Consider the following 49,031-nt stretch of genomic DNA (forward strand, 5'->3'; position numbering starts at 1 on the left):
GGTTGTCCTCGATCGGCTCGACGACCTGCTTCTCGACCACATCCGGAGACGCACCCTGGTACGGCGCGAGCACGGACACCATGGGCAGTTCGATGGTGGGCAGCAGCTGCTGCTTGAGCTGGGGGATCGCTATCGCCCCGAAAGCGAGCGCGATGATCGACATCAGCCCGATGAGGGCCCGCTGCGCGAGGCTGAATCTGGACAGCCAGGACATGGGTGGTGGGTCTCTCTTCTGTGGTTCGAGCGGAAGGCAGGGGACTGGGGAACGCCCCACGTCACACCCTGGGCCATGAACGGGCGACGATCCGTAGCCCCTGGGTCCAGTTCCTTACCGGGAACCTACTCCAGGCGCAGTACGCGCAGGTAACCGTCAGTCCACCCTCGGACGTACCAGGCCGGTCTCGTACGCGATGACCACCAGCTGTGCCCGGTCCCGGGCGCCGAGCTTGGCCATGGCCCGGTTGACGTGCGTCTTCACCGTGAGCGGGCTCACTTCGAGGCGCTCGGCGATCTCGTCGTTGGAGTGGCCTCCGGCGACCTGGACGAGCACCTCGCGCTCGCGGCCCGTGAGCGCGTCGAGCCGGTCGGTGCCGATGGGGCGGCGTCCGTCGTCACCGTCGCCCTGCGCGAGGAACTTGGCGATCAGCCCCTTGGTCGCCACCGGGGACAGCAGCGCCTCGCCGCCGGCCGCGATCCGGATGGCGTTCAGCAGTTCCTCGGGCTCGGCGCCCTTGCCGAGGAACCCGGACGCGCCGGCCCTCAGCGACTGCACCACGTACTCGTCGACCTCGAAGGTCGTCAGCATCACGACCCGTACGTGCGCGAGGCCCGGGTCCGCGGTGATCAGCCGGGTGGCGGTGAGGCCGTCGGTCCCGGGCATCCGGATGTCCATCAGCACCACGTCGGCCCGCTCGGCCCGGGTCAGGGCCACGGCCTCCGCGCCGTCGGACGCCTCTCCCACGACCTCCATGTCCGGCTCCGAGTCGACCAGCACACGGAACGCGCTGCGCAGCAACGCCTGGTCGTCGGCGAGCACGACGCGGATGGTCATACGGGGTCCCCCAGGGCAGGCGCGAGGTTCTTGACCGGAAGGATCGCATGGATGCGGAAGCCGCCTCCGTATCGGGGACCCGCCGTGCAGCTCCCGCCGATCGCCGTGACCCGCTCGCGCATGCCGAGCAGTCCGTGCCCGCCGCCCTCCTGGGGGTCCGCGTCCTGTCCGGGCCCGTTGTCGAGGACGGTCACTTCCACGTTCGGCCCGACGCGGACCACGCTGACCTCGGCCTTCGCCCCCGCGCCCGCGTGCTTGCGCACATTGGTGAGGGCCTCCTGGATCACGCGGTACGCGGCGAGGTCGACGGCCGCGGGCAGCGCGGTGCCGTGGTCGGAGCGGGCCACCTCCACCGGGAGCCCCGCGTTGCGGAAGGTGTCGGCCAGCTCGTCGAGCCGGGCCAGCCCGGGGGCGGGCTCGGTCGGGGCCTCGGGATCGCCGGACTGGCGCAGCAGACCCACGGTGGCGCGCAGTTCGTTCAGCGCGGACCGGCTGGCCTCGCGTACGTGGGCGAGCGCCTCCTTGGCCTGGTCGGGGCGCTTGTCCATCACGTGGGAGGCGACTCCGGCCTGCACGTTGACGAGGGCGATGTGGTGGGCGACGACGTCGTGCAGATCGCGGGCGATCCGCAGCCGCTCCTCGGCGACACGGCGGCGCGCCTCCTCCTCGCGGGTGCGCTCGGCCCGTTCGGCGCGCTCCTTGATCGCGTGCACGAAGGCACGCCGGCTGCGGACGGCGTCGCCCGCCGCGGCGGCCATGCCGGTCCAGGCGAAGACGCCGAGGTTCTCCTGGGCGTACCAGGGCAGCGGCCCGGCGAGCATCGCGACCGCCGTCAGGACGGTCATGGTGACCAGGCCGACGCGCCAGGTCGTGGGGCGGTCGGTGGCCGAGGCCACGGTGTAGAGGGCGACGACGGCGCACATCGCCACCGGGGCCCGGGGGTCGCCGGTCACCAGCTCCACCAGGGAGACGGCGACGGTCGCCGTGAGGATCTTCATCGGGGCGCGGCGGCGGAAGACCAGGGCGGCGGCGCCGAGGGCCATGAGGGCGAGGCTCAGGGCGTCCGGGGTACGGGCGCCCCAGGTCGTGCCGTCGGCGCCGTGCGGGTCGACGAAGGAGCCGGCCACCATGCAGACGAGGACGCCTGCGGCGAGGGCGGCGTCCAGGGCGAGGGGGTGGGCACGCAGCCAGTCCCTCGTGCGCTCCAGGGTGCTCACGGGCCAACGGTACGGGGCCCTGCCGGGCTGGGAACCGGCCGGTACGGGGTGCGCTGCCGCCGAACCGAGGCCGGACGGGGGACCGGCCGGGCGATGCCGCCCTCGCCGGGCTGCGGAACGGGGACCTGCCGGGGTCGGCGGACAGTGCGGGGGCTCTCGCCCGTGCCCCGCCGGGCGAGGACGACCGGCCGGTGATGGCATCCTCGCCGGACCGCGGACCGGGCGGGGCCCGTGGGCGGAAGGCCCGTGCCGTGCGCTCTCGCCGAGTCACGGCCGCGCCGACACCGCCGACACCGGCCGCGCCATGCCGCCCCCGCCGGACTGCGGACCGGGGACCCGCCGAGTGGGCGGACAGCGCGGTGGGCTCTCGCCGGGCCTGGGGTCGGGCCCGGAACGGCCGGGCGATGTCGTGGCCGCACGGCTGCGGAACGGGGTCCGCCGGGCGGGCGGACGGGGCGTATCAGGCCGGGGCCGGGGGCCGGTGGTGTCGGGCTCTGCGGGTGTCGGGTCCGGCGGTGCCGGCCCGGTCCTGTGGGTGTCGGGTCCTGTGGGGCGGGCTCGCGGAGTGTTGTCTGGGGTGTCCGCTCGCCGGGCCCTCCCCGGGTCCTGAGACGCGCGGGAGCGGGGAGTGGCCGAGCTAGGTCGGAGAGGTGGTGCTCAGCCGGGGATCAGGCCGTCGCCGCTGAGCATCTCCCGGACCTCTTCGAGCGTGGCGTCCGGAGAGGGGAGGATAAGCTCCGACGGCTCCAGCGAGTCGTCGGGGAGCGGGGTCCCGGCGCGGCGCACCGCGTCCAGCAGGGCTGCCAAGGTGCGACGGAAGCCGGACTCGTCGCCGCGCTCCATCTCGGCGAGCAGCTCGTCGTCCAGCTTGTTCAGTTCGGTGAGGTGGCCGTCGTCCAGCCTCACCTGCCCCTCCCCCATGATCCGTACGATCATGTCGCCCTCCTCAGGCGTGGGCCCTGTCGGTCACTGCTTGTCGAAGCGCGGCGTGTCCTGGGGCTGCGACGACGGCTGGGACTGGCCCGTGCCGCCCTCGATCGCCTGCTGTGACGAGGAGCCGCCGGCCAGCTCCGCCTTCATGCGCTGCAGCTCCAGCTCTACATCCGTACCACCGGAGAGCCGGTCCAGCTCGCTCTGGATGTCGTCCTTGGCCAGCCCGGACTGGTCGTCGAGAGCTCCGGAGGCGAGCAGCTCGTCGATCGCGCCGGCCCTCGCCTGGAGCTGCGCGGTCTTGTCCTCGGCACGCTGGATGGCAAGCCCCACATCGCCCATCTCCTCGGAGATGCCGGAGAAGGCCTCCCCGATCCGGGTCTGTGCCTGGGCCGCCGTGTACGTCGCCTTGATCGTCTCCTTCTTGGTGCGGAAGGCGTCGACCTTGGCCTGGAGCCGCTGGGCCGCGAGGGTGAGCTTCTCCTCCTCGCCCTGCAGGGTCTGGTGCTGCGTCTCCAGGTCGGTCACCTGCTGCTGGAGCGCGGCACGGCGCGACAGCGCCTCACGGGCCAGGTCCTCACGACCGAGCGCGAGGGCCTTGCGCCCCTGGTCCTCCAGCTTGGAGGACTGGTTCTGGAGCTGGTTCAGCTGCAGTTCGAGGCGCTTGCGGCTGGTCGCCACGTCGGCGACACCGCGCCGGACCTTCTGGAGCAGCTCCAGTTGCTTCTGGTACGAGTAATCGAGGGTCTCGCGCGGGTCCTCGGCCCGGTCAAGGGCCTTGTTCGCCTTCGCGCGGAAGATCATCCCCATACGCTTCATGACACCGCTCATGGGCTTCGCGCGCCCCCTTCTGACGGACTCCAGCTCCAGGTACTGCAACAGGACCCACAGTACGGGCCCTGCATCCATTACCGCACTGTTCGGGGACGGATGCGCTCATCCCCAAGGACGACTGCGTTGTCCACCACTCCGGCGTAGGGAGTAGGTGACACCCGGGGTCCACCAGGAACGACGTCCCCTCTGTCCCCCTACAGACGCACGGTGTTGCCGGATCGTTCCCCACTCGACCGACGTCCATGCCCGCGGACCCCGTACCCTTGGGTTTTGTGTTCCGTAGCCGTGCGAAGGAAGAGAAGGCCCCCGCCGACAAGGCGCTGGTGACCGACTCCAAAGTGACCCGTGATCCGCAGGCCCCCAAGGGCCGCCCCACGCCCAAGCGCAGTGAGGCCCAGACCCAGCGTCGCAGCGTCGCCCAGACGCCGACGACGCGCAAGGAGGCGTCCAAGCGGCAGCGCGACGACCGCCGCGCCGCGATGGAGAAGCAGCGCCAGGCGCTGGCCAGCGGTGACGAGCGTTATCTGCCCGCCCGTGACAAGGGTCCGGTGCGCCGCTTCGCCCGTGACTTCGTGGACTCGCGATTCTGCGTCGCCGAGTTCTTCCTGCCGATGGCCGTGGTCATCCTCGTCCTGAGCATGGTGCGGGTCGGCTCGCTCCAGAACATCGCGCTGCTGCTGTGGCTGGTCGTCATCGTGATGATCGTGGTCGACTCGATCGGCATCGCGATCCGCCTGAAGAAGCAGCTCAACACGCGCTTCCCGGACCTGCCCAAGAAGGGCGCGGTTCCCTACGCGCTGATGCGTACCCTCCAGATGCGTCGACTCCGGCTGCCGAAGCCGCAGGTCAAGCGCGGAGAGCGGCCCTGAGCACGACGTCTTTCTCCGGGGGCGCGGCGGATGCCTGGCTGAACAAGCTGGGCGGGCTGCGTGATGTCGTACGACAGGAACTGGTGGCCCGGCAGCTCGACGAGCAGATAGCCGGGCGGTATCCGGTGGGCCGGCGGCTGCGGGTGCTCGATGTCGGGATGGGCCAGGGCACGCAGGCCCTGCGGCTCGCCCGGGCCGGTCATCAGGTGACCGGGCTCGAGCAGGACGCGACGATGCTGGCCGTGGCCCGGGAGGCACTGGCCGCCGAGCCCGAGGGCATCCGCGGCAGGGTGCGCCTCATCGAGGGCGACGGGCGCGAGACCGGTGTCCATTTCCTGCCGGGCAGTTTCGACGTGGTGCTGTGCCACGGCGTCCTGATGTACGTCGAGGATCCGGACGCGCTGCTGGCGGGCATGGCCCGGATGCTGGCTCCCGGCGGGCTGCTCTCCCTGCTGGTGCGCAACGCGGACGCGCTGGCCATGCGGCCCGGGCTCGGCGGGGACTGGGCGGCGACGCTGGCCTCGTTCGACACGACCGCGTACACGAACCGGCTCGGCCTCGACGTCCGCGCCGACCGGCTCGCCACGCTGACCGGCACGCTCGCCGGGATCGGGGCTCCGCTGCACGCCTGGTACGGCGTGCGGGTCTTCACGGACACGGCGGCCGACGGCACGCCGCTTCCGCCGGACGCGGAGACGCTGCTGGCCGCGGAGGAGCGGGCCGGACGGACGGATCCGTACCGCCAGGTGGCGGCGCTGCTGCACCTGTGCGGCGTGCGGGGCTGAGACAACGGCTTCGGGGCCGCGCCGGCCGGTGACGGTCCTGGAGCTCCTGCACACGCGGCCCGTCCGCGCCCTGCTCGGCACCGCCCGCCCCCGCCGTCTCCGCCCCCGGCATGGCGGCCGAGCCGACTGCTCGGAACGGGGCCGGCGGCACGCCTTCGGAACGAGGCCGGACGTCCGTCGGCGCCGGGCGTATCTTCCTGGCGGCCCGGAGGGCGAAGCATCGTCCCGGGCGACATCATGGGCGGCTCCGCCGCCGGCGGGGTCGAGCGCTCCGCGCTGCCGGCCCGGCCGCACGCACACGGTCGAAGGACGCCGCCATGTCACGCACACGGTCGAAGAACCCGCCATGTCGCCCGCGCGAGTGCCGCCGCGGGCGGTGGACGGGTTGCCGGGGTGCGCCCCCGGCAACCCCGACCGGCCTACTCCGGCTCGGCGTGCAGGCTCATCGGACCGTAGATCTGTGTGCTGTCCTCGAAGAGGAACACCTGGTCCGCGCCGCCCGCCAGAAGGTCCTTCCACACCTCGCCGATCCAGGACTCGGCGTCGCCCTGGGTGGTGAACTCCTCGGGCTGCACCGCGGGTTGGACCTCTGCCCCGTCGGACTTCTCGAACCGCCACGTCCATGCCGCCATGTACGCCTCCAAGGTGTGAGCACACTGCACAGCGGACGCCGGACAAGATCCGGCTCCCGTCCGAAGCCTAGCCGGACGCGCAAGACCTGCGGGGACACGCAAAAATCGACGGCGTGGAACTGACTCTGCTCGGCACCGGTGCCCCCGCGGGCCTGCCCCGCCCCGACTGTCCCTGCGCTGCCTGCGCGACCGCGCTCGGCGAGAGGGCGCGGGCGGCCACCGCGCTGCTCGTGGACGGCACACTGCTGCTCGACCTCACCCCCGGCGCCGCGTTCGCGGCCGCCCGCGCCGGACACTCGCTGGGCGGCGTACGCCAGGTACTGCTCTCGCATCCGCACGACGGGCCCGCCGTGGAGGTGCCGGCCGGGCTGCCGCAGCCCGGCCGGGTGCCCGACGGACGGGAGTTGGCGCTGCTGACGGGACACCGGGTGCGGGCGGTGCCGATGGACGCGCCCGGCACGGGGTACGCGGTGACCGGCCCGGACGGGCAGCGGCTGCTGTACCTGCCACCGGGGGCGGCGCCGGCCGGTATGGACGAGAACGGCGACACCTACCACATGGTGCTCCTCGACGTGGTGGGGCGGCCGGACGCCCTGGCGAAGCTGCGCGCGGTCGGCGCGGTCGGTCCGACCACGGACGTGATCGCGGTGCACCTCGACCACGACGTGCCCCCGGGTCCCGAACTGCGGCGGCGGCTCGCCGCGGCGGGCGCGCGGGCCGTACCCGACGGGACGACGCTCGACGTGGGTGTCTACGAGGACGTGCCCGATGTGCCGCGCAGGACGCTGGTGCTCGGCGGGGCGCGTTCGGGCAAGTCGGTGGAGGCGGAACGGCGGCTGGAGGCGTTCCCCGACGTCCTGTACGTCGCCACCGGAGGTTCACGCAGCGGGGACTGCGAGTGGGCGTCGCGGGTCAGCGCCCACCGTGAGCGGCGGCCCGGCTCCTGGCGCACCGTCGAGACCTGCGACCTGGTCCCCCTCCTCGCGGAGGACGGCCCGGCGCTGCTCGTCGACTGTCTCTCGCTGTGGCTGACGGACGCCATGGACTCGGTGAACGCCTGGGACGACGCCGAGTGGTCCGGCGGTGGCGAACGCGCCCTGCGCGCTCGTGTGGAGGAGCTCGTCACCGCGGTCCGGAACACCCGCCGCACGCTTGTCGCGGTCTCGAACGAGGTCGGCTCCGGCATCGTCCCCGCCACGGCGTCCGGACGCCGCTACCGCGACGAACTCGGTCGGCTGAACGCGGGGTTCGCCGGGGAGTGCGAGCACGTGCTGCTGGTGGTGGCGGGCCAGGCACTGAAGCTGCGGGGCTGACCGCGGCCGAACTCCGCGCCGGCGGAGGCGTGTTCTTCGCTTCCGCCGGACACTCGCCCCCGTTCGCTCCGGGCGGGTTCTCAGATCTGCTTGCGGGCGACGATGCGGTACGCGTTCGAGAAGCGGGTGCGGCGGAGCAGGGGGGCCATCGCACGGTCCAGCACTGCGGTCGAGGCGAGCAGCGGAACGGACGCCCGGGTCAGTGCCTGACGCACGGCGCGCTGGAGCGGGGTCGGGGGTGCCGGGCGCCAGGGGGCGTCGAGGCCGGGGAGGGCGCGGCCGAGGGCCAGGGCGAGGGCGCCGGAGAGGTCGCGGGGGATGTGCGGCTCCCGGCGGTCCGTCGCGACGACCTCGCAGCCGAGGGACTCGAGTTCGCCGAGCAGATTGGGCAGCGGCAGGAGGTGCAGGTGGCGCGGCTGGCCGTACGCCACCCACCACTTGCCGAGCAGCATGCCGAACGCGCACTCGGGGTCGGGGACTTCGACGAGGAGGTGCCCGCCGGGACGCAGCACCGCCAGTGCGGCGCGCAGTTCCTCGCGCGGGTCGGGCGTGTGCTCCAGGTGGTGGAACATGCTCACGACGTCGTAGCGGGCGCGCAGCCGCTCGGCGATCCGCGGGTCGGTGAGCCGCCCGATGTGCGCCTCCTCCACCCGTCCCGCCGCCCGTGCCTTCTCGACGCGCCGCGTCGGGTCGAGCCCGTCGAAGGACGTGTACGGGTGGACCTCCTTGGCGACCGCCGGGAAGTGCCCGTGTCCGGTGCCGATGTCGAGCCAGCTCTCCGGCTCCGGGAAGGCCAGCATGGCGCGGGCCGCCGCGAGGTGGCGTCCGGTTCCGCCGCCGGTGCCGAGCAGCCGTTCGGCGAGGCTCTCGCGACCGTCCTCGCGGACGTCCCGGTGGTAGAAGGCCAGCCCCTCCGCGGTGAGCCGGGGGTTCTGGAAGGCGTGGGAGCAGTCTGCGCACTCGTCGACGACGAACGTCCCCGGCTTGCGCTGCCGCAGGTCGGGCGTCCGCAGGCGGGTGCGCAGCCGCTTCGAGCCGCACCAGGGGCAGTCGGTGCGGCGCGGTTCGTGGAACCGGGCGGTGCCCTGGGCGAGTTCGGCCGCGTAGGCGGCACGGCGTTCGGCGATCGGCCGCGTGGTGGGGGGCATGGGCGCTCCTGTCGGGGACGAGCCGTACGACAATCCGACACAAACGGTACGTATCCGAAGGTGATACGGAGCGCATCGACGTGGCGCGGACGTGTTCGATCGGTGCCGGTACTGTTCGGCGAATGAGCTCGCTTAATCTCGACGACTTCACCGATCTGATCGAGCGTCCCGACGGAGGCGTACGCCGTGACGCCGAGGCGCACCGGGAGCGCCGGATCGTGCCGCCCGGGGCACTGGGCCGCCTTGACGACCTGGGTGAATGGCTGGCGGCGGCGCAGTCCGCGGTGCCGGTGCGGCCGATCGAGCATCCGCGTGTGGTGCTGTTCGCGGGCGACCACGGGATCGCCGCCCTCGGTGTGTCGGCGCGCCCCGCGGGCAGCGCCGGCCGGCTGGTGCGGGCGGTCCTGGAGGGCGCGAGCCCCGCGTCGGTGCTGGCCCGCCGGCTGGGCGTGCCGGTGCGCGTGATCGACATGGCGCTGGAGGCCGATCCCGAGGGGCTGCCCGACGAGGTCGTACGGCATCGGATCCGGCGCGGTTCGGGCCGGATCGACGTCGAGGACGCGATGACGCTGGAGGAGGCGGAGGCCGCGTTCCGCGCCGGGGTCGCCATCGCGGACGAGGAGGCGGACTCCGGTACGGATCTGGTGGTGCTCGGCGACATCAGCGTGGGCGGGACCACGGCGGCGGCCGTACTGGTCGCGGCGCTGTGCGGGACCGACGCGTCCGTCGTCACCGGGCGGGGCGGGCAGGCCATCGACGACCTCGCGTGGATGCGCAAGTGCGCCGCGGTGCGTGACTCCCTGCGGCGGGCGCGGCCCGTGCTCGGGGATCAGCTGCAGCTGCTCGCGACGGTGGGCGGGGCCGACCTGGCGGCGATGACCGGGTTCCTGCTGCAGAGCGCGGTGCGCAAGATGCCGGTGATTCTCGACGGAGTCGTGTCGGCCGCGTGCGCGCTGGTCGGACAGCGGGTCGCCTTCCGCGCGCCGGACTGGTGGCTGGCCGGGCAGAGCAGCGGAGAGCCGGCGCAGGCCAAGGCGCTGGACCGGATGGCCCTCGAACCGCTGCTCGACCACGGAGTGACGGTGGGTGAGGGGGCGGGCGCCCTGCTCGCTCTGCCGCTGGTCCAGGCCGCGGCGAGCCTTGCGGCGGACCTTCCGGAGGCCCCCTCACCGGAGGCGGAGACGGCCCCGGAAGCGGACCCCAAGCCGGACCCCGAGCCCGACTCCAACTCCGGCACGGACGCCGACGCCGGAACTGACACCGAGCCTGACACCGACTCCGGGACTGACACCGCGCCCGGCTCCCGGCCCGGGACTGACGCCGAGTCCAGCCCCCTGCCCGAAGCCGACGCCGAGTCCGGCCCCGGTACTCAGACCGCGCCCGAGCCCGGCACCGGCTCCCCGGCCCCCGGCCCGGGCGAGTAGCCGACCGGCTCCGAGGCCGCGCCCGAGCCCGGCACCGGCTCCCCGGCCGGACGAGCGGCCGACCGGCTCCGGCCGCCTCGGCCCCCGGCGCACCCGGGCGCGGCGCCAACTCGCCGGCTCCGGCCGGGACGCTCACCGACCGGAGCCCCCACCCCGAAGGCACACCCGGGGCCGATGCCCGCTCTCCGGCACCGTGCCAGGGACGGGTGGCCGACCGGCCCCGGTCCCGGGTCGCGAGATCCGGTGCCCCGGTCGAGCGGAGACCGGGCTGGCCGGTGTGAGCGGAACCCGCGGCCCGGCGGGGCACCACCCGTACCGGCCCTCCCCCGCGCGGGGCGTAATGCCCCATATCATCGCGCTTTATGGGAGATGCCCGAATTGCCGTTGACCAGGAACGGGCGTCGGTCCGCCGGAACGACGGGGACCGGCGGTCCACGGCTGTCTCGCGGCGGTCCGCCGCCTTCGCCGTCTGGTATCTGCGCGCGGTCACGTTCATCAACTTTCTGAGCGCCGTGTGGGTGTCGCTCGGACAGGACGTACGGCGGCACAACACCGAGAACTACTTCACCCCGTACCTGCTGACCGCCGGGTTCGCCTCCGGTGTGTTCACGATGTTCCTGGCCATCACCATGCGGCGGCGCAAGCGGGCCGCGTGGATCCTCAACTCCGTGCTGAGCGGCATGTTCCTGCTGCTGTTCGCCGTCGCGATGGCGTTCCCGGAGATCCGCCAGTACGCCCAGAACTGGGTGTCGCTCGTGCTGACCGCGGCCTTCGTGGCTTCCCTCGCCGTCGGCCGCCGGGAGTTCTACGCCAAGGGCGACCGGTCGAACCCGAAGCTCGCCGCGGCCGTCGCGGTCGGCGGGCTGCTGGTCACCTCCCTGCTCGCCGCACTGGTGGTCACGGTCACCAACGCAGCGCACGACGCCCACCGTTCGACCTTCCTGGACCGCTGGCGCTACGGCACCCTGCGGCTCGTCTCGGTCGCCGCCGACGACTCCCACTACCCCGGGATCACGACACCCAACTGGGTCGTCGTCGGCATCAACGTGCTCAGCACCCTGCTGGTGCTCGCCGTCCTCTACGCGGCCTTCCGCTCCCGGCGCGCCGTCGACCCGCTCACCGAGGACGACGAGAAGCGGCTGCGCGCACTGCTCGAACGCAACGGCGACCGGGACTCGCTGGGCTATTTCGCGCTGCGCCGGGAGAAGAGCGTGGTCTGGTCGCCCACCGGCAAGGCGGCGGTGGCGTACCGCGTGGTGGGCGGGGTGTCCCTCGCGAGCGGCGACCCCATCGGCGACCCGGAGGCATGGCCCGGCGCCATCGAGCCCTGGCTCGCCGAGGCCCGGGAGCACGGCTGGATCCCGGCGGTGATGGGCGCGAGCGAGGAGGCGGGCACCATCTACTCCCGGCACGGTCTCGACGCCCTCGAGCTGGGCGACGAAGCCCTCGTGGAGACGGCCGAGTTCACCCTCGAAGGACGGGCCATGCGCACCGTCCGGCAGGCCTACAACCGGGTCAAGCGGGCCGGGTACCGGGTGCGCATCCGACGGCACGAGGACATCCCGGCCGCCGAGCTGGCGTATCTGCTCCGGCGCGCGGACGACTGGCGCGACGGCGCGACCGAGCGCGGCTTCAGCATGGCGCTCGGCCGGCTCGGCGATCCCGAGGACGGGCGGTGCGTGATGCTCGAATGCACGGATGCCGAGGGCGAGTTGAGGGCGGTGCTGTCCTTCGTGCCATGGGGGCCGCACGGACTCTCGCTGGACCTGATGCGGCGCGACCGCGACGCGGAGAACGGTCTGATGGAGTTCATGGTGATCGAACTCCTGCGGCGCGCCCAGGAGATCGGGATCACCCAGGTCTCGCTCAACTTCGCGATGTTCCGCTCGGTCTTCGAACGTGGTGCGCGGCTCGGCGCGGGACCCGTGCTGCGGCTGTGGCGCTCGCTGCTCAGCTTCTTCTCGCGCTGGTGGCAGATCGAGTCGCTGTACCGGGCCAACGCCAAGTACCGGCCCATCTGGGAGCCGCGGTTCCTGCTCTTCGAGAAGAGCGCCGACCTGCTGCGCATCGGTGTCGCGTCCGCGCGCGCCGAGGGGTTCCTCGAGGCGCCGGGCCTGCCGAAGTGGCTGCACCGCAAGCACCTGGACTCGCACAGATGAGACCGCCGGGGACCGGCGTGCGACGGGCTGCGGGGGCGGCCGGATGAGCACGCTCGCCGGCCGGGCGCGCGCCGAGTGGGGTCCGCTGTACGTCACTGTGCGCCGGGCCCTGGCGGCGAGGCGGTGGCGGGCGGTTCCGATGACCCTCGGCGCGGTGGGCCTGACGGCGGTTCTCCAGTTCGTCCAGAACCAGTCCTGGGGCTATCAGCTGGTGCAGAACCTCGGCTCCGTCCGGGCCGAGGACCCGCTGTGGCTCGCCCTGCTCCGCACTCCGCTCTCCCTGTTCCTACCGGCTCTGGATCTGCCCGTGTGGGGCGCGCTCGCGCAGATCCTCGTCGTCTTCGGGATCGCCGAGATCTGTCTGGGCTGGTGGCGCACGCTCGTCATCGCGTACGTCGCCACGCTGGCCGGGACGCTCTACGCCCGCGTCGGCATCGCGCTCGGCCCGCACCATCCGCTGGGGCTGCCCGCGGCCGACGCGCAGGTCGTCGACACCGGCCCGTCGGCGGCCGTGGTGGGCCTCGCCGTGTTCCTCGGCTGGCGCTACCGGGCGTATGTGACGGCGGGGGTGGTGATCGGGGCCATGGTGGTCGAGGTGCTCCTCAAGGACAACCTGGCGGGCAAGGAGCACCTGGCGGCGATCGCGGCCGTCCTGGTGCTGTGCTGCTTGTCCGCGGCGCGTCACGACCCTCCGGGCAGGGACCGGGCGGGCTCGGGATCGGGTTTGCCCCCGATCCAGTCCTGAACCTTGCGGCTGGGACCGGCCCAGCGGCGGTCGTGCCGGTAGGAGCGCAGTCGGGACCGGGCGCGGGCGCGCGGCCTGCGCCGGTAGAAGCGCTTGGCCCACGGCGAACCGGGCTTGGCCAGCCGGATCGAACCGATCAGGGCGACGAAGGGAACGACCACCCCGAAGATGGCCGTGCGCGCCTTCCCCTTGCTCAGCGAGATCAGCGCGAAGAGGAAGTTCAGGGCGATGGTCACGATCACGCTCGCCCGGTCCTGCAGCTCCTGGTCGGTGGTGTCGTTGACGCCGAACGGTGAGAAGCCGCTGAGCATCAGCCCGACCAGGGCCGCCGTGACCACCACGACCTCGACGCTCTTGCGCCCGGCCTCGGTCCAGTAGACGTCGTCGAGGTGCAGGATCAGCGCGAACTCGTCGAGCACGAGGCCCGCTCCGATGCCGAACACCACCGCGCACGCGCACGGCCAGAACCCGTACCGGCTGCTGGCGACCGCGCCGAAACCGCCGATCACCGTGAGCACGACGCCGGGCACCACGTGGTGGATGTGCAGAGCACCGGCCTTGACATTGCCGAAGGGCCCTTTGCCGGCGCGGATGAGCCGCACGATGACACGGGTGACCACGAAGGTCAGGACGAACGAGGCCAGCGCCAGCAACAGGGGGAGTTTCCCGGGCTCGACGATGTTCCGCTGCAACCAATGACCCATATGCGAACTTTATCCACCGCCGCTGCATCCGCCCTCCGGGCGTCCGGGTAGCCTGCGCCGATGTCCAAGACCGCCTCCGGGGCCGCTCTCCCCGACAGCCTCCGCTTTGCCTTCGGCACCCTCACCGTGTTCCCCGTGCGGGTCACCCGCTGGGACCGCGACGCGGCGCGCGGCGGCATGCTGTGCGCTCCCCTGGCCGGGCTCGTGGTCGGGGCGGGAGCGGCCCTGGTGGGCTTGGCGCTGCTGGCCATGGGCGCCGGCCCGCTGCTCGCGGCCGTGGCCACCGCCGCCGTACCGGCCGCGCTCACCCGGGGCCTGCACCTCGACGGCCTCGCCGACACCGCGGACGGGCTGGGCAGCGGCAAGCCCGCCGAGGACGCTCTGCGGATCATGAAGCAGTCGGACATCGGCCCGTTCGGCGTGATCACCCTCCTGTTCGTCCTGCTCGCCCAGGTGGCCGCACTCGCCCAGGCGTACGACTCCTCATGGGCCCGGGGCGCCCTCGCGGCCGTCGTCTCGGCCACCGTGGCCCGCCTCGCCCTCACGCTCGCCGCCCGCACCGGTGTGCCCGCGGCCCGGCCCGAGGGCTTGGGCGCGGCCGTCGCGGGTACCGTGCCGCCCCGCGCCGCCCTGCTGGTGGCGGTGGCCGTGACCGGCGCGGCGGCGGGTGGCGGGGCGCTCGTCGGGTCGTACGACCTGGTGCGCGCCGCGGTGGCGGCGGGCGCCTCCTGCGTGGCGGCCGAACTGCTGCTGCGGCACTGCACCCGCCGCTTCGGCGGGATCACCGGCGACGTGTTCGGGGGCCTCGCGGAGACGGCGGCGACGACCGCGCTCGTGGTTCTCTCTCTGGGCTGATCACCGTTCTGTCACCGGCCTGGAACGATCACCGGCGAACGCCGCCGCCGGCCCGGTGCCGCCACTAATCTGAGCGGCCGAACAGACAAGGGATCGTGATCGGGGGACGTCTGTGCCGAACGTGCCGCCACTGCCGAGATCTCGGCGCTTCATGGCGTGGTTCATCGACTTCGCGCTGGTGCTCGCGGCGGCGTCCGCGCTCGCCGCGCTCACCTTCCACCGCGTCTCCGCGCTCGTGACGGACGTGCCGGATCTCGCGACGCGCGGTGGCTGGGACATCCTCACCTCGCGCGGCGACCTCGTCGGCGCCTCCGAGGGTTTCGGGCTCTCGCTCTGGCGCAAGGCGGTCCGGGACGTGGAGCAGGCCTTCGGGCTGCTGGTGGTCGCGACCTTCCTCTACCAGTGGTCGGCCCTCGCCCTCACCGGGCGGACCGTCGGCAAGGCCCTGTTCGGCCTGAAGGTCACGCCGTCCGCTCCGCGCCGTGCGGCGCTGCGGGCCGCGGTGACCACGACGGCCGACGTCGCCCTCTACGCGCTGGCCTGCATCCTGTTGGTGGAGGGCGAGTTCGCGCTCTCGGTGCTGGTGTGGACCGTCGCCGTCGTGATCTTCTTCCTGAACGCGCTGCCCGTGCTCGCCCCGAGCCGCCGCTCGCTGGCGGACCGGATGTCCGGAACCGCGGTGACGGGCCTCGGGCCCGGCATGCCGGGCACCCCGCCCCCGGTCCCCACTTTCTGAGCGTCGGACCCGGCTTCAGACGGCGGAACTCGGGCCGGAGGGCGTTTCACCGGGTGGGCACCAGGGTGTGCGGCAACGTGCCCCAGGGGTGGTCCCCCACGCCCGGGACCGCGCAGTACAGGGCGGCCCCGCGCTCCCGTGCCAACGCCGCCGCGTCGACGTCGGCCGGTACCCCGTGGACGAGATGGCAGAGGCTCGCCCCGGCACCGGTCCACGGCGGCGGGGGTCTCCTCCGGTAGCTGGTCCAGGTGCCCTCGAAGGTGACGAGCACGTCGGCGATCCGGGCGTACGAGGGGTGCGGTGCCGTGCCGTGGTTGAGGACGAGGCCGCCGCCGAGTCCCCGGGCCGCCGCCGCCAGCCGCCGGTAGTACCCGAACCCGCTCTCCACGGCGGCGACCTGGTCGAGGAACGTGCCGTCGGTGCCGTACCAGTCGCGATGCAGGGTCAGATCGCGTACGACGTCCGCGAGCGGTCTGCGCCCGTAGTCCGTGTCGACGTAGCCGAGTACCCGGACGTCCGCCGCGCGCAGCCGCCCGGCGACCGCGAGGAATGCCGGGTCGGGGCGGTCGCCGGGTCCGCTGGCGGGGTTCAGCACGACGCCGTGCAGCCGGGGCGCGGCGGCGATGAGCGCGTCCCATTCGGCCGGGCGGACGGAGGGGTGTTCGTAGTACGGGACGAGCAGGGTCTTCGACGTCGGCGAGCCCGGAGCGTCGCCGGGTCCGCTCATGGACGGACTCATGGGCGGACTCTCCTTCGCGTACCGGTGGCCGGCGGGTTCATCGGTGGGCCGTCGCCTTTCCCAGCAGGGCGCAGACGAGCGCGGTCTGGGCGCCGGCCGCCGTGCCGTACACGATCAGGCCCACCCAGTGCGCGCCGCCCGTGTGCGTCGCGAGCGCCGCGGTCTGGGCGAACGCGGCGGCGCAGACGACCGCGGCCGTGGCCGTGACGGCACCGAAGGACTGGAGCAGCAGCCCGGTCCACATGACCACGCCCAGCAGGAGCAGTCCGGCGAGCCGGACCCCGTCCGCGGTCGCGGGCGCGTGCGGCCACAGCGCGGAGGCGCCGAGGCCGAGCACGAGCAGCGCGGCGAGGTATCCGGTGAGACACCGGACGAGCGCCCCGGCGGTGGCATGCCGGAAGCGCCTCGCGGACGTGCTGGAACGCTGCCCGGCCAGGCTCCCGCTGCGGAACCGGAACAGCAGCCACTCCGCGGGCCCCATGCTGAGCGTCAGCGCGACCGCGGCCGGTGCGGCGACCCCCGTGCGGGCTCCCGTCAGGACGTCCCCGAGCGCCGCGTACAGCACGAGGACACCGCTGCCGAGCCCGAAGAGGGCGTACGGAAGGGTGCCGGCGTACCGGCGCGGGGCGGACCTGCGGGCACGCAGCCGCGCGGTGACGTCGTCGAGGCGGGCCGGGGCGGCCTCGGGAACCCTGACGGACGGCCGGCCCGTGGAGGCCGCCCGCGGTTCACCGGCCCGCCCGGACGGCTCCGCGCCGCCCGGCAGGTTCCCGTACGGCAGCAGCGCGAGAAGGCCGGCACCCCAGCTCCCCTCCCCCAACTCCGTTACAACGGGCGCCACTTCGAGCAGTCCGAGCAGGGCGACCGCCGCCAGCGAGCCCAGCAGCAGGGCCACCCGCGCCAGGTCGGGGACCGGGTGGAACACGGTGACGATCCCGCCCGCCGTCATGGGCGTCAGGGCGGCGAGCAGCGTGCGTTCCCGGCCCATCACCAGCAGGACGGTGGCCGCGCCCAGATAGCCGGACTGCCCGGCGGCGAAGGCGACGGCGCCCCCGCCGGCCGTACCGGCCGCCGCGAAGGCCACCAGGGAGCCGAGCAGGACGCCGACCGGGGTGCCGACGAGCAGCGCGCGGCGGGCGGCCGTGCGGTCACCGAGCCCCATCCAGGTGTACGCGCGGTGGGCGAGCCCCTGGTTCCAGGTCCAGCCGCACAGCGCCCCGGCGAGCATCGGAACGGTGCCGGCCGGAAGCCCGAACGCGCCCTTGGGCCCCGCGAGAAGCGGTGCCGCGAGGACATAGCCGAGGCCGGGGAGGGCGAAGACGATGCCCCGCAGGAGACAGCCGAGGAGACCGATCCGCCACGGGTCGTGGGCCGGGCCCTCCGGTTCGGGGTAGGCCCGGCCGACGCGCTCGAACAACTCCTCCGCGAGGGCGAAGGAGTTCTTGACGCCGTACCGTTCGCGTATCTGGTCGTCCGACAGACCGTCGGATTCGAGCAGCGCGGCCACCTCGTCGGGGTGGACGGCGGCGGAAACGAACTCTCCGAGATTCGCGGCGAGTTCGTCGATCGGGTCGGGCTGCGCCCAGCTCGTCGGGCGGCGCTGGCTCGGCACCCGGGCACGGGTGTCCCGGCGGGCCCCGGGCGGCGTGTGCAGGGAGCCGCTCACCAGCCGGTCCCGTCCGTGGCGACGGCCTGGTACCAGGGGTCGCGCAGTTCGACGGTCCAGTCGTCGACGGTCTCCACGGCGGGCTCGTACACCTCGGGCCGGCCCGCCAGTTCCTGGTAGACCGTCCTGAAGGCGTCGACGGAACGGCGCAGTGTGAACCGGTCGATGACCCGCTGGCGGGACAACTCGCCTAGGTCCAGGCGTCGTTCGTCGTCGCGCAACAGGGTGAGGGCGGCGGCGGCCATCTTCTCCGGCTCGCGCGGCGGGACGACGATGCCGGTGTCGCCGACCGCCTCGCGGACCCCGCCCACGTCCGTGGAGACCGTCGTACGGCCGCAGGACATCGCCTCGATGATCGAGAACGGGAAGCCCTCGGAGATCGAGGACAGCATGACGATGTGACCGGCCGCGTAGGCGCGCCACACCTCGGTGATGCGGCCCTCGAAGGTCAGTCCGTCGGTGATGCCCAGTTCGGCGGCGAGTTTCTCCAGGCGGGTCCTGTACGCCTCTCCGCCGGGCGGTACCGGACCGAACAACCGCAGCCGGGTGTCGGGCAGTTCGGCGCGCACCATGGCGTAGGCGCGCAGAAGCGTCTCCAGGTCCTTGATGGGGTCGACACGGCCGCACCAGGTGAGGGTGGGCACGGCGGGTTCGGGGCCTGCGTGCGGGAAGGCGTGCGGGTCGACCCCGTTGTAGACCGTGCGGATCCGGTCGCCGTCGGCGCCGCCGCGCTCCTCCCAGCGGCGGTTGTACTGGTTGCAGGGGGTGATGAGGTCGGCGGCGCGGTAGCCGAGGGAGTTCAGCTCGCGGTAGAAGCCGAGCATGAACGCCTTGACGGGCCAGCGCTGCTGGAGTCCGCGGTAGCCGAGGTAGCGCTCGCGCAGATAGATGCCGTGCTCGGTGAGCAGGAACGGGACCCCGTCCAGGTGATGCGCAACGAGGGCGGGCAGCGTGGCGAGTCCGCTGCTGACCGCGTGGGCGACGGAGTCCTCGGGGATACGGACGCCGAGCGGGCGCAGCGCGTGCTCGAGCAGGTCCGTGGCGGTGAGCGCGTCGTGCACGGTGGGCCGGGCCGCGGCCGTCGGCAGATGCGGCATCGTCCAGATCCACATCAGCGAGCGCAGCGCCGCCTCGCTGCGCAGGGCGGCCGACAGATGTCCGGCGCGGGCGAGTTCGGCCAGTTCGTACAGGGCGTCGCCGAAGTCCTCGGGCGTGTCCGGGTCGAGGAAGGCGAACAGGAAGCGCTCGTAGCTCTCGGTGAAGCGGCGCAGGGCGCGGCCCAGCGGTGCCCGGGCACGGCCGGGCCGTGGCCCCCAGGTCGGTACGGAGGTGTGCCGGTAGATGTTGGGCGGCAGCTCCCAGGTCACGGGTTCGCGGCCGCTGCCGGTGAGCGAGACGATGTGGAAGTCGACCTCCGGCATGCCCTTGACCAACTGGTCGCACCAGGTGCTGACCCCGCCGTGGACATGCGGATAGGTGCCTTCGGTGAGCATGGTGACATGACGGCCGGTGCGCATCATGTGTGGTTCCCCCCTGGGACTGTTTCCTCCGGAGAGCCCCCCCGGCCCCCGGTGCACGGCTCGACGCGCACCCCGGCCGGTCGGACCGGGGTGCGCGTCGAGCCGCGGAGCTGCCGTGCTTACGCGGGCAGGTTCAGCTTGAGCGCGGACTGAAGGAGCTCCGGCTTGGTCCAGTCGTTGCGCTGTCCCGCGTACGGCGTTCCGAACGCGGCCGTGCCGACCAGGAGTTGCTTCTTCGTCCCCTCGGGCACGGTCACCGGGATCTCGGTCCCGGACGGGGCGGTGACGGTGACGGTGGTGCCGACGCGGTAGGCCGTGACCTTGCCGTTCGCCACGGCCGTCTTCCAGGCGGTGCGGCGCTGCATCTCGGTGCCGATGGCGCTCTGCCGGGGGTTCTGCAACGGGGCGTTGTCGGCGTAGATGGCCTTGTAGTCGGCGAGCACCTTGTTCAGGACCGGGTACAGGATGCGGTCCTCGGCCAGGTTGGACTGGTGGACGTAGTGCGGGCGCGGGTCGTTGCCGATGGCGTGCCCGAGCGCGGTGCGCGCCTCCATCGGGACGATGTAGTCGGTGTAGCCGGTGGCCGTGTTCAAGGGCGCCGGCAGGCAGGTGGAGGTGGCGTTGTTCTCGCAGACGCCGCTGCCCCCGTCGGCCTGCGAGGTGTAGATCCAGTTGTACTCGTCGGCCATCTCCTCGGCCTTGCCTGCGTTGTAGTAGATGTTCATCGGGTAGCGGGGGACGGTCAGCGCGCTGCCGACCGCACGCTGCTCGGGCTCACGGGAGTTGTCGGACCCGGTCCACTTGACGCCGTTCGCGGACAGGGCACCCGCGAGGTTCGGGTTGTCGTTGGGCTGCTGGGGCAGCGTCTTGAGACCCGAGTGCTCGCCGGTCACCAGCTCGGTGCGGTCGGTGGAGAGGCCGTGGGAGGCCGCCCAGTTGTTGTTCTTCGAGATCTCCGCGGAGATGTCGGCCCGGCTCATGTACTTCGTCGAGCCGTCGGCGTTCTTCGAGCAGGTCCAGGGCACGGTCGTGGTGTCCTGGACACAGCCGAGGAACGGGTGCATGTAGGTGTGGTTCATCCAGCGGAACTTGGCCTTGTCGGCGAGCAGCCGGGTGGTGAGGGCGTCGGTGCCGCCGTTCTCGGCCTTCCACTCCTCACCCGCGCCCGCGTTGAAGACCATGTCGAGCGTGAACTCGTGGTCGGCCTGCCACTGGGCGGCGTAGACGGCGTCGTCCGCGGTCATCCGGATCGGCGTGGTCGTGTCCTCCCCGTCACCGCCCGCGCAGTCGATGTCGCCGGGCGTGCAGTTGCGCTGGGAGTCCCAGCGGGCGTCGGGCGCGAAGACGTCGTCGACGTGGACGGAGAAGTAGTTCCTGCTCTGTCCGAGGTGCACGCCCTGCGTGAGCCATTCGACGATGCCGCGCGCGAGAACCTTGAACTGCTTCTGGTACTGGTTGTACGCGAAGGTCACCACGAGTTCGCGGCGCCCGTCGTGCTCGTACTGCCCGAGCATCGAACCGCCGGAGGGCGCGTTCAGGTAGCTGGTGAACCCGTCCCTGGGGTGAGCCGCGTAGCCGTAGCTCTCCTGCACCGCCGGGTCGTTGTCCTCGAAGGTCAGCGGTCCCTTGAGGTAGCGGAACGGGCCGGTCGTGCCCGCCGCGGTGACCTGGGTCTGTGCGCCGTCCAGCACGCCGGACCAGCCGCCGTTCTGGTCGGTGTAGTCGAGCCCGACCTCGGGGTGTGCCCAGGTGTAGGCGTCGACCTGCGGGATGCCGAACGTCTTCTCGTACGTCTCCAACGCGGTCTGCTCGGCCGAACCCGGGCCGAACGGCGCCTCGTTCGGCAGGACGACACCCTGGTACTTGGCGCGTGGGACGCCGTTCACGGTGTCGCTCAGGAACGTCGCGTTGACGGTCGGGCGGCCTGCGTCACCCAGATTGACCGTGGTGTACGGGATGCCGGAGTTCTTGAGCTCCGCGGTGATGGCCCCGACCTGGCCCGCGCCGTTGTCGAGAACCAGGACCTTGAGATCGATGCGCGGCGCTGTGGCCGCGGATGCGCCGGGTGCCCCCACTCCCAGCGCCAGGAGTCCGGCGGCCCCCAGAACGGCGGCCGTCCCTCTCCAGCGATGCAGACTTTGTGCCATATGCGGCGCCTCCCCCTCGAAGATCCCCTTCGAGTGGAAACCGAGGGGGATCTGTGGAAATCGTGCAAAGCAGTGGGCGTCATGCCCACTGGAACACGATGAGTGTGTCTCAGGTCACCGGGAGTGAGGGGCGGGAATCCAGCACGGCGCCACTTGTGGGTGAACGTCCGCAGAAATGAGCGAAACCCGGCCCCGAGCGTAGGCTCGTCCCGGGTACTCGCCCGCCCCGTCAGGGGCCCCGGCAAGGACCGCCCCCGAGGACGGATCTAGGGTCAGCCGTCGGGCCCGGTCGACCCACCTCTCTCGGCCACACGAACTTTCAATGGAAGCGGAGATCTCACCACCGTGACTGCTCTCACTCTCAGCACCGCCGCAGCGTCCGGTCTGCGGGCCGACGCGATCGTCGTCGGTGTCGCGAAGGGCCCCAAGGGCCCGGTCGTCGCACCGGGCGCCGAGGCCGTGGACAAGGCGTACGACGGCGGGCTCGCCGGAATCCTGGAGACCCTCGGAGCCTCCGGGTCCGAGGGCGAGGTGACCAAGCTGCCCGCACCCTCCGGATTCAAGGCCCCCGTCGTGATGGCCGTCGGCCTGGGAGCGGTCCCCGAGCAGGACGACAGCTTCGACGCCGAGACGCTGCGCCGTGCCGCGGGTGTCGCCGCCCGGGCGCTCGCCGGCGCGAAGAAGGCCGCGTTCGCGCTGCCGATCACGGACGCCGCCGACGCCGGTGCCGTCGCCGAGGGCGCCCGCCTGGGCGCGTACGGCTTCGACGCCTACAAGGAGACCGGCCGAGGTGACGCGGCCAAGAACGGCAAGGGTCCCCTCGGCGAGGTCGCGCTGCTCGGCGGCAAGCCCCGGGACGCGGCGTACAAGGCGGCCATCGCGCGCGCCACCGCCGTGACCGAGGAGCTCAACCGGGCCCGCGACCTCATCAACACCCCGCCGAACGACCTCAACCCGGAGTCCTTCGCCGCCGTCGCCACCGCGGCCGGCAAGGAGCACGGCATCAAGGTGCAGGTGCTCGACGAGAAGGCCCTGGCCAAGGGCGGCTTCGGCGGCATCCTCGGCGTCGGCGCCGGTTCGGCCGCCGGTCCCCGCCTGGTGAAGCTGTCGTACACCTCCGCCAAGGCGACCAAGCACCTCGCCTTCGTCGGCAAGGGCATCACCTACGACTCGGGCGGCATCTCGCTCAAGCCCGCCGGGCACAACGAGACGATGAAGTGCGACATGGCCGGCGCCGCGGCGGTCTTCGCCGCCGTCGTCGCCGCCGCGCGTCTCGGCCTGGAGGTCAACGTCACCGGCTGGCTCGCGCTCGCCGAGAACATGCCGTCGGGCTCCGCCACCCGCCCGGGTGACGTGCTGCGCATGTACAGCGGCAAGACCGTCGAGGTCCTCAACACCGACGCCGAGGGCCGTCTGGTCCTCGCGGACGCGCTGTGGAAGGCGTCCGAGGACAAGCCGGACGCGATCGTCGACGTGGCGACGCTCACCGGCGCGATGGTGCTGGCGCTCGGCAACCGCACCTTCGGCGTGATGGCCAACGACGACGCGTTCCGCGCCTCGATCGTCGAGGCCGCGGAGGAGGTCGGCGAGGAGTCCTGGCCGATGCCGCTGCCCGAGCACCTGCGCAAGGGCATGGACTCCCCCACCGCCGACATCGCCAACATGGGTGAGCGCATGGGAGGCGGCCTGGTCGCCGGTCTGTTCCTGCGCGAGTTCGTGGGCGAGGGCATCACCTGGGCGCACCTGGACATCGCGGGCCCCGCGTTCAACGAGGCCGGTCCGTTCGGCTACACCCCCAAGGGCGGTACCGGTTCCGCGGTCCGCACCCTGGTCCGCCTCGCCGAACTGACGGCGGCCGGCGACCTGGGCTGAGCCTTCGTACGGCGCACGGCCCCGGGTGTTCCCTCACCCGGGGCCGTTCGTATGGCCGTACGGGGGTTTCGCCTTCGACGAAATCCGCAGGTTCACCCGGCTCCGCACCCCGTCGACGTGATGGATCAGACGTCCCACACACCGGCCCGGCGTCTCGCTCGCCCTCGACAAGTGCGAAGATGGGTTCTCGGCAGGACAGGGCCCCCACCACAGGGCCGAAGAAAGAGCGGCCGGACACCAGCCGACCGACCGGTCAACCACCCGCAAGGGACAAAGGTGCCCGGCGTACGGCGCACATGCATGGAGGACGTGACGTGGCGAACGACGCCAGCACCGTTTTCGACCTAGTGATCCTCGGCGGCGGTAGCGGCGGTTACGCCGCGGCGCTGCGCGGAGCGCAGCTGGGCCTGGACGTCGCCCTGATCGAGAAGGACAAGGTCGGTGGTACCTGCCTGCACCGGGGGTGCATCCCCACCAAGGCCCTGCTCCACGCGGGCGAGATCGCCGATCAGGCCCGCGAGAGCGAGCAGTTCGGCGTCAAGGCCACCTTCGAGGGCATCGACGTACCCGCCGTCCACAAGTACAAGGACGGGGTCATCTCGGGCCTGTACAAGGGTCTGCAGGGTCTCATCGCGTCCCGCAAGGTGACGTACATCGAGGGCGAGGGACGTCTGTCCTCCCCCACCTCCGTCGACGTGAACGGCCGGCGTGTCCAGGGCCGCCACGTGCTCCTGGCGACCGGCTCCGTGCCGAAGTCGCTGCCGGGCCTGGAGATCGACGGCAACCGCATCATCTCCTCGGACCACGCGCTCGTCCTGGACCGCGTCCCGCAGTCCGCGATCGTGCTCGGCGGCGGCGTCATCGGCGTCGAGTTCGCCTCGGCGTGGAAGTCCTTCGGCACCGACGTGACGGTCATCGAGGGCCTCAAGCACCTCGTCCCCGTCGAGGACGAGAACTCCTCCAAGCTTCTTGAGCGCGCGTTCCGCAAGCGCGGCATCAAGTTCAACCTGGGCACCTTCTTCTCGAAGGCCGAGTACACCCAGAACGGTGTCAAGGTCACCCTCGCCGACGGCAAGGAGTTCGAGGCCGAGGTTCTGCTCGTCGCCGTCGGCCGCGGCCCGGTCTCGGCCGGTCTCGGCTACGAGGAGCAGGACGTCGCGATGGACCGCGGCTACGTCCTGGTCGACGAGTACATGCGGACGAACGTCCCGACCATCTCCGCGGTCGGCGACCTCGTCCCGACGCTCCAGCTCGCGCACGTCGGCTTCGCCGAAGGCATGCTGGTCGCGGAGCGTCTGACCGGCCAGAAGGTCGTCCCGATCGACTACGACGGTGTCCCCCGGGTGACGTACTGCCACCCCGAGGTCGCCTCCGTGGGCATCTCCGAGGCCAAGGCCAAGGAGATCTACGGCGCGGACAAGGTCGTCGCTCTCAAGTACAACCTGGCGGGCAACGGCAAGAGCAAGATCCTCAACACCGCGGGCGAGATCAAGCTCGTCCAGGTGAAGGACGGTGCCGTGGTCGGCGTCCACATGGTCGGCGACCGCATGGGCGAGCAGGTCGGCGAAGCTCAGCTGATCTACAACTGGGAAGCGCTGCCGGCCGAGGTCGCTCAGCTCATCCACGCCCACCCGACGCAGAACGAGGCGCTCGGCGAGGCCCACCTCGCCCTCGCGGGCAAGCCGCTGCACTCGCACGACTGATCGCAGCCCCGGCCGGTCCCCCGGCCACCGGCTGTACCCAGTCACCGCGTCGAGCAGGGCGCGACGACGACCACAGACTTCCGCACCTTCCCCGAGCTCTCGATCCCGATCGAGCAGGGGAGACCCCGATAAGGAGCAACAGAAACCATGCCGGTTTCCGTAACCCTTCCGGCGCTCGGTGAGAGCGTCACCGAGGGCACTGTCACCCGCTGGCTGAAGGCCGAGGGCGAGCGCGTCGAGGCCGACGAGCCGCTGCTGGAGGTGTCGACGGACAAGGTCGACACCGAGATCCCCTCTCCCGCCGCCGGCATCCTGGCCTCCATCAAGGTCGCCGAGGACGAGACCGTCGAGGTCGGCGCCGAGCTGGCCGTGATCGACGACGGCACGGGCGCTCCCGCCGCCGCCGAGGCTCCCGCCGCCGAGGCTCCGGCCCCGGCCGCCGCTCCGGCCGCCCCCGCCCCGGTCGCCGAGGCTCCCGCGGCCCCGGCCGCGCCTGCCGCGCCCGCCCCCGCCGCTCCGGCCGGTGGCGCCTCCGGTACCGACGTCGTGCTGCCCGCGCTGGGCGAGTCGGTCACCGAGGGCACCGTCACCCGCTGGCTGAAGGAGGTCGGCGAGGAGGTCGCGGAGGACGAGCCGCTGCTCGAGGTCTCCACGGACAAGGTCGACACCGAGATCCCCGCGCCGGTCGCCGGCGTGCTGCTGGAGATCGTGGTCGCCGAGGACGAGACCGCTGAGGTCGGCGCCAAGCTGGCCGTCATCGGCGCTCCGGGAGCGGCTCCGGCCGCTGCCGCCCCGGCCGCCCCGGCGGCCCCCGCCGCAGCTCCGGCCGCTCCGGCCCCCGCCGCTGCCCCGGCCGCTCCGGCCGCCGCCGCCCCGGCTCCGGTCCAGCCCGCCGCCCCCGCCGCTCCGGCCCCCGCGCCGGTCGCCGCGCCCGCCCCTGTCACCCCGGCTCCGGCGCCCGCCGCGACCGCCGGTGACGACGGTGCGTACGTGACCCCGCTGGTGCGCAAGCTCGCCGCCGAGAACGGCGTCGACCTGGCCGCCGTCAAGGGCACCGGCGTCGGCGGTCGTATCCGCAAGCAGGACGTCATCGCGGCCGCCGAGGCCACGAAGGCAGCGGCCGCCGCTCCGGCGCCGGCCGCCTCCGCTCCGGCCGCCTCCGCCAAGAAGGCGCCGGTCCTGGAGGCCTCCCCGCTGCGCGGCCAGACCGTCAAGATGACCCGCATCCGCAAGGTCATCGGCGACAACATGGTGAAGGCCCTGCACGAGCAGGCGCAGCTGTCCTCGGTCGTCGAGGTCGACATCACCCGGCTGATGAAGCTCCGTGCGCAGGCGAAGGACTCCTTCGCGGCCCGCGAGGGCGTCAAGCTCTCCCCGATGCCGTTCTTCGTGAAGGCGGCGGCCCAGGCGCTGAAGGCCCACCCGGCCGTCAACGCCCGGATCAACGTGGACGAGGGCACGATCACCTACTTCGACACCGAGAACATCGGTATCGCGGTGGACTCGGAGAAGGGCCTGATGACCCCGGTCATCAAGCGCGCGGGCGACCTGAACATCGCCGGTATCGCCAAGGCCACCGCCGACCTGGCGGGCAAGGTCCGGGCGAACAAGATCACCCCGGACGAGCTGTCCGGCGCGACCTTCACCATCTCCAACACCGGCTCGCGCGGCGCGCTCTTCGACACGATCATCGTGCCGCCGAACCAGGTCGCGATCCTCGGCATCGGTGCCACGGTCAAGCGTCCGGCCGTCATCGAGACGGAAGAGGGCACCGTCATCGGCGTCCGCGACATGACGTACCTGACGCTCTCCTACGACCACCGCCTGGTGGACGGCGCCGACGCGGCCCGTTACCTGAGCGCGGTCAAGGCGATCCTGGAGGCGGGCGAGTTCGAGGTCGAGCTCGGCCTGTAGCCCGCACCGCTCACGCGCTGACACGGCACCCCCGTCCGGAACTCCGGGCGGGGGTGCCGTGTTTCCCGGACCGTGGCTACCGGGGTGTCAGCCCGCTGTCGCTCCACAGCACCAGCGTCTCCACCCACACGTTCGGGATCTCCGCCGGGAACGCGGGCGTCAGATGCCGTGCGCGGTAGGCCTTCAGGATGTCGTAGGTGGCGTCGAGGCAGTCGCGGGAGCCGATGTCCCCCGTCCGGGGGTCGACACCGACCAGGAAGCCCCGGCCTGCGACGGTGCGGATCATGGCGCGGGCGGCGGTGACGTCGCCGCCCGGCGAGGACGTGCAGCGGAAACGGCTGTACGGGTGGGCCGCGGGGCCGGCGGCAGAGGTCCCCTCCGACCGGGCGGAGCCAGGAGCCCTCAGGAGCCCGCCGCGGGACATGTCGCTCAGCATCCGGGCGTACGTGCCCCGCGCGTGCCAGGCGCCGATGTCGCCGCCGGGCGGGGTGTAGAGGGCGTTCGAGGGGTTCTCGACGGCGCCGTACTCCCAGCGGTCGGTGCCGGTGACCCGGAAACCCCAGCCGGTGTGGCCGAGCTTCCGGGCGCCGTCCGGCTTGACGAAGACACAAGCACCCCCGGGCCCGACGGGCTGCCGCACCGCGGCGACTCCCGGGCCCCCCGGCTCCGCCGATCCCGACGAGCCGGAACCGGGCCCCGCCGGGCCCGACGAGCCGGTACGCGTCCCTTCCGGACCCGACGGACCGGAAGCCGGGTCCGTCCTGTCCGGGGAGCCGGGACCTGCCGAGCCGCCTGGGGCCCGGCCCGCGGTGCTCGGGCCCCGGGTAGCCGGGCCCGCCCCGGTGACCGCCCCCGCGGTCCGTGCGTCGCCCGGCCGCGAAGCCGCCCCCGTGTCCATCGGCCTGCAGCCCGTCGCCACACCGACGACCAGTGCCGCCGCCGCTGCCGCCGTGATCGTCCGGCGGAGGCCCCGCGCGCGTACCCGACCGTTCATGACATCTCCCCGAGGCGACCGGGGGGCACCGCCGCCGGCGCCTCCTCTGCCCATCGCCACTGCGTGCGGGACGCCCGGGTTCTCGGAGTGACACGGACGTGACGAGTCCGGACATCACCCGGTACGGGTCTTTACGGCCGGGAACACTCTGACAGCGTGTAAGTCTCGTCTCACCTGCGGGAAAGCGCCGCCATGCGCCCCTCACCGACCGGGCCACGGCCTTATTGTCTAAACGTCAAACGCCCCCGGGGTTCCGCACCCCTCCCAAAGGAGCCTTCATGACCGCGCCCGTCGTCCACTCGCTGCGCGAACAGATCCGCGAGCACATCGTGGAGGGGATCGTCAGCGGGCGCTGGAAGCCGGGCGAGCGGATCGTGGAGCGTCGGATCGCCACCGAGCTGGAGGTCAGCCAGACCCCGGTGCGGGAGGCGCTGCGCGAGCTGGAGTCGCTGCGGCTGATCGAGTCGGCGCCGAACAAGGGCGTGCGGGTGCGGAATCTGACGGCCGCCGACCTGGAGGAGAGCTACCCCGTACGAGCCGGTCTGGAGGCCATCGCGGCGGAGCTGGCCGCCGAGCGGCTCGCCGAGGACTGCTCGGCCCTGGAGCCGCACGTGACGGCGCTGTACGAGGCCGACCGGCTGGCCGACGGGACCGGTCAGGTGCGGCACACCGTGGGGTTCCACCGCGAGCTGGTCAGGGCGGCCGGGAACTCCGTCCTCCTGCACACCTGGGAGGGCCTCGGCATCGAGGTCTTCACGGCCCTGTCCATCCGGTGGCTGGGAACCGTGCAGCAGTCGTACGCGGAGGAGCACGAGGCCCTCGTGGACGCCTTCCGGCGGCGTGATCCGCTGATCGCCGACCTCGTGAAGGCCCATGTCCTCGGGTGCGCCCCGCGCCCGTGAGGGACGCCGGACCGTGTCGGCGCAGGGGAGCACACCCGCGCTCAACCGTGCTCCCACCTGCGAGAACCGTCGCTTTTCACGGCACCCCGTGCCTGGCTTCCAGGCACCCCGTGCCGACTTTCCCGATCTGAAGAGGATTTCCCCCGGAATCCTTTGATCGATCATCGATCAGGGAGTTACAGTCACCGACGGGCTCCTACAAGAGCCCACCGCCCTGTCCTGCCATAGACCAAGGGCACCCCCCGAAAACCCCTTGCCGATGAGGGAACCCCCCTCCGCATCCGGAAGGCGGCGCAATGACCGACCCCACCGCTATCCAGCCGAGCGAGCTCGACCAGCTCCCGGACCGCGACCCCGAGGAGACCGCCGAATGGCAGGCCTCCCTGGACGCCGTCACCCAGGCGGCCGGGCCGCACCGTGCCGCGTACCTGATGCGCCGCACGCTGGAGCGCGCCGAGGGCAACGGTCTCGCGCTGCCCAAGCTGCTCGAGACCGACTACGTCAACACCATCCCCACCGCCGCCGAGCCCGTCGTGGACGGCGACGAGGCGATGGAGGCCCGGATCACCGCGTGGAACCGCTGGAACGCGGCCGCGATGGTGACCCGGGGCGCGAAGCACGGCGTCGGCGGCCACATCGCCACCTTCGCCTCCGCGGCCTGGCTCTACGAGACGGGCTTCAACCACTTCTTCAAGGGCAAGGAGGGTGACGGGTCCGGCGACCAGCTCTACATCCAGGGCCACGCCTCCCCCGGCATCTACGCCCGCGCGTTCCTCGACGGGCGCCTGAACGAGCACCACCTGGACAACTTCCGCCAGGAAGCGGGCGGCAACGGTCTCCCGTCGTACCCGCACCCGCGCCGGCTGCCCTGGCTGTGGGAGTTCCCGACCGTCTCCATGGGCCTCGGCCCGCTGTCGGCGATCTACCAGGCCCGCTTCAACCGCTACCTCACCAACCGCGCCATCAAGGACGTCTCCGCGTCCCACGTGTGGGCCTTCCTCGGTGACGGCGAGATGGACGAGCCGGAGTCGACGGCCGCACTCGCGCTCGCCTCCCGCGAGGGTCTCGACAACCTGACCTTCGTCATCAACTGCAACCTGCAGCGCCTCGACGGCCCGGTCCGCGCGAACTTCAAGATCGTGCAGGAGCTGGAGGCGCAGTTCCGCGGCGCCGGCTGGAACGTCGTGAAGTCGCTGTGGGGCTCGGCCTGGGACGAGCTGTTCCAGCTCGACACCACGGGCGCGCTCGTCCGCCGCCTGCGCCAGGTACCCGATGCGCAGGTGCAGACGTACCAGACCCGCGACGCCGCCTACATCCGCCAGGACTTCTTCGGCGGAGACCCGGCGCTCGTCGAGATGGCGAAGCTGCTGAGCGACGACAAGATCCTCGAGTGCTTCCACCTCTCCCGCGGTGGCCACGAGTCGCGCAAGGTGTACGCCGCCTACCGCGCCGCCCTCTCCCACAAGGGCGCGCCGACGGTCATCCTGGCCCAGACGGTCAAGGGCCACACCCTCGGCGAGGGCTTCGCGTCGAAGAACGCCAACCACCAGATGAAGAAGCTGTCGACGGACGAGTTCAAGCAGATGCGTGATCTGCTCGAACTCCCCATCTCCGACAGCCAGTTCGTCGACGACGTGGTGCCCTACGGCCACCCGGGCGCCGACTCTCCCGAGGTCCGTTACCTGCAGGAGCGCCGCGCGGCCCTCGGCGGCCCGGCCCCGGCCCGCCGTACGCACGCCCTGGCCCCGCTGCCGGCCCCCGCCGACAAGGCGTTCGCCTCCTTCGACAAGGGCTCCGGCACGCAGAACCTGGCGACGACGATGGCGTTCGTCCGGCTGGTCAAGGACCTGGTCCGCGACAAGGAGACCGGCAAGCGCTGGGTGCCGATCGTCCCGGACGAGGCCCGCACCTTCGGCATGGAGTCGCTCTTCCCGTCCCTCGGCATCTACTCGCCCAAGGGCCAGACGTACGAGCCGGTCGACCGCGACCAGCTGATGTACTACAAGGAGGCCAAGGACGGCCAGATCCTCAACGAGGGGATCACCGAGGCCGGTTCCATGGCGGACTTCATCGCCGCGTCCACCGCGTACTCCACGCACGGCGAAGCGATGATCCCCTTCTACATCTTCTACTCGATGTTCGGCTGGCAGCGCACGGCCGACCAGATGTGGCAGCTCGGCGACCAGCTCGGCCGCGGCTTCCTGGTCGGCGCCACGGCCGGTCGTACGACCCTGACCGGTGAGGGCCTGCAGCACGCCGACGGCCACTCGCCCGTCATCGCGGCGACCAACCCGGCGGCACTGTCCTACGACCCCGCGTTCGCCTACGAGATCGCGGCGATCGTCAAGGACGGCCTGCGCCGGATGTACGGCGAGGCGGCGCCGGGCGAGGACCCGGACGTCTTCTACTACCTGACCGTATACAACGAGCCCATGCCGCAGCCCGCCAAGCCGGCCGGTCTCGGTATCGACGAGGGCATCCTCAAGGGCCTGTACCGCTTCAACACGGCGGAGTCGGCGGGCCTGAACGTGGCCGCGGCGAACGCTCCGCGCATCCAGCTGCTCGGCTCCGGCACGGCGATCCACTGGACCCTCGAGGCGCAGCGGCTGCTCGCCGAGGAGTGGGGCGTGGCTGCCGACGTGTGGTCCGCGACGTCCTGGACCGAGCTGCGCCGTGACGCGCTGGAGGCCGACGCGGCCCTGCTGCGCGGCGAGGAGCGGGTGCCGTTCGTCCGCCAGGCGCTGCAGGGCGCGGAGGGCCCGGTGCTCGCGGTCACCGACTACATGCGCCAGGTCCCGGACCAGATCGCGCAGTGGGTCGAGCAGGACTGGTCCTCGCTCGGCGCCGACGGCTTCGGCCTCTCCGACACCCGTGCGGCGGCCCGCCGCCACTTCGGGGTGGACGCCCAGTCGATCGTCGTCGCCGCGCTGGCGCAGCTCGCCCGCCGCGGTGAGGTCAAGGCGTCGGCGGTGAAGGAGGCCCGGGAGCGCTACGGCCTGTAGCACCCGGCAAGTGGACTCGGCGAAGGGGTACGGCGGTCGCCGTACCCCTTCGCCGTACCCCCTCACCGTCTTTCGCGGCGCCCTTCCGGGCCCGGCCACCCGTCCCCTCTTCCCCGCACCTCCTCTTCCCCTCGCCCCCGCGTCCGCTCGTCCCCTTCATCCCCTCGTTGTCAGTGCGGCCCGGCATCATGAACCCATGCGTGCCGCTCGTCTGATCAAGATGGTGCTGCTGCTCCAGGCCCGTGCGTCGATGACCGCCGCCGAGCTGGCGCGGGAGCTGGAGGTGTCCGAGCGCACGATCACGCGGGACGCCCAGGCGCTGTCGGAGGCGGGAGTGCCGGTGTACGCGGACCGGGGGCGGGCCGGCGGCTACCGCCTGGTCGGCGGGTACCGGACCCGGCTGACGGGCCTGGCGCGGAGCGAGGCCGAGGCGCTGTTCCTGAGCGGGGTCCCGGGGGCGCTGCGCGAGATGGGCCTTCAGGACACCGCCTCGGCGGCCCGGCTGAAGGTGTCGGCCGCGCTGCTGCCCTCCGTGCGGGACGCCTCGCGGACGGCGGCGCAGCGGTTCCATCTGGACGCGCCCGCCTGGTTCAGCGAGCCGCGGACACCGGAGCTGCTGCCCTCGGTCGCGGACGCGGTGTGGGACGACCGCCCGATCGTCGCGCGCTACCGGCGGGGCGATTCGGAGGTGGAGCGGGCGCTCGAACCGTACGGGCTCGTCCTCAAGGCGGGCGTCTGGTACCTGTGTGCCCGGGTGGCGGACGCGGAGGCATTCCGGGTGTACCGGATCGACCGGTTCACCGCCGTCGACCCCGGTGCGGAGAGGTTCCGGCGGGACGACGGGTTCGACCTGCCGGGGTTCTGGGCGGAGCGGGCCGAGGAGTTCGCCCGGTCCGTCCTGCGGTCCGAGGTCGTCGTGCGGCTGTCCCCCGACGGCGTACGACGGCTGCCGTACGTCCTTGATCCCGCGTCCGCGAAAGAGGGGCTGAGCACGTCCGGTGCCCCCGACAGGCAGGGCTGGGTGACCCTCACGCTGCCCGTCGAGTCCGAGGAGGTCGCCCATACACAGCTGTGGGGGCTCGGGCCGGAGGTGGAGGTGCTGGCCCCGGCGAGTCTGCGGGAGCGCTGCGCGCGGGACGCGGCCGGATCGGCGGCGCTCTACCGGTGATCGCGACCCTGCGGGGTCGCTCCGCGCCGACCTCTTGAAATCCGTACGAACCCGGTGGTTTTACCTTCGGCATGTGCATGCATAACAATCTGCGCCACTCCGCGTGCGTCCCTCCCGCGCAGGCCCGATGCTTGACCCGTGATGGACGAGACGGAGTTCTGGCAGCTGGTGGACACGACCCGCGAGACTGCCGAGGGCGACCCCGAGGAACAGGCCGACCTGCTCGTCGAGCGGCTCGTCCAGCTGGACCCGGACTCGGTCCTGGACTTCGCCCGGCACTTCGAGTCCCGCTACAACCGCGCGTACCGCTGGGATCTGTGGGGCGCCGCCTGGGTGCTGCTCGACGGAGCCAGCGACGACGCCTTCGACTTCTTCCGGTGCTGGCTGATCGGCCAGGGCCGGGACGTCTTCGAAGGCGCGATGCACGACCCCGACACGCTCGCCGAGCTCCTGGAGGACTTCGACGAGGAGATCGACGGCGACGGTGAGGAGCTGGGCTACGCGGCCGACGAGGCCTACGAGCAGCTGACCGGTGCCGTCGCGCCTGCCCTGGGCATCCCGGCCGCGGCCGCCGAGCCCGAGGGCACCCCGCTCGACTTCGAGAACGAGTCCGTCTTCGCGGAGCGCTACCCCAAGCTGTGGGAGCGGTTCAGGGAGGACTGACGGACGAGGGACGGCGGACCGACGGCGCGGGTCGCCCGCGCCCGGGCGCCCGCGCTCGGCCCGCCCCGCCCCGCTCCGCCCGTCCCGGGGCCCGCTCCGTCGGGGGTTCAGACCGCCGTCCGCCGGCGGCCGAGGTCCGAGGGGATGTACGCCTGCGTCTGTTCGGCCCGCACCGCGTGGTGCAGCGGGGCCGCGTTGGCCTGGTCCAGCGCGGACGCCGTGACCGCCGCCGGGCCCAGGACGACCGTCGCCACCGCGCAGACCACCGTCCACGGGCCGCGCGCGGCCTTCGCCCAGCCGCCCGCCCGCTCCGCGTTCCCCGTGCCCTCCGCGCCCGCGGTGTGCCCCGCGCTCGTCCCGCTCCCCGCGTGCCCCGCGGTCTCCGTCCGACTGATCCTCATGATCCCCACCTCCGGTCAGTGCGTACGACGACGCTAGGACGCACGGCTCTGGGGAGTCTGTGAGCGGCCCGGGGCGTACCTGTGACTGTCGGCCGCCTGCCCGCGCGGGGGCTCTGCCGGGCGGTCAGCGGCCCTGGTAGCGGGCGGCCAGGGCGCGGATCTCGGGGAGGCGGGCGGTGAGGGCCGCGCCGGGGCAGCTGGTCATGAAGCCGGCGTTGTGGCCGGAGATGGTGGAGAGCACGGCTGCGGTGCCCGACGGGTAGCGGCTGAGGCTGTTGCTGGAGACGAGGCGGACCGTGCCCCGGGGGTCGGCTCCGGCGAGCCCGAGTTTCCAGGCCGCGAGGCGGGCGATCGCGTCGGTCATCACCCTCGGCACAGGTGTTCCCGCCGTGAAGGTGCCGATCGCGGCGATACCGGCGGTGCGGTGGTTGAAGCCCTGCGCGTGCGCCCCGGTGACGGGGCGGTCGACGCCGCCCGCGCGGCCCTCGTAGATCGTGCCGCACCGGTCGACGAGGAAGTTGTAGCCGATGTCGTCCCACTGTTTGGCGCCGGTCTGGCCCGTGTAGACGTCGCGGATGATGCGGGGCACGTCGGCGCAGTCGTAGGAGTTCGGCGTGTCGGTGTGGTGGACGAAGACCGCGACGACCCGGTCGTCGTAGTGGGGCGGCGGCTGCTCGCGTGTGCGCGCGGCGTCGAGCCATTTCGAACGCGGCACGATGGGTGGCCGGGCGGCGGGGCGGTCCACGGTGGGCCGGGCCGCGACCGGGGGCGGGACGGCGGCGCGGGCCGCCGTACGGTCCACTCCGGCCGCGCACATCACCAGCGCCAGGACGGCGAGCAGGCCGGGGACGCAGCCGAGGAGGACGAGGAGCGGTCCCGGCAGCCGCGCCGACCCCCCAGGGCGTACGCCGGGCGGCGCGGGGCCACGGAGCGCCCGCCCCACACGCGCGCGGACTCCGCGGACCCGGTGTGCCGGGCGTCCGTGCCGCGGGGAGCGGTGTGCCCGCTCCCCGCTCCGTATTCGGGGCCCCCGCGTCTTCCGGAAGACACGCATGGAGCCACCCTGACCCGGATCCGCGCGGGCCGCGATGTGTGGTGTGCCACCTGGTGGAACCATCATGCGTGTCCGGGACGTTTCTACAGGTCCACGGGTGTGTGGCCGTTTCCGCGGCACCGAACGCGCGTGGCTGATCACTGGGCCCGCCCGGCGCGTACTAAGGGGCCCTAGAGAAAGGCGGCTCCGTGGACGTGCTCGACCTCCTGCTGATGCTGGTGATCCTGGTCTACGCGGCGTCCGGGTACCGCCGTGGCCTGGTCGCCGGCTGTGTCTCGCTGGCCGGTTTCGTGGGCGGCGCCGTGATCGGCGTATGGGTGCTGCCCTGGATGATGGAACTGGTCACGGCGGGGACACCGGCGGCGACGGTGACGGCGGTGCTCACGGTGCTGGTGCCCGCCGTGGTGGGCCACGAGCTGGCCGGGCGGCTGGCGCTGAAGCTCCGCCGCGAGCTGGACCAGGGGCCGCTGCGGGTGGCCGACGGGATCGGCGGGGCCGCGGCGAACTCGCTGGCCGTGCTGCTGGTGGCCTGGGTGGCGGCGAGCGTCCTCGGCGCGTCCTCCTCGACGGTGGTGACGCAGTCCATCCGCAACTCGGCGCTGCTGGGCGCCGTGCAGAAGACGATGCCGGAGACCACGCCGACCTGGTTCTCGCGCGCGACCTCGGCGCTCACCGAGGCGGGCTTCCCGCAGGTCTTCAACCCGTTCGAGAACGAACCGACGGCTGGTGTCGCCAAGCCCTCCGGGGACAGCGTGACGGACTCGGCGGCGAACGCCGCCAAGCTGAGCACCGTGAAGGTCGAGGGCGTCTCGGGCAACCAGGGGCGCGAGGGCAGCGGTTTCGTCTACGCCTCCCGGCGCGTGATGACCAACGCGCACGTGGTGGCGGGCATCGACCGGCCGACCGTGCGGGTGGGCGGGGTCGGACGCCCCTACCCGGCGCGGGTGGTGCTCTTCGATCCGCAGAGGGACGTCGCCGTCCTGTACGTGCCGGGTCTGCGGGCGCCCGTCCTTCCCTTCGACGGCGTCGCCTCGCGCGGCGACGCCGCGGTGGTCGCGGGCTACCCGCAGGACGGCGGCCTCGACCTCCAGGCGGCCACGGTCGCGAACCGCATCAACGCGACGGGCCAGAACATCTACAACACCGGGACGGTCACCCGCGAGATCTACTCGATCCGCTCGACCGTCCGCCCGGGCAACTCCGGCGGCCCGCTCCTCACCACCGACGGCAGGGTGTACGGCGTGGTCTTCGCCCGTTCGACCTCGGACAGCGAGACGGGTTACGTCCTGACCGCGCGCGAGGTCGCGGGCGACGCCCGGAAGGCGGCACACGCCACGGCCCGCGTCGACACGGGCGACCTCGTCACCTCCTGACCCCGACCCGGGCTCACCGGTCCTGACCCCGATCCGTGAACACCGGCCCCCGGCCTCGGCTCGGGGCTGCCGGTGTCCCGACGCGACCGCCGGCGTGCCCGGCTCGTGGTCGGACGGCAGGTCAGAGGGCAGGTCAGAGGGTGCGGCCCATCAGGACGTCGTCCACGTACTCGCCGTCCAGCAGGAACTCCCCGGGCAGGATCCCCTCGACGACGAACCCCTCGGACTCGTACAGCCTGCGCGCCGGAGTGTTGTGGCCGAGCACGCGCAGCGTGATGCGCCGGGCGCCCTGGCGGCGGGCCTCCTCGCTCACCGCCCGCAGCAGCGCGCGGCCCACCCCGGCGCCGCGCGCCTCGTCGGCGACGGCGAGTCCGAGGATCTGCCGGACATGCGCGTTGCAGGCGAGCGGGGTCGGAAAGCCCAGTCGGATGTATCCCACCAGCCGGCCGCCGAGTTCGGCGACGAGATGGTCCCGGGGACCGAACCGCTCGCTGTAGAAGGGTTCGTACGGCGGCCGGGGGCGGGGCATGACCGCGTGCAGCGTGGACCAGGTGTCGCGGTCGAGCCGGCCGAGCACGTCCTCGTCGTCGAGGGTGGCGGTGCGTATGTGTGGAGCAGCTGACATGCCGATCACTGTACGGCCGCCGCGCTGGGGACCGTTCCGTGAAGTCCGCGGCGGCGCGGGCAGGATGGACCCATGAGCCATTCACCGCTGCCCCCGGGTTCCCGCATCGTGATCGCCGGCGCGTCCGGCCTGATCGGCTCCGCGCTGGCGCGCTCCCTGAGCGCGGACGGACACCAGGTGGTCCGGCTCGTGCGCCGTGAGCCGCGCTCGCGGGACGAGGTCCGCTGGGATCCGCAGCGGCAGCGGGTCGACGCGGTGGGGCTCCTCGGATGTGCCGCGGTGGTCAATCTGGCGGGGGCCCCCGTCGCCGCGCGGCCCTGGACGAAGACGTACAAGCGAAAGATCCGGGACAGCCGGGTGCTCGGGACGGCGACGCTCGCGGAGGCGGTGGCCTCGCTCGACGAGCCGCCGCGGGTCTTCGTCAACGGGAGCGCCATCGGGTTCTACGGAGACACGGACGGCCGCGCGGTGGACGAGTCGGCGCCGCCCGGCGACGGATTCCTGCCCTCCGTCTGCGTGGAGTGGGAGGAGGCGACGGCTCCCGCGCAGGAGGCGGGGGTGCGCACCGTGATGCCCCGCACCGGGCTCGTCGTGTCCCGCGAGGGCGGGGCCTGGGCCAAGCTGTTCCCGCTGTTCCGGGCGGGCGTCGGGGGGCGGATGGGGGACGGGCTCCAGTACTGGAGCTATATCGCCCTGCACGACGAGGTGGCCGCGATCCGGCATCTCATCGACACGGAGTCCGTCTCCGGCCCGGTGAACCTGACCGCCCCCGACCCGCTCACCAACCGCGAGATCACCGAGGCGATGGGCCGCGTCCTGCACCGCCCCACCCTTCTCGCCACCCCCGCCCCGCTCCTGCGCCTCGCTCTCGGCGACATGGCCGAGGACATCCTGGGCAGCCAGCGCGTCCTGCCCACCCGCCTCCTGGAGTCGGGCTTCACCTTCGCGTTCCCCTCGATCGAGGGGGCGTTGCGGGCGGCGCTGGACTGAGAGGGGGCGCCCTCGCCGCGTCCGCCTCCCCCGCCGGGTGTTCCGCCCCGGCGGGTGTTCCGCCCCGGCGGGGCGGACACATGCACCCCCCATGCCCCCGTGCACGGCATCCGCGCGGCTTCCCCCGCACGCCCGTACCTCGCACCCTCGATCCGAACTCGGGTATTCCTGAAGCGTGTTGGGGGCATGACGTCCCCACCGGCCCGCGCAACCTCGAGGAGGGGCACGTGCTAGAGCCCGCACGCCAAGCCGCGCACATGGCGGAGATCGCGGAAGACGTGGACGTCGTCGTCGTGGGAGCCGGTGTCGCCGGCCTCGCGGCCGCACGGCATCTGACCGGGGCGGGGCTGAGGACCACCGTCCTGGAGGCCGCCCCTCATGTGGGCGGCCGTATGTCCACGGAGAAAGTCGACGGCTTCCGGCTGGACCGGCTCGGCCGGCTCCTGTCCACCTCGTACCCGGAACTGCGCCACACCCCGGGCCTGGACGTCCTGGCCCTGCGCCCGTTCTCCCCGGGGGTGCTGCTGCACAGCGACGGCCGGCACCACCACGCGGGCGCGCCCGGCACTTCCCGGAGCGCGAGGGGCGCACTCACCACAGCGCGCGCCCTCGCGAGCGCCCCCCGGCTTCCGCTGGCCCGCCCCGCCCGCGGAACCACCCGCCCCGGACCGCTCGGCGGCCCCTTCGACCAGTCCCGTCTCGCCACGGCCCTCGTGCGTCTCGCCGCCACCCCGCCGGAGCGCCTGCTCGCCCGCCCGGACCTCACCGCGGAGCGGGCGCTGACCTCCCGGGGCCTCCCGGCCCGTACGGTCGACTCCTTTCTGCGCCCCCTCCTCGCGGCCCTGCTGTGCGACCCGGCGCTGCGGACGTCGAGCCGGTGCGCCGACCTCGCGCTGCACTCGTTCGCGACGGGCCGGCTGTGTCTGCCGGAGGGCGGCGCGGACGCGCTCCCCGAACTGCTCGCCGCCGCCCTTCCACCGGGCACCGTGCACACGGGCGTCGAGGTGACCGCCGTCTCCACGACCAGCGTGACGACGAAGGACCATGGCGAACTCCGCTGCCGGGCCATCCTGTTGGCGACCGGGGCCGTGGCCGCCGCCCAGTTCCTGCCCGGACTGCACGTCCCCGCCTTCCATCCGGTGACCGTGCTGCACCACACCACGGACGAACCTCCGCTCGCCGACCCGGCGCTGCTCCTGGACGCCGACCGCAGCGGTCCGGTGGCGCACACGGCGGTCGTCAGCCAGGTCGACCCCACCCGGGCACCCGCGGGCCGCGCCCTGATCTCCTCGACCGTGCTCGGCACACCGCCCGCCGCCGCCCACCTGGACGCGATGGTCCGCGCCCAACTGGCCCGCCTCTACGGGATGTCGACGACCCGCTGGGAACTGCTGGCGGTGCATCACGAACCCGAGGCCGTACCGGCGATGCCGCCACCGCACGACGCGCGCCGCCCGGTACGGCTGCTCGCGGGCCTGTACGTGTGCGGCGACCACCGGGACACCAGCACGGTGCAGGGCGCGCTCCACTCGGCCCGGCGGGCTGCCCACGCCCTCCTGACGGACCTGGACGTCCGCCCGGCCCCCTTGGCGGAGCACCTGGAATCCGCGGCCGCCTGACCCGGGGCCCGGGACGCCGGTGGACCGCGGACGGTGGACATCCCTGCGGAGGAGCCGCGGACCGCGCCCCGGCAGACCGGACCGCGCTCCCCCCGCGGGGAATCCGAGCTCCCCCGCGGACGGACCCAGCTCCCCTCGCCGGGGATCCGAGCCCGCCGCGGACGGGCCAGGCTCCCCCGGCGAGGTATCCGGACTTCCCGGCCTCCGGCACCCCAGGCCGGAGGCCGGGGACGCCCCCGGACTCCCGCTCAGCTCAGCGCGGCCACCTTGTCCCGGTAGCCGCGGACGGGCGCGGCGTCCTTGTACGGTTCCAGCCGTTTCTCGAAGTCCCGTACGTACTCCACGGCCCGCGCCGACCGCATCTCCGCCGCCTGCCCCGCGGCCTCCGCGCCCAGCAGGCAGGCCTGGTCGAGCTCCCCGAGCCCGAGCCGTGCCGAGGCGAGCACCACCCGGCAGAACAGCCGGCTGCGCGCATAGCCGGGCGCCCGCAGCTGCAGCGAGCGTTCGGCGTGCTGCGCGGCGGCCCGGAACTGCTGGAGGTCCCGGTGGCAGTGCCCGAACTCGTCGGCGAGCTGCGCCTCGTCGAAGAACCGGGCCCACTGGGGGACCTCGTCGCCGGACCGGGACGCCTCCAGCGCGCGCTCGGCCCGGACCAGGGAGGCCGTGCAGGCCCGTACCTCGCCGAGCACCCCGTGGCCGCGCGCCTCGACGGCGTGCAGCAGCGCCTGCACCACGTGCGGGCCCCCCGAACCGAGGCCCTGCTGGGCGACCCGCGCGAGCTGCACGGCCTCGCGCCCGTGCCCGAGGTAGACGGCCTGCCTGCTCATCGTGATGAGCACGTAGGAGCCGTACACCCGGTCGCCCGCGGCCTGCGCCAGCCGCAGCGCCTGGACGAAGTACCGCTGCGCGAGTCCGTGCGCGCCGATGTCGTACGACGTCCAGCCGGCCAGCCGGGTGAGGTCGGCGGCGGCCGCGAACAGGTGCCGGCCGGTCTGCTCGCCGTACGTGCCGCGCAGCATCGGCTCGGCCTCGTGCTCCAGATAGCGGACCAGCGCCTGGCGGGCGTGGCCGCCGCCGTAGGCGTGGTCGAGGGCGCGGAAGAGTTCGCCGACCGAGCGGAGCGCGGCGATGTCCCCGCCGGTGACCCGCTGGCCGGGGCCCCGCTCGGTCCGGCCCCGCTGCCGGGACGCGGGTCCGCCCTGTTCGGGCGGCGCCGCGACCTTGGGCGACGCAGGGCGGCCCTGGGCCGGCACCCGGGAGGGCTGGTCGCCGCGGGCGACCCGGTCGTCGGCCCGGCCGATCAGCCAGTCCCGGCTGGGCACCACGAGTCCGGCCGGGGTGAAGGCGATCTTGCGGAGCTCGGCGTGGCTGCCGGAGTCCTTGCGCCACAGGCCGCTGACGATGTCCACGGCCTCCTCGGGGGTCGCGGCGAACTCCAGCCCCGCGTACACGGGCGCGCAGGCGTCGAGCCCGAGGTCCTGCGCGCTCAGGCGCCGGCCGAGGCGGCGGGTGAAGACCTCGGCGATGAGCGCCGGCGTGGTCCCGCGGGGCTGCTGGCCCCGCAGCCACCGGGTCACTGATGTCTTGTCGTATCTCAGGTCCAGTCCGTGTTCGAGCCCGAGCTGGTCCACGCGACGGGCGAGACCTGCGTTGGAGAACCCCGCTTCTGCGATGAGCGCGGCGAGCTGTCGATTGGGCGTGCGCTGCGCGGGTCGTTCCGTCATCTGCGGTGCGGTCTCCTGCCTTCGGGTCTCCCAGGGGGCCTCGGGGCAGCGCGGAACGTGCTTCCGCCTCCCCCAAGACCCCCTGGTGCCCGGATTGCCTGTGAGCAGCCCTTATGGCCTCGTGAACGGCGCGAATGTAGCGGAGCGTGAGCACGTCATCGCACACTTCGACATTCATTCATCCGATCGTGTGAGGATTGACTGTCGGGCTGACGCGTATCGGACGGACGTACAGTGGCGTGGGCGCGCTACGTACCTGACGAAAGGTTCCTCCGCGTGCCCCGCACGGGGACACCACGTGCCCGAGGAAGCTTCGAGGGAGGCTCTTGCCGTGAGTGAGTTGCGGTTCGTCCGCATGGGATTCGGTGCCGAGGCCGTCGAGTACCAGGAGGCGTGGGACGAGCAGCGCCGCGTGCACGCCGCCCGGTTCCTGGACGAGGTCCCCGACACCTGCCTGCTCCTGGAGCACCCGCCGGTCTACACCGCGGGCCGGCGCACCGCGGACAACGAGCGGCCCCTGGACGGCACGCCGGTCATCGACGTGGACCGCGGCGGCAAGATCACCTGGCACGGTCCGGGCCAGCTGGTCGGCTACCCCATCCAGAAGCTCCCGCGCCCGGTGGACGTCGTAGCACATGTACGCCGTCTCGAAGAGGCCCTTATCCGTACGTGTGCGGACTTCGGCCTGGAGACGAGCCGTGTCGAGGGCCGCAGCGGCGTCTGGATCCTCGGTGACACCAAGGACCCCGCCGACCGGCGGTCCGCGCTCGGGGGCCTGTCCCTCGACTTCGACCCCCGGCTCCAGGACGAGGAGTTCGACCCGCGGCTCAACGGCCCCGAGTACGCCCCGTCCAACGCGGGCCAGCGCCGCGAGGACCGCAAGATCGCCGCGATCGGCATCCGCGTGGCCAAGGGCGTCACCATGCACGGCTTCGCCCTGAACGTGAACCCGGACAACGCCTGGTTCGACCGGATCATCCCGTGCGGCATCCGCGACGCGGGCGTCGCCTCCCTCGCGGGCGAACTGGGCCGCGACGTGACCATCGCCGAGGTCCTCCCGGTGGCCGAGAAGCACCTCAGGGACATCCTCGAGCACGCGGACCTGAAGCCGCGGATCGTGGAACGCGCGCCGGCCTAGAGCCCGCGCCCCCACGGCGGGAACCTCACGGGAATGCACCCCTGCTCCCGAAGGTTGCCCACCTCGGGGGCCGAGAACCGTACGGGCGTACTCTGGTGTACGCCGAAGAATCGAAGTTACAGGGAGCCGATGTGTCCGCAGTCGCACCCGACGGACGCAAGATGCTGCGCCTGGAGGTCCGGAACAGCCAGACCCCCATCGAGCGCAAGCCCGAGTGGATCAAGACCCGGGCGAAAATGGGTCCCGAGTACACGAAGATGCAGGCACTCGTGAAGAGCGAGGGCCTGCACACCGTCTGCCAGGAGGCGGGCTGTCCCAACATCTACGAGTGCTGGGAAGACCGCGAGGCCACCTTCCTCATCGGCGGTGACCAGTGCACGCGGCGCTGCGACTTCTGCCAGATCGACACCGGCAAGCCCGAGGCGCTGGACCGCGACGAGCCGCGCCGCGTCGGTGAGTCCGTCGTCACGATGGACCTGAACTACGCCACCATCACCGGCGTCGCCCGCGACGACCTGGAGGACGGCGGTGCCTGGCTGTACGCCGAGACGGTCCGCCAGATCCACGCCCAGACGGCGGGCCGCGAGGCCGGCCGCACCAAGGTCGAACTGCTCGCCCCGGACTTCAACGCCGAGCCCGAGCAGCTCGCCGAGGTCTTCTCCTCGCGCCCCGAGGTCTTCGCGCACAACGTCGAGACGGTCCCGCGGATCTTCAAGCGCATCCGTCCGGGCTTCCGCTACGAGCGCTCCCTCAAGGTCATCACCGAGGCCCGTGACTACGGTCTGGTCACGAAGTCGAACCTGATCCTCGGCATGGGCGAGACCCGCGAGGAGGTCAGCGAGGCGCTCCAGCAGCTGCACGACGCGGGCTGCGAGCTCATCACGATCACGCAGTACCTGCGCCCCTCCGTGCGCCACCACCCCGTGGAGCGCTGGGTCAAGCCGCACGAGTTCGTGGAACTGAAGGAGGAGGCCGAGGAGATCGGCTTCTCCGGCGTCATGTCGGGCCCGCTGGTCCGCTCCTCGTACCGGGCCGGCCGGCTCTATCAGATGGCCGTGGAGAAGCGTGGGGCGTACGTCGCCTCGCAGGCGGTCTGAGTACCCCGGACGGCGCACGTTGCGAAAGGAAAGCGGTGGCACCGAGTGCCACCGCTTTCGTGTGAATCCGGGCACAAGCAACTCGCCCTTCACAACGGGCCGTTCACACCCCCCGCGGCATCCCCGCAGCTGAACGCGCCGTCAGGAGCGCACCAGGAAAAGGACTCGCGGCATCAAGGCTTCATTGGTGTTTGACCGCTCAGTCACGTACTGGTAACACCAATCAGTGACCCTGGTTCCACGTCACGCACCGCCCCGTCCGAGCCGCCGATCCCTAGGGGGGACCTCCATCATGCAGGCCGCGCCCGTACGCGCCACCGCGATTCCTTCGTTCACCGATGCACTCCGTGCCGTCGAGTCGCTGCTCATGAGCAGCGGGCAGCGCACCGCTCGCCGCAACGCCTGGACCTCCGTCCTGGAGGACCGTCGCCGTGCCAAGGACCGGGTCGAGGCTCAGCGCGTGCTGGAATCCGTCTCGACGCGCTCCTGATCGCCGCTCCCCCGCTACCGGGGCCCGCTCGCCCGGTACTGCCGTCGTCCGCACTTCACGGGCCACGTAGACTCGTGGGCATGGCGAGGAAGGAAACCGCAGCGGACGCTGCGAACCCCGGGCGACTCAAGCAGATCGCCCTGACGTACAAGATGACCCGCAAGGCCGATTCCAAGATCGGTCTTGTACTCGCGGCTGTCGGAATTCTCACCCTCGGTGTCTTCCTCGCGATCGGCTTCTTGATCGGCCACCCGATCTATCTGGGCATTCTCGGGCTTCTGCTCGCCTTCCTCGCGACGGCGATCGTCTTCGGACGCAGGGCCGAGCGGGCCGCCTTCGGGCAGATGGAGGGGCAGCCCGGCGCAGCCGCGGCGGTGCTCGACAACATCGGCCGAGGCTGGACCACGACCCCGGCGGTGGCGATGAACCGCAGCCAGGACGTGGTGCACCGTGCGGTCGGCAAGGCCGGCATCGTGCTGGTCGCCGAGGGCAACCCGAACCGGGTGAAGAGCCTGCTGGCCGCCGAGAAGAAGAAGATGGCGCGGATCGTCGCGGACGTCCCGGTGCACGACATTCTCGTGGGCACCGGCGAGGGCCAGGTGGAGCTGAAGAAGGTCCGCACGACGATGCTGAAGCTGCCGCGCGTGCTCGCCGGCCCTCAGGTCACCGCGACCAACGACCGGCTCCGCGCGATGGGCGACCTGATGACCAACATGCCGCTGCCGAAGGGTCCGATGCCCAAGGGCATGCGGATGCCGCGCGGCGGCCCGAAGGGCTGACCCTCCCGCTACGACTTCTACGCAGTTCCATGACGATGGGGCGCCCGGAGATTCTCCGGGCGCCCCATCGTCGTAGCGGATCGGTCTTCGTGGCGGATCGCCGTCGTAACGGATCGCCGCGCCCCGTGGCGCGAGGGCGCGGGGCGCGACCGACGTGTCAGATGCGGACTTCGATCGTGCGGGCCAGGCGGTCGTGCAGACCGCGGCCGTCGCGGTCCCAGATCAGCGCCGGGACGGCCACGCACAGGAGCGCCGTCCGCAGCAGGGTGCGCAGCGGGTTCAGTCGGCCGCCGCCCTCGGGGACGACGCGCAGGCCGAACAGGCGCTTGCCCGGAGTGAAGCCGACGGTGCCGACCGTGAGCAGACCGAGGACGAAGAAGACGAGCAGGGCCCAGTTTCCCGTCGCCTGGTCGTAGCCATCGGTGAGCAGCCCGTATGCGATCAAGAGGCACAGACCCCAGTCGACGGCGAGGGCGCCCAGACGTCGGCCGGGGCGGGCGATCGAGCCTGGTCCGTGCTCCGGGAGACCGAGCTGTTCGCCCCGGTATCCGAAGTCGACACCGGCTTCCTCCGCCGCCGCGCGGGGACCGGAGAGCCACGATCCGAGTGCTTGCCTGTTGTCCACCCGTCCACGGTACTGTGCCCGTTTTGCCATGCGGACAGGAGGGGCCGGGCCGACCCGGGTCGGTTAACTTGGGTGAAACAAATGGGTCACGCTTGAGAAATCCCCCGTCCCTATGGTCGGCTCCAGCGTGTGCCACCGCACTGGCCGCACGAACGAACTACCACCCCGGTCCACTGTGGGCGGGAGTAGGAGGAGCTGGATGTTCCAGAACGCCGACGAGGCCAAGAAGTACATCGCGGACGAGGACGTCAAGTTCGTCGATGTCCGCTTCTGCGACCTGCCGGGTGTGATGCAGCACTTCACGATTCCGGCCGAGGCCTTCGACCCGACCGAGGAGCTCGCGTTCGACGGCTCCTCCATCCGCGGCTTCCAGGCCATCCACGAGTCCGACATGGCGCTCCGCGCCGACCTGTCCACCGCGCGCGTCGACCCCTTCCGCCGCGACAAGACGGTCAACATCAACTTCTTCATCCACGACCCGATCACGGGTGAGCAGTACTCCCGTGACCCGCGCAACGTGGCCAAGAAGGCCGAGGCCTACCTCGCGTCGACCGGTATCGCCGACACCGCGTACTTCGGTCCCGAGGCCGAGTTCTACGTCTTCGACAGCGTGCGCTTCAAGACCGCCGAGAACGAGTCCTTCTACCACATCGACTCCGAGGCCGGCGCCTGGAACACCGGTGCGCTCGAGGACAACCGCGGTTACAAGGTCCGCTACAAGGGCGGCTACTTCCCCACCCCGCCGGTCGACCACTTCGCCGACCTGCGTGCCGAGATCTCCCTGGAGCTGGCCGCCTCCGGCCTCCAGGTCGAGCGCCAGCACCACGAGGTGGGCACCGCCGGCCAGGCCGAGATCAACTACAAGTTCAACACGCTGCTCGCCGCGGCCGACGACCTCCAGCTCTTCAAGTACATCGTGAAGAACGTCGCCTGGCGCAACGGCAAGACCGCGACCTTCATGCCGAAGCCGATCTTCGGTGACAACGGCTCGGGCATGCACGTCCACCAGTCCCTGTGGAGCAACGGCTCCCCGCTGTTCTACGACGAGGCCGGCTACGCGGGCCTGTCGGACATGGCCCGCTACTACATCGGCGGCATCCTCAAGCACGCCCCGTCGCTGCTCGCCTTCACCAACCCGACGGTGAACTCCTACCACCGTCTGGTGCCCGGCTTCGAGGCCCCGGTCAACCTGGTGTACTCGCAGCGCAACCGCTCCGCGGCCATGCGTATCCCGATCACCGGCTCGAACCCGAAGGCCAAGCGCGTCGAGTTCCGCGCGCCCGACTCCTCCGGCAACCCGTACCTGGCGTTCTCGGCCCTGCTGATGGCCGGCCTGGACGGCGTCAAGAACAAGATCGAGCCGGCCGAGCCGATCGACAAGGACCTGTACGAGCTGGCTCCCGAGGAGCACGCGGGCGTCGCCCAGGTCCCGACCTCGCTCCCGGCCGTCCTCGACCGCCTCGAGGCCGACCACGAGTTCCTGCTCGCGGGCGACGTCTTCACGTCCGACCTGATCGAGACGTGGATCGACTACAAGCGCACGAACGAGATCGCCCCGCTGCAGCTGCGTCCGCACCCGCACGAGTTCGAGCTCTACTTCGACGTGTAAGCCCGTCGCTCCAGCCGCACACAAACCGGCCGTGCCCTTCCTCCGGGAGGGGCACGGCCGGCGCGTTTCTCGCTGACGGCGCCCCTTTTCCGTGCCGCTCCGTTCCCGGGGAGTTCTTTGCCCATAGCGGGGCCTATCGGCACCTGTTCATGGGGAACCCCGGGCGCACAATGGAGAGCGGGACGAGTGCCTGACTGCGGGGTGGTGCGAGATGCGGAGCCGGTTCCGGAGCGATCGGCAGCTGACCGTGCGGATGACGGTCACGCTGTTCCTGCTCGGATTGCTGTACGTGGCCTTCGTGGCCGCGTTGATCGTGTTGCTGAAGTCGTGGGTGCTGGTCGTGGTGATCGCGGCCGGGCTGCTCCTGGCGCAGTACTGGTTCTCGGACCGGATCGCGCTGTACGCCATGCACGGGCGGATCGTGGAGCGGGAGGAGTATCCCCAGCTGCACGGCGTGGTCGACCGGCTGTGCGCCGTGGCCGACATGCCCAAACCGCTCGTCGCCGTGTCGGACCTCGACATGCCGAACGCATTCGCCACGGGCCGCAACGCCGACCACGCCGTCCTGTGCGTGACCACGGGGCTGCTGCGCCGACTGGAGCCCGAGGAGCTCGAAGGCGTCCTCGCGCACGAGCTGTCGCACGTGGCGCACAAGGACGTCGCCGTGATCACGGTGGCGTCGTTCCTCGGGGTCCTCGCCGGGCTGATCGTGCGGTTCGCGTTCTACTCGCAGCTCTTCGGCGGTCGGGGCCAGAAGGACCAGAACACCGTGGCCGTCCTCACCGTGGTGCTGGCGGTGTCCGCGGCGGTGTACGCCATCAGCTTCCTGCTGATCAGGGCGCTCTCCCGGTACCGCGAGCTGGCCGCCGACCGCGCCGCGGCCCTGCTCACCGGCCGCCCCTCGGCACTGGCGTCGGCACTGACCAAGGTGACCGGGGACATCGGCCGGATCCCGACGAAGGATCTGCGGACCGCGCAGGCGTTCAACGCCTTCTACTTCACGCCCGCGCTCGGCGCCCAGCCGGGCCTCGCCAACCTCTTCTCCACCCACCCGAGCCTGGAGCAGCGGCTCGAACAACTGGCCCGCATCTCCACCGAGCTGGGCGAGCCCGCGGCGCCGGGAGCGATCGCCCCGTCCCCCGGAGAGGCCGGCTGACCGTATGGGGTTCCTGGACATCCTGCTCGGCCGCAGCAAGCCCGCCGCACCGGATCTCGACCAGCTCTTCGGACTGCCGTCGGCGGCCGTGACCCTCCAGGCGGCGGCCGGGTTCACCCCGACCGGCACGGGCGCGGTGTGCTTCGCGTCCGCCGAGGGCGCGGCCTTCGCCGAGGCGCACCAGGAGGCACAGGCCCTGCTCGACGCGGACACCGGGCGGACGGGTCCCCCGGTGGAGGTCGGCCGGGACGAGTACGGGTACTCGTGGCTCGTCTCCCGCCGCACGCCCGACGACCTGCCGGCGCTGGTGAGCGATCTGCACGCCGTCAACAGCGCCCTGGAGGGCACCGGCTTCGGACCCCAGCTGCTCTGTTCGGTGGTGGGATTCCGGGACAGCGGGCAACGGCGACTCGGCCTCGTCTACCTCTACAAACGCGGCTCCTTCTACCCCTTCGCGCCGCTCGCCGACGAGAGCGAGCGGCGCGACAACGCGCTGGAGCTCCAGGTCAGGGCGGTGCTCGTCGACGACCTGCGGATCGAGCAGGATCTCACCCGCTGGTTTCCGATCTGGGGCGCGCCGGGGCGTCACAGCCCCGGCGGGTGGATGCCCAGATCTCCGGACACCTCAGGAACCGGCTTCCCGGACTCCGTCATCATCC

General features: G+C 72.3%; 42 protein-coding genes and 1 pseudogene (1 of these 43 only partly in view). 25 read left to right on the forward strand and 18 right to left on the reverse strand.

What is annotated here, in order from left to right:
• The 5 genes from ACWD68_RS23290 to ACWD68_RS23310 form a co-directional block, all read right to left on the reverse strand.
• Positions 1-214 carry the 5' end (the start) of an efflux RND transporter permease subunit gene (locus ACWD68_RS23290; RefSeq protein ID WP_451808361.1) on the reverse strand. Its footprint begins 2,912 nt before the window's first position, so the window shows 214 of its 3,126 coding nt (coding positions 1-214); it begins with the start codon at positions 212-214; its stop codon lies beyond the left edge, outside the window.
• Between the two features lie 156 nt (positions 215-370).
• The gene (locus ACWD68_RS23295; RefSeq protein ID WP_451808362.1) at positions 371-1,051 is read right to left on the reverse strand and encodes a response regulator transcription factor; all 681 of its coding nucleotides are present in this window, start codon (positions 1,049-1,051) and stop codon (positions 371-373) included.
• Positions 1,048-2,268 carry a sensor histidine kinase gene (locus ACWD68_RS23300; RefSeq protein WP_451808363.1) on the reverse strand — a complete coding sequence of 407 codons (1,221 nt, stop codon included), beginning with the start codon at positions 2,266-2,268 and terminating at the stop codon, positions 1,048-1,050. Before ACWD68_RS23300 ends, ACWD68_RS23295 begins: the two co-directional genes overlap by 4 nt.
• Positions 2,269-2,925: 657 nt before the next feature.
• On the reverse strand, positions 2,926-3,204 hold the full coding sequence (gene pspAA / locus ACWD68_RS23305; RefSeq protein WP_451808364.1) for a PspA-associated protein PspAA: 279 nt from the start codon (positions 3,202-3,204) through the stop codon (positions 2,926-2,928).
• A gap of 30 nt (positions 3,205-3,234) precedes the next feature.
• On the reverse strand, positions 3,235-4,029 hold the full coding sequence (locus ACWD68_RS23310; protein ID WP_266765642.1) for a PspA/IM30 family protein: 795 nt from the start codon (positions 4,027-4,029) through the stop codon (positions 3,235-3,237).
• Positions 4,030-4,274: 245 nt separating this feature from the next.
• On the opposite strand from ACWD68_RS23310, the gene ACWD68_RS23315 reads away from it, so the two are divergent.
• Together ACWD68_RS23315 and ACWD68_RS23320 are read left to right on the forward strand one after the other, a co-directional pair.
• Positions 4,275-4,901 carry a DUF3043 domain-containing protein gene (locus ACWD68_RS23315; protein WP_451808365.1) on the forward strand — a complete coding sequence of 209 codons (627 nt, stop codon included), beginning with the start codon at positions 4,275-4,277 and terminating at the stop codon, positions 4,899-4,901.
• Positions 4,902-4,984: 83 nt separating this feature from the next.
• Positions 4,985-5,686: a class I SAM-dependent methyltransferase gene (locus ACWD68_RS23320; RefSeq protein WP_451808366.1), complete on the forward strand. Its 702-nt coding sequence runs from the start codon at positions 4,985-4,987 to the stop codon at positions 5,684-5,686.
• 419 nt (positions 5,687-6,105) lie between these two features.
• Here the strand turns inward: ACWD68_RS23320 and ACWD68_RS23325 are convergent, their stop codons facing one another.
• A complete protein-coding gene (locus ACWD68_RS23325) occupies positions 6,106-6,318 on the reverse strand; it encodes a hypothetical protein (RefSeq protein ID WP_451808367.1) in 213 nt (70 codons plus the stop codon).
• 113 nt (positions 6,319-6,431) lie between these two features.
• Here ACWD68_RS23325 and ACWD68_RS23330 point away from each other — a divergent pair, with 113 nt between their 5' ends.
• The gene (locus ACWD68_RS23330; protein ID WP_451808368.1) at positions 6,432-7,631 is read left to right on the forward strand and encodes a bifunctional adenosylcobinamide kinase/adenosylcobinamide-phosphate guanylyltransferase; all 1,200 of its coding nucleotides are present in this window, start codon (positions 6,432-6,434) and stop codon (positions 7,629-7,631) included.
• Positions 7,632-7,711: 80 nt separating this feature from the next.
• Here ACWD68_RS23330 and ACWD68_RS23335 read toward each other — a convergent pair whose 3' ends face one another.
• Positions 7,712-8,779, reverse strand: coding sequence for a class I SAM-dependent methyltransferase (locus ACWD68_RS23335; protein ID WP_451808369.1), 1,068 nt, complete (start codon positions 8,777-8,779; stop codon positions 7,712-7,714).
• Between the two features lie 122 nt (positions 8,780-8,901).
• Between ACWD68_RS23335 and cobT the strand changes: the two genes are divergently transcribed.
• From cobT to ACWD68_RS23350, 3 genes are all read left to right on the forward strand, one after another.
• Complete coding sequence (cobT, locus tag ACWD68_RS23340) at positions 8,902-10,203, forward strand: nicotinate-nucleotide--dimethylbenzimidazole phosphoribosyltransferase (RefSeq protein WP_451808370.1); 1,302 nt, start codon at positions 8,902-8,904, stop codon at positions 10,201-10,203.
• A gap of 362 nt (positions 10,204-10,565) precedes the next feature.
• Positions 10,566-12,362, forward strand: a complete 1,797-nt coding sequence (locus ACWD68_RS23345) for a phosphatidylglycerol lysyltransferase domain-containing protein (protein WP_451808371.1) — start codon at positions 10,566-10,568, stop codon at positions 12,360-12,362.
• Positions 12,363-12,405: 43 nt separating this feature from the next.
• A complete protein-coding gene (locus ACWD68_RS23350; RefSeq protein WP_451808372.1) occupies positions 12,406-13,107 on the forward strand; it encodes a hypothetical protein in 702 nt (233 codons plus the stop codon).
• Here the strand turns inward: ACWD68_RS23350 and ACWD68_RS23355 are convergent.
• Positions 13,044-13,811 carry a hypothetical protein gene (locus ACWD68_RS23355; RefSeq protein ID WP_451808373.1) on the reverse strand — a complete coding sequence of 256 codons (768 nt, stop codon included), beginning with the start codon at positions 13,809-13,811 and terminating at the stop codon, positions 13,044-13,046. The genes ACWD68_RS23350 and ACWD68_RS23355 overlap by 64 nt on opposite strands.
• A 60-nt stretch (positions 13,812-13,871) precedes the next feature.
• On the opposite strand from ACWD68_RS23355, the gene ACWD68_RS23360 reads away from it, so the two are divergent.
• Positions 13,872-14,666, forward strand: coding sequence for an adenosylcobinamide-GDP ribazoletransferase (locus ACWD68_RS23360; RefSeq protein ID WP_451808374.1), 795 nt, complete (start codon positions 13,872-13,874; stop codon positions 14,664-14,666).
• 151 nt (positions 14,667-14,817) lie between these two features.
• Positions 14,818-15,402 (forward strand): RDD family protein, encoded by a 585-nt coding sequence (locus tag ACWD68_RS23365; protein WP_451808375.1) that lies wholly within the window; start codon positions 14,818-14,820, stop codon positions 15,400-15,402.
• Positions 15,403-15,448: 46 nt separating this feature from the next.
• Here ACWD68_RS23365 and ACWD68_RS23370 read toward each other — a convergent pair whose 3' ends face one another.
• The 4 genes from ACWD68_RS23370 to ACWD68_RS23385 form a co-directional block, all read right to left on the reverse strand.
• The gene (locus ACWD68_RS23370) at positions 15,449-16,141 is read right to left on the reverse strand and encodes a spherulation-specific family 4 protein (RefSeq protein ID WP_451808376.1); all 693 of its coding nucleotides are present in this window, start codon (positions 16,139-16,141) and stop codon (positions 15,449-15,451) included.
• Positions 16,142-16,178: 37 nt separating this feature from the next.
• Positions 16,179-17,807: a hypothetical protein gene (locus tag ACWD68_RS23375; protein WP_451808377.1), complete on the reverse strand. Its 1,629-nt coding sequence runs from the start codon at positions 17,805-17,807 to the stop codon at positions 16,179-16,181.
• Entirely contained in the window at positions 17,804-19,327 is a 1,524-nt protein-coding gene (gene pelF / locus ACWD68_RS23380; RefSeq protein WP_451808378.1) for a GT4 family glycosyltransferase PelF, read from the reverse strand. Before pelF ends, ACWD68_RS23375 begins: the two co-directional genes overlap by 4 nt.
• A gap of 119 nt (positions 19,328-19,446) precedes the next feature.
• Positions 19,447-21,474 (reverse strand): hypothetical protein, encoded by a 2,028-nt coding sequence (locus ACWD68_RS23385; protein WP_451808379.1) that lies wholly within the window; start codon positions 21,472-21,474, stop codon positions 19,447-19,449.
• A 345-nt stretch (positions 21,475-21,819) separates the two neighbouring features.
• On the opposite strand from ACWD68_RS23385, the gene ACWD68_RS23390 reads away from it, so the two are divergent.
• The 3 genes from ACWD68_RS23390 (at position 21,820) to sucB (ending at position 26,963) form a co-directional block, all read left to right on the forward strand.
• Positions 21,820-23,346, forward strand: coding sequence for a leucyl aminopeptidase (locus ACWD68_RS23390; RefSeq protein WP_451808380.1), 1,527 nt, complete (start codon positions 21,820-21,822; stop codon positions 23,344-23,346).
• A 314-nt stretch (positions 23,347-23,660) separates the two neighbouring features.
• A complete protein-coding gene (lpdA, locus tag ACWD68_RS23395; protein WP_451808381.1) occupies positions 23,661-25,049 on the forward strand; it encodes a dihydrolipoyl dehydrogenase in 1,389 nt (462 codons plus the stop codon).
• Positions 25,050-25,196: 147 nt separating this feature from the next.
• A complete protein-coding gene (gene sucB / locus ACWD68_RS23400; RefSeq protein WP_451808382.1) occupies positions 25,197-26,963 on the forward strand; it encodes a 2-oxoglutarate dehydrogenase, E2 component, dihydrolipoamide succinyltransferase in 1,767 nt (588 codons plus the stop codon).
• A gap of 76 nt (positions 26,964-27,039) precedes the next feature.
• On the opposite strand, the gene ACWD68_RS23405 is transcribed toward sucB, so the two are convergent.
• Positions 27,040-27,603, reverse strand: coding sequence for a hypothetical protein (locus ACWD68_RS23405; RefSeq protein WP_451808383.1), 564 nt, complete (start codon positions 27,601-27,603; stop codon positions 27,040-27,042).
• 632 nt (positions 27,604-28,235) lie between these two features.
• On the opposite strand from ACWD68_RS23405, the gene ACWD68_RS23410 reads away from it, so the two are divergent.
• From ACWD68_RS23410 to ACWD68_RS23425, 4 genes are all read left to right on the forward strand, one after another.
• Positions 28,236-28,859: a GntR family transcriptional regulator gene (locus ACWD68_RS23410; protein WP_261708522.1), complete on the forward strand. Its 624-nt coding sequence runs from the start codon at positions 28,236-28,238 to the stop codon at positions 28,857-28,859.
• A gap of 296 nt (positions 28,860-29,155) precedes the next feature.
• On the forward strand, positions 29,156-31,861 hold the full coding sequence (gene aceE / locus ACWD68_RS23415; protein ID WP_451808384.1) for a pyruvate dehydrogenase (acetyl-transferring), homodimeric type: 2,706 nt from the start codon (positions 29,156-29,158) through the stop codon (positions 31,859-31,861).
• 196 nt (positions 31,862-32,057) lie between these two features.
• Positions 32,058-33,029 (forward strand): helix-turn-helix transcriptional regulator, encoded by a 972-nt coding sequence (locus tag ACWD68_RS23420; protein ID WP_451808385.1) that lies wholly within the window; start codon positions 32,058-32,060, stop codon positions 33,027-33,029.
• A 141-nt stretch (positions 33,030-33,170) separates the two neighbouring features.
• Complete coding sequence (locus tag ACWD68_RS23425) at positions 33,171-33,692, forward strand: DUF4240 domain-containing protein (RefSeq protein WP_451808396.1); 522 nt, start codon at positions 33,171-33,173, stop codon at positions 33,690-33,692.
• Positions 33,693-33,799: 107 nt separating this feature from the next.
• On the opposite strand, the gene ACWD68_RS23430 is transcribed toward ACWD68_RS23425, so the two are convergent.
• Both ACWD68_RS23430 and ACWD68_RS23435 read right to left on the reverse strand, forming a co-directional pair.
• Positions 33,800-34,093: a hypothetical protein gene (locus ACWD68_RS23430; RefSeq protein WP_451808399.1), complete on the reverse strand. Its 294-nt coding sequence runs from the start codon at positions 34,091-34,093 to the stop codon at positions 33,800-33,802.
• 124 nt (positions 34,094-34,217) lie between these two features.
• The gene (locus ACWD68_RS23435; RefSeq protein WP_451808397.1) at positions 34,218-34,910 is read right to left on the reverse strand and encodes a peptidoglycan recognition protein family protein; all 693 of its coding nucleotides are present in this window, start codon (positions 34,908-34,910) and stop codon (positions 34,218-34,220) included.
• Positions 34,911-35,335: 425 nt separating this feature from the next.
• Between ACWD68_RS23435 and ACWD68_RS23440 the strand changes: the two genes are divergently transcribed.
• On the forward strand, positions 35,336-36,520 hold the full coding sequence (locus tag ACWD68_RS23440; RefSeq protein WP_451808386.1) for a MarP family serine protease: 1,185 nt from the start codon (positions 35,336-35,338) through the stop codon (positions 36,518-36,520).
• Positions 36,521-36,653: 133 nt separating this feature from the next.
• On the opposite strand, the gene ACWD68_RS23445 is transcribed toward ACWD68_RS23440, so the two are convergent.
• Positions 36,654-37,145, reverse strand: coding sequence for an N-acetyltransferase family protein (locus ACWD68_RS23445; protein WP_451808387.1), 492 nt, complete (start codon positions 37,143-37,145; stop codon positions 36,654-36,656).
• 72 nt (positions 37,146-37,217) lie between these two features.
• Here ACWD68_RS23445 and ACWD68_RS23450 point away from each other — a divergent pair, with 72 nt between their 5' ends.
• Both ACWD68_RS23450 and ACWD68_RS23455 read left to right on the forward strand, forming a co-directional pair.
• Complete coding sequence (locus tag ACWD68_RS23450; RefSeq protein ID WP_451808388.1) at positions 37,218-38,135, forward strand: TIGR01777 family oxidoreductase; 918 nt, start codon at positions 37,218-37,220, stop codon at positions 38,133-38,135.
• A 257-nt stretch (positions 38,136-38,392) separates the two neighbouring features.
• Positions 38,393-39,754, forward strand: coding sequence for an NAD(P)/FAD-dependent oxidoreductase (locus ACWD68_RS23455; protein WP_451808398.1), 1,362 nt, complete (start codon positions 38,393-38,395; stop codon positions 39,752-39,754).
• A 248-nt stretch (positions 39,755-40,002) separates the two neighbouring features.
• Here the strand turns inward: ACWD68_RS23455 and ACWD68_RS23460 are convergent, their stop codons facing one another.
• Positions 40,003-41,478: a regulator gene (locus tag ACWD68_RS23460; RefSeq protein ID WP_451808389.1), complete on the reverse strand. Its 1,476-nt coding sequence runs from the start codon at positions 41,476-41,478 to the stop codon at positions 40,003-40,005.
• 331 nt (positions 41,479-41,809) lie between these two features.
• Between ACWD68_RS23460 and lipB the strand changes: the two genes are divergently transcribed.
• The 4 genes from lipB to ACWD68_RS23480 all read left to right on the forward strand — a co-directional run bounded on the left by lipB (position 41,810) and on the right by ACWD68_RS23480 (position 44,982).
• On the forward strand, positions 41,810-42,616 hold the full coding sequence (gene lipB / locus ACWD68_RS23465; protein WP_451808390.1) for a lipoyl(octanoyl) transferase LipB: 807 nt from the start codon (positions 41,810-41,812) through the stop codon (positions 42,614-42,616).
• A gap of 131 nt (positions 42,617-42,747) precedes the next feature.
• Complete coding sequence (gene lipA / locus ACWD68_RS23470) at positions 42,748-43,713, forward strand: lipoyl synthase (RefSeq protein WP_355983644.1); 966 nt, start codon at positions 42,748-42,750, stop codon at positions 43,711-43,713.
• A 292-nt stretch (positions 43,714-44,005) separates the two neighbouring features.
• Positions 44,006-44,203: an SCO2195 family GlnR-regulated protein gene (locus tag ACWD68_RS23475; protein ID WP_266757923.1), complete on the forward strand. Its 198-nt coding sequence runs from the start codon at positions 44,006-44,008 to the stop codon at positions 44,201-44,203.
• A gap of 80 nt (positions 44,204-44,283) precedes the next feature.
• Positions 44,284-44,982, forward strand: coding sequence for a DUF4191 domain-containing protein (locus ACWD68_RS23480; protein ID WP_451808391.1), 699 nt, complete (start codon positions 44,284-44,286; stop codon positions 44,980-44,982).
• A gap of 157 nt (positions 44,983-45,139) precedes the next feature.
• On the opposite strand, the gene ACWD68_RS23485 is transcribed toward ACWD68_RS23480, so the two are convergent.
• On the reverse strand, positions 45,140-45,607 hold the full coding sequence (locus ACWD68_RS23485; RefSeq protein WP_451808392.1) for an RDD family protein: 468 nt from the start codon (positions 45,605-45,607) through the stop codon (positions 45,140-45,142).
• Positions 45,608-45,806: 199 nt separating this feature from the next.
• Here ACWD68_RS23485 and glnA point away from each other — a divergent pair, with 199 nt between their 5' ends.
• The 3 genes and pseudogenes from glnA to pspAB form a co-directional block, all read left to right on the forward strand.
• Entirely contained in the window at positions 45,807-47,216 is a 1,410-nt protein-coding gene (gene glnA / locus ACWD68_RS23490; RefSeq protein WP_451808393.1) for a type I glutamate--ammonia ligase, read from the forward strand.
• Positions 47,217-47,427: 211 nt separating this feature from the next.
• Positions 47,428-48,372: a zinc metalloprotease HtpX gene (gene htpX, locus ACWD68_RS23495; RefSeq protein WP_451808394.1), complete on the forward strand. Its 945-nt coding sequence runs from the start codon at positions 47,428-47,430 to the stop codon at positions 48,370-48,372.
• Positions 48,373-48,376: 4 nt separating this feature from the next.
• Positions 48,377-48,955: pseudogene (gene pspAB, locus ACWD68_RS23500) on the forward strand (PspA-associated protein PspAB); the annotation flags it as partial.
• Positions 48,956-49,031: the final 76 nt, after the last annotated feature.

Source organism: Streptomyces sp. NPDC005141, assembly GCF_053599975.1.

Coding starts and splice junctions, on each gene's coding strand:
- ACWD68_RS23295 (WP_451808362.1), bottom strand. CDS start 1,051: ATGACCATCCGCGTCGTGCTCGCCGACGACCAGGCGTTGCTGCGCAGC.
- pspAA (WP_451808364.1), bottom strand. CDS start 3,204: ATGATCGTACGGATCATGGGGGAGGGGCAGGTGAGGCTGGACGACGGC.
- ACWD68_RS23310 (WP_266765642.1), bottom strand. CDS start 4,029: ATGAGCGGTGTCATGAAGCGTATGGGGATGATCTTCCGCGCGAAGGCG.
- ACWD68_RS23315 (WP_451808365.1), top strand. CDS start 4,275: ATGCCCGCGGACCCCGTACCCTTGGGTTTTGTGTTCCGTAGCCGTGCG.
- ACWD68_RS23325 (WP_451808367.1), bottom strand. CDS start 6,318: ATGGCGGCATGGACGTGGCGGTTCGAGAAGTCCGACGGGGCAGAGGTC.
- ACWD68_RS23335 (WP_451808369.1), bottom strand. CDS start 8,779: ATGCCCCCCACCACGCGGCCGATCGCCGAACGCCGTGCCGCCTACGCG.
- cobT (WP_451808370.1), top strand. CDS start 8,902: ATGAGCTCGCTTAATCTCGACGACTTCACCGATCTGATCGAGCGTCCC.
- ACWD68_RS23345 (WP_451808371.1), top strand. CDS start 10,566: ATGGGAGATGCCCGAATTGCCGTTGACCAGGAACGGGCGTCGGTCCGC.
- ACWD68_RS23350 (WP_451808372.1), top strand. CDS start 12,406: ATGAGCACGCTCGCCGGCCGGGCGCGCGCCGAGTGGGGTCCGCTGTAC.
- ACWD68_RS23355 (WP_451808373.1), bottom strand. CDS start 13,811: ATGGGTCATTGGTTGCAGCGGAACATCGTCGAGCCCGGGAAACTCCCC.
- ACWD68_RS23360 (WP_451808374.1), top strand. CDS start 13,872: ATGTCCAAGACCGCCTCCGGGGCCGCTCTCCCCGACAGCCTCCGCTTT.
- ACWD68_RS23365 (WP_451808375.1), top strand. CDS start 14,818: ATGGCGTGGTTCATCGACTTCGCGCTGGTGCTCGCGGCGGCGTCCGCG.
- ACWD68_RS23370 (WP_451808376.1), bottom strand. CDS start 16,141: ATGAGTCCGTCCATGAGCGGACCCGGCGACGCTCCGGGCTCGCCGACG.
- pelF (WP_451808378.1), bottom strand. CDS start 19,327: ATGATGCGCACCGGCCGTCATGTCACCATGCTCACCGAAGGCACCTAT.
- ACWD68_RS23385 (WP_451808379.1), bottom strand. CDS start 21,474: ATGGCACAAAGTCTGCATCGCTGGAGAGGGACGGCCGCCGTTCTGGGG.
- sucB (WP_451808382.1), top strand. CDS start 25,197: ATGCCGGTTTCCGTAACCCTTCCGGCGCTCGGTGAGAGCGTCACCGAG.
- ACWD68_RS23410 (WP_261708522.1), top strand. CDS start 28,236: ATGACCGCGCCCGTCGTCCACTCGCTGCGCGAACAGATCCGCGAGCAC.
- aceE (WP_451808384.1), top strand. CDS start 29,156: ATGACCGACCCCACCGCTATCCAGCCGAGCGAGCTCGACCAGCTCCCG.
- ACWD68_RS23420 (WP_451808385.1), top strand. CDS start 32,058: ATGCGTGCCGCTCGTCTGATCAAGATGGTGCTGCTGCTCCAGGCCCGT.
- ACWD68_RS23425 (WP_451808396.1), top strand. CDS start 33,171: ATGGACGAGACGGAGTTCTGGCAGCTGGTGGACACGACCCGCGAGACT.
- ACWD68_RS23430 (WP_451808399.1), bottom strand. CDS start 34,093: ATGAGGATCAGTCGGACGGAGACCGCGGGGCACGCGGGGAGCGGGACG.
- ACWD68_RS23435 (WP_451808397.1), bottom strand. CDS start 34,910: ATGTGCGCGGCCGGAGTGGACCGTACGGCGGCCCGCGCCGCCGTCCCG.
- ACWD68_RS23445 (WP_451808387.1), bottom strand. CDS start 37,145: ATGTCAGCTGCTCCACACATACGCACCGCCACCCTCGACGACGAGGAC.
- ACWD68_RS23450 (WP_451808388.1), top strand. CDS start 37,218: ATGAGCCATTCACCGCTGCCCCCGGGTTCCCGCATCGTGATCGCCGGC.
- ACWD68_RS23455 (WP_451808398.1), top strand. CDS start 38,393: ATGGCGGAGATCGCGGAAGACGTGGACGTCGTCGTCGTGGGAGCCGGT.
- ACWD68_RS23460 (WP_451808389.1), bottom strand. CDS start 41,478: ATGACGGAACGACCCGCGCAGCGCACGCCCAATCGACAGCTCGCCGCG.
- ACWD68_RS23475 (WP_266757923.1), top strand. CDS start 44,006: ATGCAGGCCGCGCCCGTACGCGCCACCGCGATTCCTTCGTTCACCGAT.
- ACWD68_RS23480 (WP_451808391.1), top strand. CDS start 44,284: ATGGCGAGGAAGGAAACCGCAGCGGACGCTGCGAACCCCGGGCGACTC.
- glnA (WP_451808393.1), top strand. CDS start 45,807: ATGTTCCAGAACGCCGACGAGGCCAAGAAGTACATCGCGGACGAGGAC.
- htpX (WP_451808394.1), top strand. CDS start 47,428: ATGCGGAGCCGGTTCCGGAGCGATCGGCAGCTGACCGTGCGGATGACG.